Annotated in this window: 42 protein-coding genes, 19 tRNA genes, 1 pseudogene and 1 riboswitch; of the genes and pseudogenes, 59 read left to right on the top strand and 3 right to left on the bottom strand. The window is 30.0% G+C overall.

Going from position 1 to position 53,202, the window contains the following annotated elements:
* The 21 genes and pseudogenes from ACJDTP_RS21960 to ACJDTP_RS22060 all read left to right on the top strand — a co-directional run.
* Positions 1–125 (top strand): annotated as a pseudogene (locus ACJDTP_RS21960) (electron transfer flavoprotein subunit alpha); the annotation flags it as partial.
* 191 nt (positions 126–316) lie between these two features.
* Entirely contained in the window at positions 317–1,165 is an 849-nt protein-coding gene (locus ACJDTP_RS21965) for a 3-hydroxybutyryl-CoA dehydrogenase (protein WP_011967675.1), read from the top strand.
* 523 nt (positions 1,166–1,688) lie between these two features.
* Complete coding sequence (locus ACJDTP_RS21970) at positions 1,689–2,615, top strand: DNA-3-methyladenine glycosylase family protein (RefSeq protein ID WP_406762483.1); 927 nt, start codon at positions 1,689–1,691, stop codon at positions 2,613–2,615.
* 384 nt (positions 2,616–2,999) lie between these two features.
* Positions 3,000–4,490, top strand: coding sequence for a 4Fe-4S dicluster domain-containing protein (locus ACJDTP_RS21975; RefSeq protein WP_078116949.1), 1,491 nt, complete (start codon positions 3,000–3,002; stop codon positions 4,488–4,490).
* 406 nt (positions 4,491–4,896) lie between these two features.
* A complete protein-coding gene (gene groES, locus ACJDTP_RS21980) occupies positions 4,897–5,181 on the top strand; it encodes a co-chaperone GroES (protein ID WP_008427174.1) in 285 nt (94 codons plus the stop codon).
* Positions 5,182–5,272: 91 nt separating this feature from the next.
* Complete coding sequence (gene groL / locus ACJDTP_RS21985; RefSeq protein ID WP_078116950.1) at positions 5,273–6,898, top strand: chaperonin GroEL; 1,626 nt, start codon at positions 5,273–5,275, stop codon at positions 6,896–6,898.
* A gap of 311 nt (positions 6,899–7,209) precedes the next feature.
* Complete coding sequence (locus ACJDTP_RS21990; RefSeq protein ID WP_168982910.1) at positions 7,210–7,686, top strand: type II secretion system protein; 477 nt, start codon at positions 7,210–7,212, stop codon at positions 7,684–7,686.
* 112 nt (positions 7,687–7,798) lie between these two features.
* Positions 7,799–7,896: riboswitch (purine riboswitch) on the top strand.
* Between the two features lie 145 nt (positions 7,897–8,041).
* Positions 8,042–9,499, top strand: a complete 1,458-nt coding sequence (gene guaB / locus ACJDTP_RS21995) for an IMP dehydrogenase (protein ID WP_077839136.1) — start codon at positions 8,042–8,044, stop codon at positions 9,497–9,499.
* 187 nt (positions 9,500–9,686) lie between these two features.
* Positions 9,687–11,219 (top strand): glutamine-hydrolyzing GMP synthase, encoded by a 1,533-nt coding sequence (guaA, locus tag ACJDTP_RS22000; RefSeq protein ID WP_017209829.1) that lies wholly within the window; start codon positions 9,687–9,689, stop codon positions 11,217–11,219.
* Between the two features lie 396 nt (positions 11,220–11,615).
* Positions 11,616–11,939 (top strand): FliH/SctL family protein, encoded by a 324-nt coding sequence (locus ACJDTP_RS22005; protein WP_017209830.1) that lies wholly within the window; start codon positions 11,616–11,618, stop codon positions 11,937–11,939.
* A 442-nt stretch (positions 11,940–12,381) separates the two neighbouring features.
* Complete coding sequence (locus ACJDTP_RS22010; protein WP_406762484.1) at positions 12,382–14,307, top strand: BglG family transcription antiterminator; 1,926 nt, start codon at positions 12,382–12,384, stop codon at positions 14,305–14,307.
* A 14-nt stretch (positions 14,308–14,321) separates the two neighbouring features.
* Positions 14,322–14,774, top strand: coding sequence for a transcriptional regulator GutM (locus ACJDTP_RS22015; RefSeq protein WP_406762485.1), 453 nt, complete (start codon positions 14,322–14,324; stop codon positions 14,772–14,774).
* A gap of 15 nt (positions 14,775–14,789) precedes the next feature.
* Positions 14,790–15,338, top strand: coding sequence for a PTS glucitol/sorbitol transporter subunit IIC (srlA, locus tag ACJDTP_RS22020; protein ID WP_041893686.1), 549 nt, complete (start codon positions 14,790–14,792; stop codon positions 15,336–15,338).
* Between the two features lie 17 nt (positions 15,339–15,355).
* Positions 15,356–16,366 carry a PTS glucitol/sorbitol transporter subunit IIB gene (srlE, locus tag ACJDTP_RS22025; RefSeq protein WP_171773265.1) on the top strand — a complete coding sequence of 337 codons (1,011 nt, stop codon included), beginning with the start codon at positions 15,356–15,358 and terminating at the stop codon, positions 16,364–16,366.
* Between the two features lie 116 nt (positions 16,367–16,482).
* The gene (locus ACJDTP_RS22030) at positions 16,483–17,163 is read left to right on the top strand and encodes a fructose-6-phosphate aldolase (protein WP_406762486.1); all 681 of its coding nucleotides are present in this window, start codon (positions 16,483–16,485) and stop codon (positions 17,161–17,163) included.
* A 64-nt stretch (positions 17,164–17,227) separates the two neighbouring features.
* Complete coding sequence (locus ACJDTP_RS22035; RefSeq protein ID WP_171773267.1) at positions 17,228–17,596, top strand: glucitol/sorbitol-specific PTS transporter subunit IIA; 369 nt, start codon at positions 17,228–17,230, stop codon at positions 17,594–17,596.
* Positions 17,597–17,678: 82 nt separating this feature from the next.
* The gene (locus ACJDTP_RS22040) at positions 17,679–18,494 is read left to right on the top strand and encodes an SDR family oxidoreductase (protein WP_077839130.1); all 816 of its coding nucleotides are present in this window, start codon (positions 17,679–17,681) and stop codon (positions 18,492–18,494) included.
* A 415-nt stretch (positions 18,495–18,909) separates the two neighbouring features.
* Positions 18,910–20,259: a glucose-6-phosphate isomerase gene (locus ACJDTP_RS22045; RefSeq protein WP_406762487.1), complete on the top strand. Its 1,350-nt coding sequence runs from the start codon at positions 18,910–18,912 to the stop codon at positions 20,257–20,259.
* A gap of 7 nt (positions 20,260–20,266) precedes the next feature.
* A complete protein-coding gene (locus ACJDTP_RS22050; protein ID WP_078116957.1) occupies positions 20,267–20,698 on the top strand; it encodes a YaiI/YqxD family protein in 432 nt (143 codons plus the stop codon).
* 255 nt (positions 20,699–20,953) lie between these two features.
* Positions 20,954–23,359: a triple tyrosine motif-containing protein gene (locus ACJDTP_RS22055; RefSeq protein ID WP_406762488.1), complete on the top strand. Its 2,406-nt coding sequence runs from the start codon at positions 20,954–20,956 to the stop codon at positions 23,357–23,359.
* Positions 23,360–23,405: 46 nt separating this feature from the next.
* Positions 23,406–24,212, top strand: coding sequence for a lytic transglycosylase domain-containing protein (locus ACJDTP_RS22060; RefSeq protein ID WP_168982903.1), 807 nt, complete (start codon positions 23,406–23,408; stop codon positions 24,210–24,212).
* A 411-nt stretch (positions 24,213–24,623) separates the two neighbouring features.
* On the opposite strand, the gene ACJDTP_RS22065 is transcribed toward ACJDTP_RS22060, so the two are convergent.
* Positions 24,624–25,340, bottom strand: coding sequence for a pseudouridine synthase (locus ACJDTP_RS22065; RefSeq protein ID WP_078116960.1), 717 nt, complete (start codon positions 25,338–25,340; stop codon positions 24,624–24,626).
* 216 nt (positions 25,341–25,556) lie between these two features.
* Positions 25,557–26,222 (bottom strand): NAD(P)H-dependent oxidoreductase, encoded by a 666-nt coding sequence (locus ACJDTP_RS22070; RefSeq protein ID WP_078116961.1) that lies wholly within the window; start codon positions 26,220–26,222, stop codon positions 25,557–25,559.
* Between the two features lie 134 nt (positions 26,223–26,356).
* Here ACJDTP_RS22070 and ACJDTP_RS22075 point away from each other — a divergent pair, with 134 nt between their 5' ends.
* The 8 genes from ACJDTP_RS22075 to ACJDTP_RS22110 all read left to right on the top strand — a co-directional run bounded on the left by ACJDTP_RS22075 (position 26,357) and on the right by ACJDTP_RS22110 (position 35,868).
* Positions 26,357–26,701: a winged helix-turn-helix transcriptional regulator gene (locus ACJDTP_RS22075; RefSeq protein ID WP_077845159.1), complete on the top strand. Its 345-nt coding sequence runs from the start codon at positions 26,357–26,359 to the stop codon at positions 26,699–26,701.
* A 142-nt stretch (positions 26,702–26,843) separates the two neighbouring features.
* Positions 26,844–27,278 (top strand): helix-turn-helix domain-containing protein, encoded by a 435-nt coding sequence (locus tag ACJDTP_RS22080; protein WP_065418252.1) that lies wholly within the window; start codon positions 26,844–26,846, stop codon positions 27,276–27,278.
* 64 nt (positions 27,279–27,342) lie between these two features.
* Positions 27,343–27,564 (top strand): NifU family protein, encoded by a 222-nt coding sequence (locus tag ACJDTP_RS22085; RefSeq protein ID WP_078116962.1) that lies wholly within the window; start codon positions 27,343–27,345, stop codon positions 27,562–27,564.
* Positions 27,565–27,743: 179 nt separating this feature from the next.
* Positions 27,744–29,381 carry a methyl-accepting chemotaxis protein gene (locus tag ACJDTP_RS22090; RefSeq protein ID WP_078116963.1) on the top strand — a complete coding sequence of 546 codons (1,638 nt, stop codon included), beginning with the start codon at positions 27,744–27,746 and terminating at the stop codon, positions 29,379–29,381.
* A gap of 270 nt (positions 29,382–29,651) precedes the next feature.
* Positions 29,652–31,919, top strand: a complete 2,268-nt coding sequence (gene pcrA / locus ACJDTP_RS22095; protein WP_171779844.1) for a DNA helicase PcrA — start codon at positions 29,652–29,654, stop codon at positions 31,917–31,919.
* Between the two features lie 19 nt (positions 31,920–31,938).
* The gene (gene ligA / locus ACJDTP_RS22100; RefSeq protein WP_173714562.1) at positions 31,939–33,930 is read left to right on the top strand and encodes an NAD-dependent DNA ligase LigA; all 1,992 of its coding nucleotides are present in this window, start codon (positions 31,939–31,941) and stop codon (positions 33,928–33,930) included.
* Between the two features lie 3 nt (positions 33,931–33,933).
* Positions 33,934–34,206, top strand: a complete 273-nt coding sequence (locus ACJDTP_RS22105; protein ID WP_077839119.1) for a hypothetical protein — start codon at positions 33,934–33,936, stop codon at positions 34,204–34,206.
* A 165-nt stretch (positions 34,207–34,371) separates the two neighbouring features.
* A complete protein-coding gene (locus ACJDTP_RS22110) occupies positions 34,372–35,868 on the top strand; it encodes an ABC transporter substrate-binding protein (RefSeq protein ID WP_406762489.1) in 1,497 nt (498 codons plus the stop codon).
* Between the two features lie 140 nt (positions 35,869–36,008).
* Here ACJDTP_RS22110 and ACJDTP_RS22115 read toward each other — a convergent pair whose 3' ends face one another.
* Positions 36,009–37,748 carry a hypothetical protein gene (locus ACJDTP_RS22115; RefSeq protein WP_406762490.1) on the bottom strand — a complete coding sequence of 580 codons (1,740 nt, stop codon included), beginning with the start codon at positions 37,746–37,748 and terminating at the stop codon, positions 36,009–36,011.
* Between the two features lie 96 nt (positions 37,749–37,844).
* On the opposite strand from ACJDTP_RS22115, the gene ACJDTP_RS22120 reads away from it, so the two are divergent.
* The 30 genes from ACJDTP_RS22120 to ACJDTP_RS22265 all read left to right on the top strand — a co-directional run bounded on the left by ACJDTP_RS22120 (position 37,845) and on the right by ACJDTP_RS22265 (position 52,817).
* Positions 37,845–38,822 (top strand): AIR synthase family protein, encoded by a 978-nt coding sequence (locus ACJDTP_RS22120; RefSeq protein WP_406762491.1) that lies wholly within the window; start codon positions 37,845–37,847, stop codon positions 38,820–38,822.
* 212 nt (positions 38,823–39,034) lie between these two features.
* The gene (locus ACJDTP_RS22125) at positions 39,035–39,646 is read left to right on the top strand and encodes an XTP/dITP diphosphatase (RefSeq protein WP_077839115.1); all 612 of its coding nucleotides are present in this window, start codon (positions 39,035–39,037) and stop codon (positions 39,644–39,646) included.
* An 85-nt stretch (positions 39,647–39,731) separates the two neighbouring features.
* Entirely contained in the window at positions 39,732–40,211 is a 480-nt protein-coding gene (locus ACJDTP_RS22130; RefSeq protein ID WP_077839114.1) for a metallophosphoesterase, read from the top strand.
* A gap of 125 nt (positions 40,212–40,336) precedes the next feature.
* Positions 40,337–40,412: transfer RNA gene (locus tag ACJDTP_RS22135), tRNA-Pro, on the top strand.
* A 17-nt stretch (positions 40,413–40,429) separates the two neighbouring features.
* Positions 40,430–40,503 (top strand) — tRNA-Gly (locus tag ACJDTP_RS22140).
* A 149-nt stretch (positions 40,504–40,652) separates the two neighbouring features.
* Positions 40,653–40,729, top strand: a tRNA-Arg gene (locus ACJDTP_RS22145).
* Positions 40,730–40,735: 6 nt separating this feature from the next.
* Positions 40,736–40,811, top strand: a tRNA-Pro gene (locus tag ACJDTP_RS22150).
* A 15-nt stretch (positions 40,812–40,826) separates the two neighbouring features.
* Positions 40,827–40,900 (top strand) — tRNA-Gly (locus ACJDTP_RS22155).
* 35 nt (positions 40,901–40,935) lie between these two features.
* Positions 40,936–41,012: transfer RNA gene (locus ACJDTP_RS22160), tRNA-Arg, on the top strand.
* A 5-nt stretch (positions 41,013–41,017) separates the two neighbouring features.
* Positions 41,018–41,093 (top strand) — tRNA-His (locus ACJDTP_RS22165).
* A 3-nt stretch (positions 41,094–41,096) separates the two neighbouring features.
* A tRNA-Gln gene (locus tag ACJDTP_RS22170) sits at positions 41,097–41,171 on the top strand.
* A gap of 7 nt (positions 41,172–41,178) precedes the next feature.
* Positions 41,179–41,254, top strand: a tRNA-Lys gene (locus tag ACJDTP_RS22175).
* Between the two features lie 18 nt (positions 41,255–41,272).
* Positions 41,273–41,357: transfer RNA gene (locus tag ACJDTP_RS22180), tRNA-Leu, on the top strand.
* Between the two features lie 5 nt (positions 41,358–41,362).
* Positions 41,363–41,437, top strand: a tRNA-Gly gene (locus tag ACJDTP_RS22185).
* Between the two features lie 25 nt (positions 41,438–41,462).
* Positions 41,463–41,536: transfer RNA gene (locus ACJDTP_RS22190), tRNA-Gly, on the top strand.
* Positions 41,537–41,541: 5 nt separating this feature from the next.
* Positions 41,542–41,617 (top strand) — tRNA-Lys (locus ACJDTP_RS22195).
* A 57-nt stretch (positions 41,618–41,674) separates the two neighbouring features.
* Positions 41,675–41,749 (top strand) — tRNA-Gln (locus ACJDTP_RS22200).
* A 7-nt stretch (positions 41,750–41,756) separates the two neighbouring features.
* Positions 41,757–41,832 (top strand) — tRNA-Lys (locus ACJDTP_RS22205).
* Positions 41,833–41,841: 9 nt separating this feature from the next.
* Positions 41,842–41,926: transfer RNA gene (locus ACJDTP_RS22210), tRNA-Leu, on the top strand.
* A 5-nt stretch (positions 41,927–41,931) separates the two neighbouring features.
* Positions 41,932–42,006: transfer RNA gene (locus ACJDTP_RS22215), tRNA-Gly, on the top strand.
* Between the two features lie 25 nt (positions 42,007–42,031).
* Positions 42,032–42,105: transfer RNA gene (locus ACJDTP_RS22220), tRNA-Gly, on the top strand.
* 46 nt (positions 42,106–42,151) lie between these two features.
* Positions 42,152–42,228, top strand: a tRNA-Arg gene (locus ACJDTP_RS22225).
* Between the two features lie 578 nt (positions 42,229–42,806).
* Positions 42,807–43,919, top strand: a complete 1,113-nt coding sequence (locus ACJDTP_RS22230; protein ID WP_406762492.1) for a glycoside hydrolase family 113 — start codon at positions 42,807–42,809, stop codon at positions 43,917–43,919.
* A gap of 294 nt (positions 43,920–44,213) precedes the next feature.
* Positions 44,214–46,262: an MASE3 domain-containing sensor histidine kinase gene (locus ACJDTP_RS22235; protein WP_406762493.1), complete on the top strand. Its 2,049-nt coding sequence runs from the start codon at positions 44,214–44,216 to the stop codon at positions 46,260–46,262.
* A gap of 94 nt (positions 46,263–46,356) precedes the next feature.
* The gene (locus ACJDTP_RS22240) at positions 46,357–46,740 is read left to right on the top strand and encodes a hypothetical protein (RefSeq protein WP_077840312.1); all 384 of its coding nucleotides are present in this window, start codon (positions 46,357–46,359) and stop codon (positions 46,738–46,740) included.
* A gap of 6 nt (positions 46,741–46,746) precedes the next feature.
* Positions 46,747–47,376, top strand: a complete 630-nt coding sequence (locus ACJDTP_RS22245) for a normocyte-binding protein (protein WP_406762494.1) — start codon at positions 46,747–46,749, stop codon at positions 47,374–47,376.
* Positions 47,376–47,690: a hypothetical protein gene (locus ACJDTP_RS22250; protein ID WP_077841246.1), complete on the top strand. Its 315-nt coding sequence runs from the start codon at positions 47,376–47,378 to the stop codon at positions 47,688–47,690. Before ACJDTP_RS22245 ends, ACJDTP_RS22250 begins: the two co-directional genes overlap by 1 nt.
* A gap of 86 nt (positions 47,691–47,776) precedes the next feature.
* Positions 47,777–50,236, top strand: a complete 2,460-nt coding sequence (locus ACJDTP_RS22255; protein ID WP_406762496.1) for a glutathionylspermidine synthase family protein — start codon at positions 47,777–47,779, stop codon at positions 50,234–50,236.
* 104 nt (positions 50,237–50,340) lie between these two features.
* Positions 50,341–50,550 (top strand): DUF350 domain-containing protein, encoded by a 210-nt coding sequence (locus tag ACJDTP_RS22260; protein WP_078116974.1) that lies wholly within the window; start codon positions 50,341–50,343, stop codon positions 50,548–50,550.
* 206 nt (positions 50,551–50,756) lie between these two features.
* On the top strand, positions 50,757–52,817 hold the full coding sequence (locus tag ACJDTP_RS22265) for a M13 family metallopeptidase (protein ID WP_406762497.1): 2,061 nt from the start codon (positions 50,757–50,759) through the stop codon (positions 52,815–52,817).
* Positions 52,818–53,202 lie beyond the last annotated feature (385 nt).

The raw sequence follows: 53,202 nt of genomic DNA on the forward strand, positions 1-53,202 counted from the left end.
TTGCTGTAAATAAAGATGATTCAGCTCCAATAATGAAAATTGCTGACTATGCAATAGTTGGTGATCTTACTAAAGTAGTACCAGAATTAATAGCTCAAGTTAAAGAAATAAAGAGCGCTGAATAATTATTCGGTTAATTTAGATATATTTTTGTTAGATTGTACTATTGAAAGTTAATAATGTAACATTAAAGATAATTAATTAACAATATTATTCAATAAGTAACAATTAGATAATTATGAAGTTAATCCTTAGTTAAAATATATATTTTAGCTAAGGATATCTATAATGAAAAGATTTAGAGGAGGAATAATTCATGAAAAAGATTTTTGTACTTGGAGCAGGAACTATGGGTGCTGGTATCGTTCAAGCATTCGCTCAAAAAGGTTGTGAAGTAATTGTAAGAGACATAAAGGAAGAATTTGTTGACAGAGGAATAGCTGGAATCACTAAAGGATTAGAAAAGCAAGTTGCTAAAGGAAAAATGTCTGAAGAAGATAAAGAAGCTATACTTTCAAGAATTTCAGGAACAACTGATATGAAATTAGCTGCTGACTGTGATTTAGTAGTTGAAGCTGCAATCGAAAACATGAAAATTAAGAAGGAAATCTTTGCTGAATTAGATGGAATTTGTAAGCCAGAAGCGATTTTAGCTTCAAACACTTCATCTTTATCAATTACTGAAGTTGCTTCAGCTACAAAGAGACCTGATAAAGTTATCGGAATGCATTTCTTTAATCCAGCTCCAGTAATGAAGCTTGTTGAAATTATTAAAGGAATAGCTACTTCTCAAGAAACTTTTGATGCTGTTAAGGAATTATCAGTTGCTATTGGAAAAGAACCAGTAGAAGTTGCAGAAGCTCCAGGATTCGTTGTAAACAGAATATTAATCCCAATGATTAACGAAGCTTCATTTATACTACAAGAAGGAATAGCTTCAGTTGAAGATATTGATACAGCTATGAAATATGGTGCTAACCACCCAATGGGACCTTTAGCTTTAGGAGATCTTATTGGATTAGACGTTTGCTTAGCTATCATGGATGTTTTATTCACTGAAACAGGTGATAACAAGTACAGAGCTAGTAGCATATTAAGAAAATATGTTAGAGCTGGATGGCTTGGAAGAAAATCAGGAAAAGGATTCTATGATTATTCTAAATAATATCATGAATATATGGAAAAACTCAAGTTTATGCTTGGGTTTTTTTATTTTTAGGGAAATATATAAATAACTACTAGATTACATAAATAATTTTAAACTAAATAATATTGTAAAATTCAACAAAACATTTTATTACTGTTAAGTAAGTGATATAATATATTAAATAATAACTATTTTCTTAAGATTAATTGCATAATTTAATTGAAATATTGGATATTAAAAAAATAAATAGTTAAAAGATATAATATAGGTGGCATACATCAGAAAATGGGCAATATAAACTGTGACATAATCTTTAGAAAAAAACCTTAGTGTAGAATATATTATTTAAAGAAGAATATATGAATGAAATAAGTTTAAACTAAAGTTAATATGATATTATGTTTATTAATGATTTCACTAAAGAGATAAACATATAATTTGAATATTCATAATCTGAGAATAGGATTCATCAATATCCATACTAGACTATAAGATGATAAAAACTAAATAATTTTGTACTGTAAGGGAGACGGATAATAAAATGGATTATAAATCTGTAGAATTTTATGATAATTATTTAATAATAAAAAAATTAAGCAATTTTAAATTAAAACATATATTTGAGTGTGGGCAAATTTTTAGGTTTGAAGAGATAGCAGAAAATAATTTTATTGTAATTGCATTTGGAAGATTAATTGAAGTTAAAGAAGACGGAAATGATGTAATAATTTATAATTCTACAAAGGAAGATTTTCAAAATATTTGGCTTAAGTATTTTGATTTAGATAGAGATTATTCAGTTATAAAAGATGAACTTTCAAAAGATGTTTTACTTAAACAAAGTATTGAATTTGGATATGGTGTTAGAGTTTTGAATCAAGATCCATTTGAAATGTTGCTTAGCTTTATTATTTCAGCGAGAAATAATATACCGTCAATAAAGAAGACTGTAAATAAAATATCTAATAAATGGGGAAAAGAAATTATTTATAAGAATAAAACTTACTATGCGTTTCCTAATATAGATGAAATAAAAGATGCTACATTAGAAGAAATACAGGAGACAGGAGCATCTTTCAGAAGTAAATATATTTTTGATACAATAAAAAATGTATATAATTCTAAAACAGCAAAAGAGGACCTGAAAGCAAATGATACAAATGAATATATAAAGTATGATCTAGATTATATTAAAAATTTAGATGATGATGACTGTCACAATGCACTTCAAGAATTCAAAGGTGTAGGTTCAAAGGTAGCTGACTGCATAATGTTATTTTCAATGGAAAAGACTTCAGCATTCCCAGTAGATGTATGGGTTAAACGTGCGATGATTCATTTTTATGGGGCAGAGGATGCGTCTCTAAATAAAATTAGAATTTTTGGAAGGAACAAGTTTGGTAAATTAGCAGGTTTTGCGCAGCAATATTTATTCTATTATGCGAGAGAGAATAAAATAAATGTATAGAATAGAATAAAAAAATTTATTATAGAATGAAAAGTCTAGGATTTTATTTCCTAGACTTTTATTTCGTCAAGAAATATTAGAATAATATGTTCAATAATGTTAATAATTTATCATTGATGTAATAATATAAATGTCATATAAATCCCTTGATATAACTAATATAATGGCAAATAAACAGATCTGAAAAGAAGTGGAAATACAAGAAAAAACTTTAACTAAAGTAGCTGAGAAATACCACTATATACATATGAAAATAGAACGTATATTAAGAAAATTTAGAAAATTTAAATTATATAATATTTGTTATAATTTTAACAAGAGTATGCTATAATTATTTTGTATTATAAATGTAAGATAAAAATTATTCATGGGAGAGTGTGTGTAATGTTTCAGTTTGAGAATCAACTTCTAGCTTTAAAGCACGAGGTTCTTACTAGAGTTGCTGTATTAGCAAAAGAAAATAATATTAGTAAAGAGGAAATAGAAAAAATTCCTTATGCTATGATTGTAGGAGAAGAACCTAAGTATAGAGATTCAGTTGAACGAGAAAGAAATGTAGTATTAGAGAGAGCAAAACTTGCAGCAGGATTTAAACCAACAGGCAAACATGGACAAGATTTAGTTGATATAGAAGAAGAAAAACAAATATTATATGTTATAAAAGAAGCATGTGATAGATGCCCAACAAAGAAGTTTCAAGTTACTGATGCATGTAGAAATTGTATAGCTCATAAGTGTCAAAGTGCATGTAATTTTGGAGCAATTACATATGTTGATGGAAGAGCTTATATAGATCCAGATAAATGTAAGGAATGTGGAATGTGTAAAAAAGCATGTCCATATGATGCTGTTGCAGAAGATATGAGACCTTGTAAGAAGTCATGTCCAACAGGTGCATTAAGCTATAATGCAGAAGATTTGAGTGCTGAAATTACAGAAAGTAAATGTGTAAACTGTGGTGCATGCATGTCAGCATGTCCATTTGGAGCTATAGAAGATAAAAGCTCATTAGTTAAAGTTATTAATAGATTGATGGATAAAGAAGAAAAAATTTATGCTGTAGTTGCACCAGCAATAACAGGGCAATTTGGGCCTAAAACAACTTATGGACAAGTTAAGAATGCAATTAAGGCATTAGGCTTTGAAGATATGGTAGAAGCTGCGTGTGGAGCAGATGCAGTTACTGTACATGAAAGTAATGAGTTTGTAGAGAGAATGGAAAATGGGGATAGCTACATGACAAATTCATGTTGTCCAGGATTCCTAAGCTATATTGAAAAAATGATGCCAGATCAAGCTAATAAAATTTCAGGGACAGTTTCACCTATGGTAGCAACGGGTAGATATATAAAATCTAAAGATAAAGATGCAAAAGTGATATTTATAGGGCCTTGTACAGCTAAAAAAAGTGAAGTTCTAATAGAATCAATAAAAGATGCTATAGATTATGCATTAACTTTTGAAGAATTAGTAGCCTTATTTGATGCATTTGGAGTTGATCCTACAACTTGCGAAGATATAGTAGTTGATGGAGCTTCAATATTTGGTAGAAATTTTGCTGTAGGTGGTGGATTAACTGCTGCTATAGAGAATTATGTACAAGAAAAAGGTGTTAATATTGACTTTAAGCCAGTAAAGATCTCAGGTGGAGCAGAAATTAAAAAGACTATGACAATGGCTAAGGTTGGAAAGTTACAAGGAAACTTTATTGAAGGAATGATGTGCGAAGGTGGCTGTATAAATGGGGCAGCTAAAATTGTATCAGTAATGAAAGCTAAAGCGCCATTTACAAAATTAAATCAGCAAACAAGTACTAAGAGTGTATTAGCTAATACGACATTAGGCGAATACAATGAAATAAACTTAGAAAGATAATATGAATATTGATTTTGAAATATAATTAAGTAATTAAAAATTCTATTATTATATAAGTGCTCTAGGCAATGAGATCTTTAGAATTTAAAATTATTTATGAAATTTAATAGCTTTATTCTCTATATAATGTCATAAAAACTCTAATCAGTAATATGTTTATTTGGTTAGAGTTTTTTATTATTTTAAAAATTCATAATATTAATAATAATATGGAGAAAATTTAAGTAAATGCGATATATTTTGAGATAAGGAGTAATATTCGCTGAAAAATGGGATATAATATTAGAAGTAATGTTTGAATTATATGGATATAAAGGATATTATAATTATGTTAGCACTCGACAATGATGAGTGCTAACAGAAAATAAACTGAAATGATAATATATATTTTAAGGAGGGTTTTTTCATGAACATTAAACCACTTGGTGAAAGAGTAGTAATTAAAAAATTAGAGGCAGAAGAAAAGACTAAGAGTGGAATAGTCTTAACTGGTACTGCAAAGGAAAGACCACAAGAAGCAGAAGTGGTTGCAGTAGGACCTGGAGCTGTTGTAGACGGAAATAGAGTAGCTATGGAAGTAAAAGTTGGAGATAAAGTATTATATTCAAAATATGCTGGAACAGAAGTAAAGGTTGATGGCGAAGAATATACTATATTAAAGCAAGATGATATTCTAGCAATAGTTGAATAGTTAAAATGTTCATAAATCGATATTTAAATATAAAAAAGAAATTCAATTAGAAACGATAATAAATAACATATATAAGGAGCGTGTGATATAAATGGCTAAGATGTTAAAATTTGGAGAAGATGCAAGAAGATCTATGCAAATAGGTGTGGATAAATTAGCAGATACAGTTAAAGTGACTTTAGGACCTAAGGGAAGAAATGTTGTTTTAGATAAAAAATTTGGTGCACCATTAATTACAAATGACGGTGTTTCAATTGCAAGAGAAATAGAATTAGAAGATCCATATGAAAACATGGGGGCTCAATTAGTTAAAGAAGTTGCAACAAAGACTAATGATGTAGCAGGAGATGGAACTACAACTGCAACATTACTTGCTCAAGCAATAATTAGAGAAGGTCTAAAGAATGTTACAGCTGGAGCTAATCCAATACTAATTAGAACAGGTATTAAAATGGCTGTAGATAAAGCTGTTGAAGAAATCCAAAAGATTTCTAAGCAAGTAGATGGAAAAGAAGATATAGCTAGAGTTGCTGCAATCTCAGCTGCTGATGAAGAAGTTGGTAAGTTAATAGCAGATGCTATGGAGAAGGTTGGTAACGAAGGCGTTATTACTATAGAAGAATCTAAATCAATGGGAACAGAATTAGATGTTGTAGAAGGTATGCAATTCGATAGAGGATACGTATCACCTTACATGGCTACAGATACTGAAAAAATGGAAGCTGTTTTAGAAAATCCATATATATTAATAACTGATAAGAAAATTTCTAACATACAAGAGATATTACCAGTGCTTGAACAAATAGTTCAATCTGGTAAAAAGTTATTAATCATTGCTGAAGACATTGAAGGAGAAGCAATGGCTACATTAGTAGTTAATAAATTAAGAGGAACATTTACTTGCGTAGCTGTTAAAGCACCAGGATTTGGAGATAGAAGAAAAGAAATGTTACAAGATATTGCAACATTAACTGGTGGAACAGTAATCGCTGAAGAATTAGGAAGAGAATTAAAAGAAGTTACTATTGATATGCTAGGTACAGCTGATAGTGTTAAAGTAAATAAAGAAAACACTGTTATAGTTAATGGTAAAGGTGATTCTAATGCAATAAAAGAAAGAATTAACCAAATTAAAGCTCAAATAGAAGAAACTTCTTCAGAATTTGATAAAGAAAAACTACAAGAAAGATTAGCTAAATTAGCTGGAGGTGTTGCAGTAATTAAAGTTGGTGCAGCAACTGAAACAGAATTAAAAGAAAAGAAACTTAGAATAGAAGACGCATTAGCTGCAACAAAGGCTGCTGTTGAAGAAGGAATAGTAGCTGGTGGTGGAACTGCTTATGTTAATGTAATAAACGAAGTTGCAAAATTAACTTCAGATGTTGCTGATACACAAATTGGTATCAATATAATAGTTAAATCATTAGAAGAACCAGTAAGACAAATAGCTACTAATGCAGGTGTAGAAGGTTCAGTAATAATTGAAAAAGTTAAGAATAGTGAACCAGGAATAGGATATGATGCATTACATGGAGAATATATCAATATGATAAAAGGTGGAATAGTAGACCCAACTAAGGTTACTAGATCTGCACTTCAAAATGCAGCTTCAGTTGCTTCAACATTCTTAACAACAGAAGCAGCAGTTGCTGATATTCCAGCAAAGGAAACACCAATGCCAGGTGCTCCAGGAATGGGAATGGACGGAATGTACTAAAATATATAAATTAAAGAATTATAAATATTTAATTTAATAAATAGAGAAAGTGCTCATAGGTACTTTCTCTATTTTGCTTTTTAGTATTAAAAAATAAAGTGCTTAATAGCCGTTAACATATCTATGTAATTTTAAAAAGTATTTTATATATTTAAGCTTATGGAAATCATAGCAATGTAACTTTATATGAAATTTATATATTAGAAGTCAATATTAGAAACTATTAGAGAAAGTTTTCCATTTATTGTATAAAAGATTGCCCATTAGACATAATTTAAATAAAAACATTAATAGGAGATGGATAATGAATAATGATTTCTTTATACATTAAATGTAAATTTAGATTCAAAGATAGTACGTCAAAGAAAAGCTTGTGTAAGAAGAGAAAGAGAGAAGCTTTTACTTTAATTGAAATGATTGCAGTAATTGCAATTATTGGGATTTTAGCGGTTGCTATTTTACCTAAAGTGAATGGCTATATAAATGAAGCGAAAAAAGTTAAAGTTGTAGATCAGTGCAGAAAAGTAATAATGGCCGTTGAATCATATAATTTAAAAAGTGATTCTCATTTAAGTGAAAGCACTAGTGTAAGTTCGGCTATAAGCAACAAAGGGATTAGTAAATATTTAGATGGAGTTGAATTTGGTAATTTAAATACTAGTAGCACAAGTTTAAAAAATTGTTATGATGTAGTAAATGGTGCAGAATTTGATTTCACAGAAAATACAGATATTTTAAATCCGACGACGATTGATAATGGATCTACCAAAGATGATGTAAAAAAATAGAAAAGATATCGATAACAATAAATTTAACTTACATTATTGAAGTAAATTTGCAATTTTAGCTTCAAATTTATTGACTTTAGATTGTACATACATTATAATAATTTTAATTTAAAATATAGCACATTTGAAAACTTATATATACCTTGAATATGGCAAGGAGTATCTACCGGGAGCCGTAAATTTCCGACTATAAGTGATATTAGTATAGGCTAAATCTATAGATTTATTAGCATATTAACATCACTTTTGAGGTTAATGTGCTTTTTTTGTACAAAAAAACAGTACAAGCAATGCAAGTAAAAAATCATGAAATACTAAAAATGAAATAAATAATTCAAAAACAGGAGGAACTATAATGGGAAAAATAATTAAGACTGCATATACTTTTGATGACGTATTATTGGTACCTAATAAATCGGACATATTACCAAGAGAAGTGAGCACAAAAACAAAAATAACAAAGACTATAGAATTAAATATTCCTTTAATGAGTGCAGGAATGGATACTGTAACTGAGTCGAAGATGGCAATTGCTGTTGCAAGAGAAGGCGGAATCGGAATAATACATAAAAATATGACTATTGAAGAACAAGCAAAAGAAGTAGATAGAGTTAAGAGACAAGAAAATGGAGTAATTACAGATCCTATATTTTTATCTCAAGATCATCTTATTCAGGATGCAGAGAACTTAATGGCACAATATAGAATATCTGGAGTTCCAATAACAACTCAAGATGGAAAACTAATTGGGATAATCACAAACAGAGACATAATATTTGAAACAAATTACCAAAGAAAAATTTCAGAAGTGATGACAAAAGATAACTTAATAACTGCTTCAGAAAATACTACTGTAGAGGAAGCAAAAGAAATATTAAAAAAGCATAAAGTAGAAAAGTTACCTTTAGTTGATAGTGAAGGTCGCCTAAAGGGATTAATTACAATGAAGGATATTGAAAAAGTTAGAAAATTTCCAAATGCCGCAAAAGATAAAAAAGGTAGATTATTATGTGGTGCAGCAGTAGGTGTAACTGGAAACATGATGGAAAGAGTTGATGCACTAGTTAAAGCACAAGTTGATGTTATAACTCTTGATACAGCACATGGACATTCAAAAGGAGTTTTAGATGCTGTTTCACAAATAAAGAAAATATATCCTGATCTTCAAGTTATAGCTGGGAATGTTGCTACAGCGGAAGCAACAGAAGATCTGATAAAGGCCGGAGCAGATTGTGTTAAGGTTGGTATTGGACCGGGATCAATCTGTACTACAAGAGTAGTAGCTGGGGTTGGAGTCCCTCAATTAACTGCAGTTATGGATTGTGCAGAAGTAGGTAAGAAGTATGGAGTTCCTATAATTGCTGATGGTGGACTTAAGTATTCAGGGGATATAGTGAAAGCGCTAGCAGCAGGAGCTTCTGCAGCAATGATGGGATCATTATTTGCAGGATGTGAAGAAGCACCAGGGGAAATGGAAATATATCAAGGAAGAAGTTATAAAGTTTATAGAGGAATGGGATCTTTAGCTGCTATGGAATGTGGATCTAAAGACAGATATTTCCAAGAAGGAAATAAGAAATTAGTACCAGAAGGTGTTGAAGGTAGAGTAGCTTATAAAGGCTTTGTCTCAGATACTATATTCCAATTATTGGGCGGAATTAAGTCGGGAATGGGATATTTAGGAGCAAAGAATTTTGAAATTTTATATGAAACAGCTAATTTTGTAGTTCAGACAGCTTCAGGTCAAAGAGAAAGTCACCCACATGATATTAACATTACTAAGGAAGCACCTAATTATAGTGTAGGGCAATAGTAAAATGCACAGTTCACAATCATAAAATATACCACTTATGTGAACTGTGCATTATTTGATTAACTGATAATTATATAGATTATTTAAGTTAGTATTTATAATTTTCGGTGAAAATTGTCTCAATTTATTGATAAAAAGATTTATTTAGTTGATAATAGAATTTATAAGAAGAGTTTAGGAGGAGAACATGAAAAGAGATTTAGTTTTAGTTGTTGATTTTGGTGGACAATATAACCAGCTAATAGCGAGAAGAGTAAGAGAATGTGGCGTTTATTGCGAGATTATTCCATATGACTATACTATAGAAAAGATAAAAGCTAAAAATCCAAAGGGGATAATATTCACAGGCGGACCTAATAGTGTTTATGGAGAAGACACTCCAACTGTAGAAAAAGAAGTATTTGAATTAGGCGTGCCAGTACTTGGAATATGCTATGGTGATCAACTAATGGCGCATTTACTAGGTGGAAAAGTTGCGACAGCGCCAGTAAGAGAATATGGAAAAACAAATGTAAAAATAGATAAATCATCTAAATTATTTGAAGGAATTGAAACTGATGGTATAGCTTGGATGAGTCATACTGATTATATTGAAGAAGCTCCAAAAGGATTTAAGGTAATAGCAACTACAGAAGTTTGTCCTGTTGCAGCTATGGAAAATGAAGAAAAAAGGCTTTATGGAGTTCAATTCCATGCAGAAGTTGAACACACTCAATTTGGGCAAAAAATGCTAGAAAACTTTATACACAATATTTGTGGATTAGAAAACAGCTGGTCTATGGGATCTTTTGCAGAAGAAAAAATAAAAGAAATAAAAGAATTAGTTGGAGATAAGAAAGTGTTATGTGCTTTATCTGGTGGAGTTGACTCTTCAGTAGCAGCAATGATTGTACATAAGGCTATTGGTCACAACCTAACTTGTATATTTGTTGATCATGGTTTACTAAGAAAAGATGAAGGCGATACTGTTGAAAGAGTATTTAAGAAGGAATTTGATATGAACATTAAGAGAGTTAACGTTTCAGATAGATTCCTTGGAAAACTTGCAGGAGTATCAGATCCAGAAACTAAGAGAAAAATAATCGGCGAAGAATTTATAAGAGTTTTTGAAGAAGAAGCTAAAAAACTTGGTCAAATTGATTATCTTGTTCAAGGAACAATTTATCCAGATATCGTAGAAAGTGGAACTAAGACATCAGCAACTATAAAATCTCATCATAATGTTGGTGGACTTCCAGAAGATATGCAATTTGAACTTATAGAACCATTAAGAGAATTGTTTAAAGATGAAGTTAGGGCAGTTGGAGAGGAACTTGGCATTCCTCATAAATTGGTTTGGAGACAGCCTTTCCCAGGTCCAGGTCTTGCTATTAGAGTTTTAGGTGAGATTACAGAAGAAAAACTTGAAATAGTTAGAGAAGCAGATGCTATTTTCAGAGAAGAAATTGCAAATGCAAATCTTGATGAATCTATTTGGCAATACTTTGCATGTTTACCTAATATCCGTTCTGTTGGAGTTATGGGAGATGAAAGAACATATTCTCATACAATAGCTTTAAGAGCAGTTACATCAAGTGATGCAATGACTTCTGAATGGGCAAGAATTCCATACGAAATTTTAGATTTGGTAAGCAGAAGAATTGTAAATGAAGTTAAGGGAGTAAACAGAATTGTTTATGATATAACTTCAAAACCACCAGCTACTATAGAATGGGAATAGGATTGAGGCTTATTAAATAAGGTGGCTAGACACTTAAAGAAAATATAATAAAAAATTTAGTGGCTTAGATATTATCTAAAAAAGGTAACATTTAAGCTACTTTTTTATTGATTCTTTGAAGATGTGATAAATGAGAAAAGGAGTGAAAAAATGGTAGGAAAGAAATTTACAATGACAACACTACTAACGTTAGATTTTCTGAATAATCTTTTTAAAGCAGTAAATACATATTTTCTCTAACTAATAGCAAATAAAGTACAACAGCATAATATATTATTAGATAGTTATTAAGTTTTATAGGCAAATCAATAATAATTTGATCCTAGTAATACTTTAACTAAGCGCTTTAGCAATGATTAAACGAAAATTAATGCTGATTACGAAGGAGAGGAAATAATGGAAAACAGAAATAATAGAAATTGCAGACGTTGTAATTGTGAAGAAGAACGTGGAGAGATGGATAGTAGAAATTGTAATCCTTGTGGTAATGGAACTCTTGGAGCTAACGTAAATAATGACTGTTTAGCTGATGCGTTGGAAGATGCATATAATGATGGCTATAAAGATGGATATCGTGATGGGTATGAGGATGGAAATACTGCAGGAGAAACAGCAGGAGAGACAGCTGGATACAAGCAAGGATATTGCGATGGGTATGAAAAAGCAAAACAAGAGGTCTTAGATTATATTAGAAGAAATAGATGTTGTAGATGCTGTTAAGCAGAACTAAATTATATAATAAGTAGTTATATAAAAAAAGGTGTTTATAAGTGATTGAAAAATCATTGTTAAACACCTTTTTTATTTAATATAAATATGGTTATAGCGATAATTTAAATAGTTCATATTAGATAAGAGTTAATTAAAAAGTTACTTTTAATACTAATTGAATACAATTGTGCAAACATTTTCTTTGCGGAGGAAAAAGACAGCATTAATCGTTATCATTTTATAAAGTATAATTACATTAAAGAAAGGGGGTATCGAAAACGCTTGAAAAAATCAACCTTTGAATATAAGATAGTCATAAGATTATACTATGAGTATAATTTTTAAAGACTTCTAAAATCAAAGAACAACAAGTTAAAGTAAGATTAATAGTAATAATTTTATTTTAATTTAAATGAATTAATAAGTATTGATTCTTTTCAAGGAGGCAAAAATGAAGTATTTTTATACTGAAAACCGTTCGACAAGAATTCTAAAATTAATTGAACGAAGACATTCCATTTCTGTTGACGCCATTGCTGAAAAATTTGAGGTCAGTTCTAAAACAGTTAAAAATGATGTAAAAGAGCTAAATGGTTTATTAAAAGGATCTGCACTAATTGATAATAAGCAAGGAATATATAAAATTTATATTATCGATAATAATAAATTTGAGGAAATCAAGACTAATATATATAACCAAAAGGAATTTCTTAATTCACCTCAAAGAAGAATGGCATTTATTTTGTATAAGCTTATGAATAGTGAAGAGCCATATTTAACTGATGACCTGGCGTGTGAGATGAATGTCGGAAGAACGACAGTAATAAGTGATTTAAAGAAAATGAGAGAGATACTTAATAACTACGATTTAAAGATTATAGGCAAAACAAATAATAGATTAGCCTTAAAAGGTACAGAATTAAATATAAGGTTTCTTGTACTCGAGAACCTTTATGAAATGATTTATGGAGAATATGAATTAGATGAAGATGTTATTGATTTAGTAAAAGAGATAACAGATCAATATCAGTTCGATACAACGACATTTGAATCTTTCATACATTCCCTAGTTGTAACTTTAGATCGCCTTTTAAATGGACATACAATCAATACATTAAGCGAGAAATATGGTGAATTATTAAGAAGTTGGGAATTTACATTAGTAAATACTATATCAGATGCAGTTGAAAAAAGGCTTACTATAAGTATTCCAATTAAAGAAAGAATTTTCTTAGCATTGCCGATTATAGGAATGAATACTCCGACTAACATAGAAGGGATTTCACCGCATGTTGAAATTACAGAAGAAGTATCAAATTTAGTAAATCATATATTAGAGCGCATTAAATATGACATGGGTTTAAATATTACGCTAGATGATATCTTGAAAGATTTTGTATACCATATGGCCTTCTTGGTAAATCGTTTAAAGTATGGGGTCCATATTCATAATCCTATAGTAGATGAGATTAGGAAAAAATATAAAGTAGCGTACAAAATGGCAGAGTTAGCGCGAGATGTTATTGAAAAAAGTCTTGATGTAAAAATGACGCAAGATGAAGTTGGATTTATAGCAGCATACTTTGGAGTTTTTATTTCAGAACAGCAAATAGAAAAAAGTAAAATATACAAAGTTGCAGTTATATGCGGAACCGGAAGAGTTACAGCTAGGTTGGTTGCTAGTCAATTAAAAGGCATCTTTGATGCAAACACAGTTATAGATTTGTATTCAGATAGCACAGTTACTAGCGAAATATTAGATAAGTATAATTTAGTTCTATCCACTGTCCAAGCTAACTTTAAGACAACAGCTACTGTAATATATTTAGAGAAAATATTTGATGAAGAAGCGCTGAAGAAAAGAATAAAAAGTATTAAGTATATAGATAAATTAGACATGCCATCCATGCAAGGAATGGATTCTATATTACTAAGTATTTTAGATGAAGATACCTTCTTTATCTTGGATAATCAATTGAGTTATTTAGAAAATGTTAATAATATGATTGATAATCTATACTCAAAAGGTTATGTAGATGATGGATTTAAGGAAAGAATAAGAAAAAGAGAAGAAAAGTCTACGATGATTTTTAATGAATCTATAGCATTTCCTCATACTATAAATTATGAAAATGATGAAATAGTAGTGAGTCTAGGAATAATTCCAGAAAAGGCTGGAGAAAACAATCAAAGAAAACTAGTATTTTTGGTAGGACTTCCAGAACAAACTAAGGATGATACACTCTTGGTTAAAATTTATGATGAAATTATAGCTATTGCCAATGATAAGAATACCATTGAGGCTCTTTCAAAGGTAAAAAGTTATAGAGAATTAATTTTACATTTTACAAAAGAAAACGATATATTTGATTTATAAGTGGGAGGTTTATGATGAATTTTTGGTTTTTGATTATATGCTTTGGAATTGCATTTATACTCCAATATATACTAACATTTGCTCAAATGAAAAGTTTCACAGCTTACTATAGTAAATTGCGAAGAAGAGGAAGAGTTGACATTGGTAAAGTAAAAGGTGGTTTTCGTGCTGGATGTATTGCAATGTTTGCTATCGATCAAAATGGAATTATACTTGAAGGCGGTTATATGCAAGGAATAACAGTACTTGCAAGGGTTAAGAAACTAAACGGATTTGAAGGAAAAGATGTTGGTAGATTAACTGAAGCAGATTGTAAGAACTTAGCTAAACCATTAACCAAAGCAGTACTAGAAGCCTCTTCTAATTATAACGTTATTATGGGCGGTGGCGAAGTTGTAGAGCCTCAAAGTCCATTACAAAGATTAGGTAATATTTTTACAGCTAAAAAATTAAAAGCTCACAATTAGAAAGGAGATATTAATATGGACGCAATTGTTTATTTTGCAAAAGGATTTATGTATTTATTTGAAGTTGGTGGAAATACATTTGTTAGTTGGGTAACAGGAATTATCCCAAAGGTATTATTACTTTTAGTTTTTATGAATTCAATAATTGCTTTTATTGGACAAGATAAAGTTGACAGGTTTGCAAAGTTTGCATCTAAAAATGTTATATTAGCTTATGGAGTTTTGCCATTCCTATCAGCATTTATGTTAGGTAATCCGATGGCATTATCAATGGGAAAATTTCTTCCTGAAAGAATGAAACCAAGCTATTATGCATCAGCATCGTATCATTGTCACACAAACAGCGGTATTTTTCCTCACATTAATGTAGGTGAAATATTCATTTACCTAGGCATTGCAAATGGTATTACAACTCTTGGCCTTGATCCAACAGCTTTAGGACTTCGTTATTTATTAGTAGGTTTAGTAATGAATTTCTTTGCAGGATGGGTAACTGATTTTACTACAAAGATTGTTATGAGACAACAAGGTATTGAATTAAGTAATCAACTTAAGGCAAATTAGTTTAGGAGGGTATTCATATGGAAAAATATAATGCAATTAAAATTGTAAAAGGTAGTGGAGGTTTTGGCGGTCCACTTACAGTAAAACCTGAAGAAGGAAAAGATACATTATTATATATTACAGGTGGTGGAGCTGAACCTGAAATTGTAGAAAAGATTGTTAGTTTAACAGGATGTAAAGCGGTAAATGGATTTAAAACATCTGTACCAGAGGAACAAATCTTCTTAGTTATTATTGATTGCGGTGGAACACTTCGCTGTGGAATATACCCACAAAAGAGAATTCCGACAATAAATGTTATGCCAGTAGGTAAAAGTGGGCCTTTAGCAAAATTCATTACAGAAGATATATATGTATCTGCAGTTGGTCTAAATCAAATTTCTTTAGCTGATTCAGGTGCAGAACCTATAAAGAGCACAAAAGCGCCTGAGGAAGTAAAAAGAGAATTTAAATATAGTGCGGATAAGAAAGTATCACAAAGTTTGGCTGAAAACAGTAAATCTAGCATTGTCCAAAAGATTGGTATGGGAGCAGGTAAAGTTGTAAATACACTATACCAAGCAGGTCGTGATGCAGTTCAATCAATGATTACAACAATATTACCATTCATGGCATTTGTTGCTATGCTAATAGGGATTATACAAGGTTCGGGATTTGGTAATTGGTTCGCTAAAATATTAGTACCATTAGCAGGAAACGGAATTGGACTTATGATTCTTGGATTCATATGCTCTATTCCTCTATTATCAGCATTACTTGGACCAGGTGCAGTTATAGCACAAATCGTAGGTACTTTAATTGGTGTTGAAATAGGTAAAGGGACTATTCCTCCAAGTTTAGCATTACCAGCATTATTCGCTATTAATACACAATGTGCATGTGACTTTATTCCAGTAGGTTTAGGTCTAGCTGAAGCAGAACCAGAAACAGTAGAGGTTGGTGTTCCATCTGTATTATATTCACGTTTCATGATTGGTGTACCTAGAGTAGCAGTTGCATGGGTTGCAAGCATAGGATTGTATCAATAAACTATAAAATTTATTTAATTGCGATTGAGTGGTTTTTATGAATCGCTCAATTGCACCAAGGAAAATATATTGTTGATTTAGATGCAAGGAGTGGAATAGAAGGAGGTTTATCCATAGTGAAACTAATTATTGATGATGTAAATATTGAAAAAATAAAAGATGTTTTCAGCATATTCCCGATTGATGGGGTAACTAGTAATCCGAGTATTTTGTATAAGTATGGAAAACAGCCGTATGAAATATTAATAAAAATACGTGAATTTATTGGAGAAAACTCGGAATTACATGTACAGGTGATTTCTGAAAGTTCAGAAGGTATGCTTAAAGAAGCACATAAAATTATTAAAGAACTAGGTAAAAATACTTATGTGAAGATACCTGTAACTAGAGATGGATTAAAGGCTATAAAAATTCTTAGAAAAGAAGAAATTAATGTTACTGCTACTGCTATATATACTCAAATGCAAGCATATCTAGCTGGAAAAGCAGGTGCTCAATATGCTGCTCCATATGTAAACCGAATTGATAATTTGGGAGCAAATGGTGTTCAAGTGGCAAAAGACATTCACGATATTTTTGAGAAAAATAATTTTAAAACAGAAGTATTAGCAGCTAGTTTTAAGAATTCACAACAAGTATTAGAATTATGCAAGTATGGAATTGGAGCGGCTACAATTTCACCTGATGTAATAGAAGGTTTAATTAAAAAAGATTGCGTGGATGTAGCTGTAGAGAACTTTAAGAAAGATTTTGAGATATTATGTGGTCAAGGTAATACCATGTTAAATTGCCGATAATCTAAGTAGCTTAGAATAAATAATAATTTTAGAAAGAAATATATTTGAAGGGATGAAAGCATCTATGAGTAGTAAGATAATCTATGAAAATAAAGTAAAAGCCTTAGGAGATTTAGCAGAAACATTCTTAGAAGAAGGAATGATAATATTTTTTGGAGATAATGCACCAGATACACTAGCAGATTACTGTTACTCTATTAATATAAAGGAAGTTAAAGAAACAATTAAACCTGGACAAGTATTTATGATTGATGGAATAGCTTTTGAAATAACAGCTGTTGGAGATGTGGCAGAAAAGAATCTAGTGAGTTTAGGACATATAACTGTTGCGTTTAATGGCTCTAAAGTACCTACTTTAGCAGGAACAATTTGTGTAGAGAAAAAAGAAATTCCTAAACTTAAAATAGGAAGTGAAATATCTATATTAGCATAATTATATCTAAAATTTATATGAAGTCGAAATGAATAATAAAATGGCATTAAATAATGAAGTTAAATAATCAGGAGGAATTTTTATGGAAAATACATGGCTTAATTTAGAAGGAAAAACAGCAATTGTAACAGGGGGAGCATCTGGTATTGGTAAGGCAGTTGCGCAAGAGTTTTTAAATAATGGTGCAAATGTAGTTGTTTGTGATATGAATCCAAACAAACCTGAATTTGATGATCATAATGGACATATGGAATATATAGTTACTAATGTTGCAGATAGAGATAGTGTAGAAAAAATGATTGAGAAGGCTAAAGAGATTACTGGGACTATTGATATAATTGTAAATAATGCAGGAATTAATATTCCTAGATTATTAGTCGATAAAAAAGAACCAAAAGGAAAATTTGAGCTAGATGAAAATGTTTGGGATAAAGTTATGAATGTAAATGTAAAAGGTGTATTTCTATGTGCTCAAGTAGCTGCTAGAGAGATGGCAAGTCAAGGAAAAGGAGTTATTATAAATATGTCTTCTGAAAGTGGATTGGAAGGATCGGAGGGGCAAAGTGTTTATGCAGCAAGTAAGAATGCAGTAAATTCTTTAACCCGCTCATGGGCAAAGGAACTAGGAAAATTAGGCATAAGAGTTGTCGGAGTTGCTCCAGGAATTCTAGAAGCTACAGGACTCAGAACTTTAGAATATGAGACAGCGCTAGCTTATACGAGAGGAATTACTGTAGAAGAGTTAAGAGCAGGATATAGTAAAACTTCAACAACTCCATTAGGAAGATCAGGAAAGCTTTCAGAAGTTGCAGACTTAGTTTGCTATTTAGCTAGTGATAGAGCAAGTTATATTCATGGAGTTACTTACAATATTGCTGGGGGAAAAACAAGAGGTTAAATAAAAAAAAGGTATTAGTAGAGAATAAGTTTAATTATTTGGCCAATTAGCACAGAATAATGTTAAAAAAATAACAAAGTTATCGAGATTTTAATAATTGAAAAATATATAATTCACATTTTATAAAGAGAAAACTTAGTTTTCTCTTTTAAAATTTTGAAATTAATTGATATTTAATAAACAATATTTTATGTCTAGTGTTAAAAATAAGTTAATATCAATAAGGGTAAGATGAATATTAATTCATACAATTAGAAAAAATAGAACCGAGTAAAGATTAAATAAGATTAATTTAAGGTTATTATTTGATATATTATTTGTAAAAAAGTTAAAAGCAAAGATGAGATATTGAGAATTTATGATATAATTGAATAATAAAATTATTTTTAGTTATATATGGAGGTAGGATAGAAGAATGAATAAAGGTATATCACTAGACTTATCAAAAGTTTCTCCTTATTTAGAAGAAGCAGAACTTGAAAATATGGAAAGCATGGTTAAAGCTGTTCATGAAGATCTACACAATAAAACAGGAGCAGGTAATGATTTTTTAGGTTGGGTAGACCTTCCTGTAAATTATGATAAAGAAGAATTTGCAAGAATTAAAAAGGCAGCAGAAAAGATTAAATCAGACTCTGATGTTTTAATAGTTATTGGAATAGGTGGATCATATCTTGGAGCTAGAGCGGCAATTGAAATGTTGACTAATAATTTCCATAATGTATTAGGAAGTGATAAGAGAAAAGTTCCACAAATATTTTTTGCAGGAAATAATATAAGTTCAACATATATGGCAGAACTTATACAAGTAATTGAAGGAAAAGATGTAAGTTTAAATGTAATTTCAAAATCAGGTACAACTACAGAACCAGCAATTGCATTTAGAATTTTAAAATCATATTTAGAAAAGAAATATGGAGTAGAAGAAGCAAGAAAGAGAATATATGCAACAACTGATAAAGCTAGAGGTGCTTTAAAGACATTAGCTGATTCAGAAGGATATGAAACTTTTGTAGTTCCAGATGATGTTGGAGGAAGATTTACAGTATTAACAGCAGTTGGATTATTACCAATAGCTGCAGCTGGAATCGATATTGATGAAATGATGAAAGGTGCTGCAGATGCAAGAACAGCTTATTCAGTACCATCAATTAAAGAAAATGACGCTTATAAATATGCAGCAGCTAGAAATGCTTTATATAATAAAGGAGCATCAATTGAAGTATTAGTAAATTACGAACCATCACTTCATTATTTCAACGAATGGTGGAAACAATTATACGGAGAATCAGAAGGTAAAGATCATAAAGGATTATTCCCAGCAGCAGTAGATTTTTCAACAGATCTTCACTCAATGGGTCAATATATCCAAGATGGAAGAAGAATAATGTTTGAAACAGTTGTAAATATTGAAAAACCAAAATATGAAATAAATATAGAAGAAGCTGATAATGACTTAGATGGATTAAATTTCTTAGCTGGAAAGACTATGGATTTCGTTAATAAGAAAGCATTTGAAGGAACACTATTAGCTCACAATGACGGTGGAGTTCCTAATATGGTATTAAGTGTACCAGAAATTTCAGCATATTATTTCGGATACATGGTTTATTTCTTTGAAAAGGCTTGTGGAATAAGTGGATATCTTTTAGCAATAAATCCATTTAATCAACCAGGTGTTGAAGCTTATAAAAAGAATATGTTTGCTTTACTAGGAAAGCCAGGATATGAAGATATGAAGGCTGAACTAGAAAAGAGACTTTAGTTTAATTATGAAGATTATTATTGATGGAGATGCCTGTCCAGGCATCTCCATTATTGAAAAAGTAGCAAAAGAACACAATATTTCAGTGATAATTTATTGTGATATTCATCATTTTATACAGAGCAATTATTCTGTAGTTAAAGTTGTTGACAGTGGATTTCAAAGTGTAGATATGTATGTAATGAATGAAACTAAAGAAGGTGACATAATTGTTTCTCAAGACTATGGTGTGGCTGCAATATGTCTATCTAAGAAAGCGAAAGTAATAAACCCTAAGGGATATATATATGATGAGAAAAATATAGATAGATTATTGGAAGAAAGACATATATCACAGAAAATAAGAAGAAGTGGAGGAAAGACCTCTAATCCCAAAAAAAGAACTGACGAAGATAATATTAGGCTGGAAAAAAACTTATTAAAACTTATAACTTGTTGACAATTTTAGAAGCTTAGATAAGAGCTTCTATTTTTATGTGATAAAAAATTGTAAACTTATATTTTGGATATGATTTTAATTATGACTGGAAGATTTTATTTAAAAAAAATCATCTTACTAATATATGAGTTTATATAGGCATTTATGATATAATCAAATAAAAAATAAACTGAAGTTATTTACAAAAAATGGTATAAATGTATAATATAATAATAAGGATCATTTTGAGAATTGGTATGAGAGGAGCATGAATTTATGGAGGAACTTCAGTTAAAGTATGTTGAGATAGCTTTTGATAAGCAAACACCACAAAAAGTTGGCACGGAGATAAATATATCTGGTAAAATAGATGGGGAAATAGAAAACTTAGAATATAAATTTATTGTTGGCAAAGGTGGGGTTTGGAATACTATACAAGAATTTTCAGAAAAAAATTATTGCATATGGAAGCCTAAAAGAGAAGGGGAGTATATGGTTATGGTACAAGCCAGAGAGAGGGATGGAAAAAAACCTTTAGACTATTTAGCCAAAGAGGACTATTCTATAGTGACAGAGGAAGTGAGTAATACTGTGGATAAAGAGACTAGTATTCAAGATGTTACTAATGATGAAGAAATTAGAAGTGCTTGCAATGATCAAGAAAGTAATTTGCTAGCGTCTGAAAAAGAAGATCCTATTTTATGCAATATTGAATTTAAAGAAGCAATGAATAATATAGAAGATAATGTGGTGTTTCTTGAAGTTAAAGAAATTTCTAGAGCAGAAAAAGAAGTATTAATATCAAATAGCTATGCTGATGAAGAAATATCATCTTCTAATGATATCAAGGAAGTTGAAGATACGGTAGATAATACTCAATATAATGAAGAAGTTCTAAATAAAATATTAATTGAAAACAATGCTCAAATAGAACCAAGTTTTATAAAAGATATCAGGATAGATAAAGAGGAAATAAAAGTTGGAGAAAAATGTTGTATTGAAATAAAGACAGATGATGAGAATTTATATTTATATAGATATTATATAAAAAAGAATAATGAATGGGATATAATTAAGGATTATGATAAAAGTAATATTTTAAAATATACAGCAAATGAGTCGGGGAATAAAGAATTTTTAATTCAGTGCAAAAGAATGGATTCCACTGAAACTTTTGAAGACCATAGAATTATCACACTAAAAGTGAGAGAAATTGATAAAGTAGAAATAACCAATTTTAAATGTTTAAATAACTCATTAATAGCGGGAGAAAAGCTTGGTTTTGTAGTAGAAACAAATATTGAAAAATTTGCTAGTAATGAAGATATTGTATTACTATATAAATTTTATAAAATATATAAAGATGGGAAATCAATTTGTATACAAGACTATTCAACTAAAAATAATGTGTATTATAAGGAAACAGAGGCAGGCAGTTATAGAATCTTATGTCTTGTAAAAAGCATATTTTCAAATAAAGAATATGATGATAGAGCTATTTTGGTATACAGTGTTAAACCATATAAAACGATTAAGATTAATAATTTTGTAGCTGATTCGAATTCTCCTAATATAAGTGGAAGTAGTATTAAGTTTACTTCAGAAATAGAAGGTGGAAACAAAGTTATATATAGATATCAGGTTAATGGACCCATTAAAGAGGATACGGGCTTTATAGAAAAGAGCGAATTTGTATGGAAGCCATCTGAAGCAGGAGAGTATGACATTATACTTTACGTTAAGGATATTAATTATAAAGGTGACTATGAGGATTTAAAAAGAATTACATTTAATATTGAGAAAAAGAGTGAAAAGCCAGTAAAGATTTTAGATATTGTAGTTGATAAAGAAAAGAAGATTATTGTTGGGGAGCCAGTTGGTATAACGGTAAATGCTGAAGGTGGAGTAAAGCTCCAATATGCATTCACAATTAGAAAAGATGGAAGAAGGTTAGAGGGAGTAGATTATAATAAATCTAACTGGATCAATTTTATTCCTAATCAGGCAGGAGAGTATGAAGTAGAAATAAGACTTAAGGATAAGTACTCAGATAAATCTTATGATGCCCAAACAGTTATATATTTGAAGGCTCTAGAATATCTACCTGGTGAAATAGATTATATAATATTGCCTTATAAGGAAATACATTTGATTGGGGAAGCTGTGGAATTTGAATGCATTGTTCAAAATACACAGAATACTTTATTGAAATATGAAACTAAAATTAATGGACATTCTATTGAGAAAACAGAGTTCTCAAAAAATAAAAAGTTGAGATTTATACCTAAAACTGCTGGTAAATACACTATAGAAGTTTATGCTAAGAATGTTAAATGTACTAGTGAGTATGATTCTAAGAAGCAGATAAACTTGTATGTAAGTGAGGCGTCCCCTGTAATAGAAACTAATATAATAGCAAATACACTAGAGGGTCATGTAAATGAGGAACTTACATTTGAGGCTATAAGCAGAGGCGGGAAAAATGTTTGCTATGAATTTTATTTAATGGAGAACAATGAGTGGAGAAAGGTGCAAGCATATAGTAGAAAGCATTATTATAGTTTTATGCCGTTTACTCAAGGAAAATATAAGATTTTAGCTTTAGCCAAAAGTTATTATAAAAAAGTTAGTTATGAGGATTATGCTGAAGTAACATTTTATGTTAAAGGTTTAAAAGGATAACTCGAAAATAAACATAGGATAAATTTTGGAGAAAGGTTGTTTAAGTATGGCGATAGATGGTTTAGATAAAATATCAAATGAACAATTATTAGCAATGAATATGCTAAGTAATGGACAAGTAACAAATGATTCCGATTCTAGCAATAGCACGAGTGGTGAAAAAGATTTAGCATTTCAATTAGTTATGAAAAATCTTTTGGAATCATCAAAAAAATCTAAAGAAAATGGTAATGCTGAATCAAATGAGAATACAAAGGAAGCAAAAAGTGAAACAACCAACACTGAGAAATTAAATTCAAAAGATAATATAAATTTAAATAATGCAGCTAGAGTAGGGCAGACATATGTGACAGGACAAAACTTAGAAGAAATACCAATGATTTTAACTAATAATTATATTGGTTTTACAAGAAATTCTCAATCTGCATTGTCTAATAAAAGTGGAGCTGATATTAAGAAAATATATTCGGCTGTAGATGATGCAGCTAAAAAATATGGGGTAGATCCTAATCTAATATTAGCTGTAATTAAGCAGGAGTCTGATTTTGATCCTAATTCAACATCTGGTGTCGGAGCTGCTGGATTAATGCAGATAATGCCAGAAAATTTTTCACATTTAGGTATAACTGATGGATATGATGTTGATCAAAATATTAACGGTGGAACTAAGTTGCTTAAAGAATATTTAGATAAATATAATGGAAGTTCAGAGATGGCTCTTATGGCATACAATGGAGGACCTGGAACTATGCAAAGAAGAGGTGTATCATCCGCTTCTGACCTATATAAAATGCCACAAGAAACTCAGAACTATGTTCCGAAGGTAATGGGGTACTATAGAAATGGAATCTAGGATGTTTTACATTCTAGATTTTTTAAGGAATAAAATAATTATAATCATATAAAAACTGCATCAAAAAAACCATCAGTAACAGTTAGATGATTTTTTTCATGCAGTTTCTTTGCTGTTTGTTAATATTGTTAACAATATGTACATTTTTAAATTAAATTTATTTTGTTATCGTATTCAAATATTAGGTAAATGTTTTCAAAAGACCACAATAAAAAACGCAACCCTTGGGGCTAGGTTGCGCTTTAGCAATAAGCAATAAGCAATAAATAAAAAGGGGGCTATATATTCCTTTTATTTATCCTTGCAAGAATATTATAGGGTATTATTATTAATAATGCAAGTGATTTAATAAAAAATGTGAATATTTTTGAAAGAAATGAATTATTTTATTGCAAAATTATTTAATATTCGTTAATAGCTCTTTAAAAGGCTTAATTCTTCATCTGTTAATTCTCTATATTCGCCTTCTTCTAAATCTGGATCTAATAATAACCCACCGAACTCTTCTCGTTTAAGATAAGTTACCTTTTTTCCAACAGCTTCAAACATTCTTTTTACTTGGTGGAATTTACCTTCTTGAATTGTAAGCCTTATTTCAGATCCATCGTTACTGCTCGATAATATCTCAAGATTAGCTTCTAAACATTTATACCCATCATCTAAAGTAATTCCATCCTTAAATGCTTTTATATCTTTTTCATCAACGCTTTTATCTATTTTAGCATAATATACTTTATCAACATGCCATTTAGGTGAAATCAATCTATGGTTTAATTCACCATCATTAGTTAATAACAATAATCCAACAGTATCTTTATCCAATCTACCAATAGGGAATGGGTTGAAAACCTGATGTTCTAGGTTTAATAAATCAATAACGGTTTCATCTCTATTATCATGGGTAGCTGATATAACTCCATCTGGTTTATTCATCATTAGATATATGTATTTACGATATAGTACCTCTTCACCATTAATTTTTATAACAGATTTTTCAGGGTCAACAAGCATGGCGCTATCTTTTACAACTAAGCCATCAACTTCTATAATTCCTTTTTTTGCAAAAGATTTAACATCTTTTCTGCTTCCGTATCCTAAATTAGAAATTATTTTATCTAATCTTTCCAAATTATTCACTCCAATCGTTTGTTTGCTTTAATTTATATATTGATTTATTGTACCATAATAATAAATATCTTAACACATGGATATATAACTTATAATTTATCTACTTCATTTTTATTTTTAATAAAACTAGTAGGATTTATACAAATTATAATATTTATAAAAGAAAACCATGCATATGAAATAACTTCATCTATGCATGGTTTTCTATCAATAGATTTATATCCACTGTACAACAGAATTTAATGGTTGTCTTGTTTTTTCGTGTGGTTCTTTAGCGCGGTATCCAAAGCTAGCCATAACTGAAACACCAAAGTGTTCAGTATCTAAAATACCTTCATTTTTAAGAATTTCTTCTACTTTTTCAATATTAAATCCTTCAATTGGGCATGAATCAATTTGTAAGAAAGCTGCAGCAGTTAGCATGTTTGCTAGAGCAATGTAAGTTTGTTTACTTGCCCAGTCAAAAATTGCACGATCACTTTCAAGTAAATTAAAATCATTCTTCTGAAAGCTTTCGAAAGCTGATTTTCTTTGATTGGCTACATCTTCAGGAAGATTTTGAACTTCAGACATAATTTTAGTGATATATTCAGAATTATAAATTGTATCAACTTTTTTACGAGCAAGAAGAATTACAAAGTGACTAGCTCCATTAAAACTATTCTGAGCCCCCCAAGATACGGGAAATAATTTTTCTTTAAGAGATTTATTTTGAACTACAAGGAACTTCCAAGGTTCAAAACCGAATGAACTTGGAGAAAGGCGCCCAGCCTCTAATATAGTATTAAAATCTTCTTCAGATACTGTTTTTGTAGGGTCAAATTGCTTACAAGCATGACGAAATTGAAATGCATCTATAATTTCTTTGTTTTTGGTATTCATTTAAAAATCACCTCTTATCTAAGTATAAATTAAGTCTAACACAATTGGATACTGCATTGAAGTACGCACAAATTTGATATATAATATAAATGAACTTACCTAAGTATCTATTTTATACTAAAGGAGCGAAAAATATGCATGAACCAGCTATATATCCAGATTGTCCTAACCACCCATGTCCAGTAGAGACAACACTAAATATAATTAGTGGTAAGTGGAAGGGAATTATTCTATATCGTTTATTAGGTGGCAAGAAACGATTTAATGAATTAAAGAAATTGATTCCGAATGTTACACACAGAACATTAACACTTCAATTGCGTGAGCTTGAAAGAGATAAAATTTTAAAACGTACAGTTTATGCGGAAGTTCCTCCAAGAGTTGAATATGAGTTGACGGTTCTTGGCCAGTCTATGTCACCGATAATTAAATCTATGTATGATTGGGGGCTGAATTATCAATCAGAATTAAAGTCTTAAAAAAGAAATTAAATATTTAATTAGCGTTTTAAGGAGAATAAAAATTTAAAACTATATTAAAATAATAAAATAAAAAAAGCATTGACAAAAAAATATTAAAATTCTATAATTAATTCGTACCCGAACGAACGAGGTGGTAAAAATGAAAAACAAATGTATCGTTGGAAGAATGAGTATAATTGTTGAAGCGTCCAACAAATTTTTGACAAAAAAAATAAAGGATGAGCGACTACCTATATTGCAAAATCACGCAGCACTATTTGATATCTTGCCTGAAGATGGTTCGAAGTTACTTTTTAATGAAATAGCAAGCACATGGAAAATATCAAAATCATCTTTGTCTGACATAATAAATAAGTATGAGAGTCAGGGGTTGATAAATAAGTGCATGTGTAGCGAAGATAAGAGAAGTGTATATATAAGTTTAACTCCTGAAGCTGTAGTTATAAAGCAAAGACTTCAAGTTATGGAGAGAGAATTTCTAGATATAATATTAAAAGATTTTGGCGAAGATGAAAAAAAGGTCTTTGAAGATAATATAGATAAAGCTCTTAAAAATATAATAAAAATGCTCTAAAGGCATTTTTTTTAAATAGATAATTCGTACGCGTACGAAGAATATAAAAGAAGGAGTATAGATTATGAAAGAATTAATAATGAAATCACTAGATAAAATTAGACCAATGCTGCAAAGAGATGGAGGAGACGTTGAATTAGTGGATGTGAGCAACGATGGAGTTGTAAGTGTAAAAATGCAAGGTGCTTGTGGAAATTGTCCAGGAGCAATGATGACAATAAAAATGATTATTGAGCAGAGATTAAAGGAAGAGGTTCCTGGGGTTACAGAAGTCATAGGAGTGTAAAACTAAAGTATTCAATAAGTTAATGTAAATAAAATGTTTTTAAAGTTAGCATATACTTCGTACGCGAACGAAGTATATGCTGAAAAGATTCGTTTCGGGTACTAAATCAAATATAAAAAACATATAGAAATTATAATTAAGATATTAAGATAGATAATCAAATATTAGGGAGGGGTAATATGTTTAATTCTATAAGAAAAAAGTTAATCTTTAATTTTGTTTTAATAGCAGCAATAATAACTTTGATTTGTATAACTTTCTTTTCATACCAGATGGTAAATGGAATACAAAACCAAATGAAAGCAGATGGAATTATTTTAGTTAATAATATAAAAGCAAATATAGAAAGTGTAGGAGTTACAAATACAGATAAAATACAGGGAATAATAGATCAAACATATAAATATTCAGAGGGAGAATTATGCTATATAGGTATAATATCAAGTGATAAAACTCTTGTTGCAGGAACATCGAAGGAATCAATTGGAGAGAAGATTGAATCAACAGGATTAGATGCAGTATTTAAAGGTAATACAGGAGCATATATGGACGAATGGAAGGGAACTCCGGCATATAATGTAACAGTTCCTGTCAAAGACGGAGATGATATAGGATACGCTCTTTCAATTGGAATTTCTGTTGATAACATGCAAAAGTCTATTAGAAGCACTATTATAAAAAGCATAATTTATGCTATAGTAGTATTGATATTAGCAGCTGTTGCAGGAGTATATATAGGAAGGCGAATTGCGAAACCTATAGAAATTATTAAAGATGTTATTGAAAAAGCAGGGAATGGAGATTTTACAGCAGAATATAAAATTACAGGTAAAGACGAAATAGGAAAATTAGCAGCTGCAAGTAGTAAAACTAGAAAGAGCATGAGGGAGCTTGTTAGAAAAACAAAAGTAATATCAGAAAGTTTGGCTAAACTATCGAAGGATGTTGAAATTGGCGGTAGCACTGTAGCATCATCTAGTGAAGAAATCGCAACTTCAGTGACTAATGTATCTCAAGAAGGTATAAAACAAGCGGAAGCGTTAGAAGAGGCTGTTAGCTTATTAGAAAGTTTTTCGGTAGATTTAGATAATGTGGATAATAAATTGAAATTATTAGCTGATGGTGGAAAAGTTATAAAAGAGGATACAAATAAAGGAGTAGAAACTATAAATAAGTTAGCGAACACTATCGATGATATGTTAAACTCATTTTCAGTATCAAGAGCAAAGGTTGAAAATTTAGATAACACTATATCGCAGATTAATTCCATAGTTGATGTTATAAATGGAGTTGCAAAACAAACTAATCTTTTAGCATTAAATGCATCCATTGAGGCAGCAAGAGCAGGGGAGGCTGGAAAAGGATTTTCAGTAGTGGCAGAAGAAATACGAAAGCTTGCAGAAGAAGTATTAAATTCATCAAAAAGCATAACTCAATTAATAGATACAGTTATGAAAGAGACTCATGATGTTTCTAATACTACAGAGGCTGTAACTAAAATAGTAAAAGAAAGTAAAAATGATATTAATACCGTAACAAACTCATTTGAAGGAGTCATTAGCAAGGTTAATAATATTCCTAGTGATATTAATATGGTTCATGTGGTACTTCAAGAAACCATGAAAGGAAGAAATAAGATCTTAAATACAGTTGAAAATATAGCTTCAAAATCGCAAGAAATATCAGCCCTTTCAGAAGAGGTTACAGCAGCTACAGAAGAGCAAGCAGCTATAACAAATGAATTTTCTATGACAGCAAAAAAGCTAGTTAATATTTCATCGGTATTAGAAAAAGACATCTTAAACTTTAGAATATAGTTCCTTATATTGTTGAATTATAAAAGTTAGAGTGATTAATATATGATGAGTAAAATTATTAAATTACTAAGTAATGCGTGAGTAACACTTGATTAAAATATCAAGTGTTTTTTATTCCTAAAAATTTATAATTTTGCTAAGTAGATATAGACTAACCTAGAGTATAAGTTTGAATATATGCAATTAAAATAATATTTTAGTTAGGTTAATGATTTAAACATAAGCACATATGGTATAATATTTAAGGATTGGGAAAGGAGGAATAAGTAAATGGATTTAAAATCATTACTTAATAAAGAACAATATGAAGGGGCAACTACAATTGATGGGCAGGTGCTTATTTTAGCTGGAGCTGGTTCAGGTAAAACAAGAGTTTTGACACATAGAATGGCACATATGATTGAAGATTTAGATATTGCACCTTACAGTATATTAGCTATTACTTTTACAAATAAGGCAGCAAAGGAAATGAAGGATAGAGTTAAGGCACTTATTGGTGAAAGAGCAGAAAATATGTGGATATCCACTTTCCATTCAACTTGTGTTAGGATACTAAGAAGAGAGATAGATAAGATAGGCTACAAGAGCAGTTTTACTATATACGATAGCTCAGATCAAAAGACATTAGTTAAAGAGTGCATGAAAACACTTAATATTAATGATAAAGATATAACAGAACAAGAGATAATGGGAAAGATAGGAAAAGCTAAAGATAGAATGCAAAGTGTTAGAAGCTTTATGTTAGAAAATGAAGCTAACTTTAGGGAAAAGAAAATTGCAGATGTTTATGAAATGTACCAAAAGAGATTAAAAGAAAACAACGCGTTGGATTTTGATGATTTAATTTTCAAAACAGTTGAGCTTTTCAAAAATAATCCTGAAGTATTGGAGTTTTATCAAAATAAATTTAAATATATCATGGTTGATGAGTATCAGGATACTAATGGTGCTCAATATGAGTTGGTTAAATTACTTGCTTCAAAATATAAGAACATATGTGTTGTTGGAGATGACGATCAGTGTATTTACCAGTGGAGAGGCGCGGATATTCAAAACATATTAGATTTTGAGAAAGATTATCCAGGATCTAAAGTAATTAAGCTAGAACAAAATTATAGATCAAAAGGAAACATACTAAGTGCAGCTAATGTAGTAATTGTTAATAATGCAAATAGAAAAAGTAAAGTATTAAGGACAGAACAAGAGCCAGGAAATAAAATTAAAATATATAGGGCCTATGCTGATAGTGATGAGGGAGATTTTGTTGGTAAACAAATCTTAGATATAAAGAATAAAGAAGATAAAAATTATAATGACTTTGCTATACTATACAGAACAAATGCTCAGTCGAGAATTTTTGAAGAAAGCTTTAGAAGGAAAGGAATCCCTTACAAAATAGTAGGAGGCACAAGATTCTATGACAGAAAAGAGATAAAAGATGTATTAGCATATTTAAAAGTTATTGTTAATCCTCAAGATGATATTAGTATTAGAAGAATAATAAATGTACCTAAGAGGAGCATTGGTGATGCAACTGTTGCAAAGGTTCAAGAATTTGCAAGCAGCTTTGAGTTTGATTTATGGGATGCATTAGCTGAAGTAAGGAGCATTCCAACATTAACGTCAAGAAATGTTTCAACAATTGAACCTTTTGTTGCGCTAATGGAAAATTTCATGGAACTCAGTGAGACAGTACCTGTTTCAGTGCTTATTGAATCAATATTAAAAGATACTGGATATCTAAAACAATTACAAGAATCAAATGAAATTGAAGACAAGAGTAGAATTGAAAATTTAAAGGAACTTGTTTCAGATGCAGCTGATTTTGAAAAGAACAATGAAGACAAATCGTTATCTGCATATTTAGAAAGAGTTTCTCTAGTTCAGGATACGGATAAGATTGAAGAGGAAGATGATGCGGTAGTATTAATGACAATCCATAGTGCAAAGGGGTTGGAGTTCCCTGTTGTATTTATGGTTGGTATGGAAAATGGTATTTTTCCAGGGAATGCGTCATTTGAAAAAGAATCAGAGATGGAAGAGTCAAGAAGATTGTGTTATGTTGGTATAACTAGAGCAAAACAAACATTGTTTATGACTTCTGCAGAAGTTAGGCGAGTATTTGGTAAAACTGTAGCATATCCTCAATCTGACTTTATTAATGAAATAAAGCCAGACTTAAAAGAATATGTTGGAGTTAAAAAGGAAAGTGCTAAGAGCAGGGAGAAGCTTATGCAAAGTAATTCCTACACTAACCCACACAGTTTAAGAAATAGTGTTACAGGTAATAGAGCATATACTCTTAACAATGGTGGTATTAATAATGTAATTGATAGAAGTACTATGAATGAAATGGCTAAAGAATATATATCTGTTAGTGAAGCGACTCTTGGAAGAAAAGTAATTCACGAAAAATTTGGAAAAGGAACAATTGTTGCAGTTCAGGATTCAGGTAACGATAAGAAATTAACAGTTGCGTTCGATAAACAAGGTGTTAAGTCATTATTATTATCTTTTGCAAAACTTAAAATGATTTAGTGGAAATTTGGAGGCTAATATGGATAAGATTGAAAGAATAAAAGAACTTGTTGAAAAGTTAAATAGATATTCATATGAATATTATTCTTTAGATAGTCCATCTGTAAGCGATAAGGACTATGATGAAAAATACTACGAGCTTCAAGCGTTAGAAAGAGAAACAGGATATGTACTTCCTTATTCGCCTACATTAAGAGTTGGGGATGTAGTGCTAGAAGGATTTAGGAAGTATACACATAAAGCAAGGCTTTGGAGCTTAGATAAAGCGCAAAGTTTGCAAGAAATTATAGATTGGCATAATAGAAATGTTAAGTTTGTAGAAGAGGCTAGGGGAAGAGGTGAAAATCTGCCTGATCTAAAGTATGTTGTTACAAAGAAATTCGATGGGTTAACAATTAACTTAACATATAATACTGAAGGTATACTTGAAATAGCTGCAACAAGAGGAACCGGAAGTGTTGGTGAAGAAGTTACAGCGCAGGTCAAAACAATAAAATCAATTCCACTTAAAATCAATAGCAATGATATTTTAGAAGTTCATGGAGAAGCTATTATGACGCAAGAAGCGTTTAATAAATATAATGAGACTTCTGATGCACCACTAAAGAACTTAAGAAATGGAGCTGCAGGTGCTTTAAGAAACTTAAATGTAAAAGAAACTGCAAGAAGGAATCTTTCGGCTTTCTTTTACGATGTAGGCTATAAAGAAGGAACTCCATTTAAGACTTATATGGAAATGATGGAGTTTATAAAACAGCAAGGGCTTCCAGTTGATGATTATATAAGGGTATGTACGTCTATAGAAGAAATTGAGAAAGAGATAGATTATGTAAGAGATATTAGATTTGATTTAAATTATGATATAGATGGATTAGTAATTGCAATAGATGATATTAGAACAAGAGAATTGATAGGATATACAGTAAAGTTCCCTAAGTGGGCTATTGCATATAAATTTGAAGCACAAGAAGCAACAACTAAACTTTTAGATGTTGAATGGAATGTTGGAAGAAGTGGTAGAGTTGGGCCGACAGCAATATTAGAGCCAGTGGAACTTGCAGGCGTTACTGTTAAAAGGGCGACTTTAAATAATATGGATGATATTGCGAGAAAAGGCGTTAGGATAGGTGCAGAAGTCTTCGTAAGAAGGAGTAACGATGTTATACCAGAGATAATGGGGATAGTACCAGAATCTTTAGAAGGTTCTGAGGAAATAACAGTTCCAGAAGTTTGTCCTGCTTGTGGCAGTCATTTAGTGCTAAATGGAGCTCATTATTTTTGTGAAAACACTTTATCTTGTAAGCCTCAATTAGTTAAAACTATAGTTCATTATGCTTCAAGAGAAGCAATGAATATAGCTGGTTTTTCAGAAAGAACAGCGGAACAACTATTTGAAAAACTTAATATTAAATCTATTTCTGATTTGTATAAACTGAAAGAAGAGGATTTAATAGGATTAGAAAAGTTTGCAGCTAAGAAAGCACAAAATCTTCTGGAAGCTATTGAAAAAAGTAAAGATTGTGAGCTATACGCATTTATATATGCCTTAGGAATTCCAAATGTAGGAGTAAAGACTGCAAAAGATTTAGTTAGCAGATTTAAATCTATAGAAGGTTTGAAAAATGCAACATTTGAAGAACTCGTTGAAGTTCAGGATGTCGGAGATATAGTTGCTCAAGGAGTTGTGGCTTTCTTTAAAGAGGAAAAGGTCTTACAAACAATTGAAGAACTATTATCTCTAGGTGTGAGTCCTAAATATGAAGAAAAAGAAGTGATAGCAAGTCCTTTTGAAGGAAAGACTGTTGTTGCAACTGGTTCACTTAAGAATTATTCTAGAACTGAGATAAAAGATAAACTTGAAAGCTTAGGAGCAAAGGTTGCAGGAAGTGTTAGCAAAAAAACGGATTATGTAATAGCAGGAGAAGCTGCAGGATCAAAATTAACCAAAGCAGAGGAATTAGGAGTGAAGATCCTTTCAGAAGATGAGTTTGAAGAAATGCTAAGGAGGTAGAGTATGAAAAAATTAATAAATTTGCTTGAATTTATATCAGCTTTTATAACAAGCATCTTAATAATTTGTACTTTTTTGACAACATATCAATTCTATTATGTTGGTCAGATTTTTAATTCATACTTACCGATACAACTTGGCGTTTGTATTACTATGGCAATTTTAGCAATTAGATTTCTTATTAATGAGACAGGAAAAAAGAGAATCATATATTGTATCTTAAGCTTTTTAATATCAATTTCTTTAATCTTCTTTATGATAAATTTAATTAAGTAATAAAATATTGATAAAAATCAACTTAACAGTTGCTGATTTGCGGCAAAAGTTTTTAATTGAGAAACTGACTCAAAGTTATTTCAAAACATTTGAGTCAGTTTTTTGATTAGACAAAGTAAATTGTGGAAATAATTCTTAATATAAATTAAGGCAAAGGGTGTAATTATGAAAAGAATTTTTTTCTATGCAATTATGTTAAGTTTTATAATATTATTTTGTTTAGGATTTGTGAACAAAGAAAGTAACAATGTATCTAGTGATGATTCACAAGAAACAATAAGTTATGGTATAAATGAGATTCCAGAAGATTTAGAAAAGGTTACTAATTTATCTAAACGCCATGAGGATATTATATGTGCAGTAAGCAAAGGGCTGGTTTCTAAAGATGTGGATAATAAAATAGTGCCATCTTTGGCAAGTGAAATTACAAAAAGCAAGGATGGCATTCAATATGAGTTTAAAATTAGAGATGATATTTTTTGGAGTGACGGAAGTAAAATAACTCCCAATGATATAGCTACTTTCTTTAAAGAGCTACTGAAAGAGGAAGATGAAGAAAATATACAAGCATTGCTTAATGTTTATGGGGCAAAAGAATTCAGAGATGGTAAAGTTGTATATGAAACTGGAGTTGCAATAAAAGGAAATGAGAATTCTGTTATTATTAGATTGAATAAAGCGGATGATAATTTCTTAAATGAATTGACCAAACCACAGTATACACTAAGAAAGTATTTAATAATGTGGCGTAATATGAAAAATAATTATAGTACATTAATTTACTCTGGTGATTATAAGATTGATTCATTTAACAAAGACCAAGTTGTCTTAAAAAGGAATGAGAATAATAATAAAAGTGGTATAGATACTATTAAAATATTAAATGATGATAGTGTAGAAACATCTATGGCATCATATGAAGTTAAAGAAAGGGATATTGTAATAAATCCACCAGAAAGTGAACTTAATAAATTATCAGAGCAGAAAAAATTAATAACACTTCCCGAAACAAAAGGAACATATTTAATCATTAACAGTAAAAGCAACTCTATTCCTCTTCAAGGAAGGAGAGATATCTATAATGATGTATGTAAAGCTACTGAATCATATCAAAATTCGAATAATAAAGAATTTGAACTTGCAGAAGGAAGTTTTTTTAGAGAGGATAAACAGGACCTAACAAAATTACAAGCAAGGAAAGTTATTAGTAATAAAGAAGGTGAATGGAACAAACCTAAGATATTAACATTACTTTGTGAAGATACTGATGAAAATAGAATTTTATGTAGAACAATTGAAGAATGGTTTAAAAATAATACAAATATAACAATAAAATATAGTTTAGTAAAAGAAGAATTCGAAGATGAAGAATTAAAAAAAAGATATGATATGATTTTGGTTAATAATAATGCTGACTCATCTGACAAAGCAGATTTTTATGATAACTTTAAAAAATATCTAACAGAAGACCAGAATAAATTATTGGAAAAGTTATTAAACACTAAAAATAATGGAGATTATTCAAGCTTAGAAGAAAATCTATTTGATAATTACGATATTCTTCCATTGGTGTTTTATAATGAAAATATAGCAATTTCTGATAAGATATCAGATTTGAAATTAGATGGAAATGGTAATATAAATTTTGCTACAATCCAATAAGAGTTGTCTTAAGATTAGTATTAATAATTATTTAGAGCATATGTTTTCAATACAACGTATTATAACTATCCTTATATGTAAATCTTATATTTTGATTTACACATAAGGATAGTTTTTTATCATATCCATATTTATGAATCTTAAAACTTTTTCTTACTGCGTGGATGTTGAGCTTTATTTTTCTTTGGTTTTTTATTTTTAACAGAATGACTAATTTTAGTTGTACTATCATTATTTAATGAAGCTATATTAGTATTTTTTTTGAAAGTATTAAAACTATTGAGTACAGGTTCTTTAAAGCTAACAGGGGCTTCTACCTTTGATAAGTTTAATTGTGTTTTTAAGTTACTTACATTACTCTCGGGGCTAGATGTAGCTGATGAATTATTAGAGATATCTTCTTTTGCGTTAGTTGTTGCAGAATCAGTATTTGAGTCAACAGAGCTATCTAAATCAGATAGTCTTTCTAATCCTAATGGTGGGATAAATTCCATAAAGTCTTCAACCATATCTTTAAGAAGGTAGATAATCATAAAGAAGTTAAACATATTTTTGCTACTATCAAAGGAAGTCCTTTTAGTACTTAATGAATCTTTTTTCTTTGAATAACTTAAGTTTTTAACAAATATAGGAGCTAAACCTGTGCTTTTAGGAGTAGGTAATACTGGCATTCTAAAATATATCTCATCTAACATATCATCGGAACGTAGGCTTAATTTCTTATATCGTTCTACCTCATCTAAGGTTGGAGCTTCAGGCCAACTTGTTAAAAGGCCGCCGTTTACGAAGAATTTTCTATAAAGACCAGAAATAATAGGTCGTAGTTCTGAAATCCTATCTTCTTGAAATGAATACATAAGTAAACATAAAAGATATAGATTAATTTCAATGCAAGAGTATTTACTATCTTTCTTATCGGACAATTTTATAAATATATTTTTGTCTGTATCATATAAACTAATCAGTTTTTCAGTAATTTCTTTAGAGAATTCTTTAAAAGAAATTATTTCTGTATGTTTATAAGCTTCCATTAGACAGATAGAAAATAGTGCACAATCATCTATAGAATCGATATAGTAATCTTTTTCTTGAAATTTAGAAATTAAAAAATCACCTAGATCTAAAATTAATTCTTTTGCATTTTGTGAACACGAATATTTATAATGAATATTTAGAGCGAGAAAAATTTGTATACATTCACTAAACGATAAATCATATAATACAGAATTATAAGTTTTAAACATATCTAGAATTTCGTTTGAAAATGCAGCATAATCTTTGCTAAGCTCGTCATTATCATTATAATATGAGTATAGTAAGTAAGCATCCATCATAAAAGCTTGATCTGAAAATTTAAATTTATCATCTTTATCTATTAGAGAAAATCCCTTAGAATTTCCATCAGATATATTTTTCTTATCTACAAATAAGCCTTCATTATTTCGTAAGTTTTCAGAATAGAATTGTAACTGCTCTCTAGCAAGGTATTTAAATGGTTTCTCAAGAGATACTACATTTCTTTTTCCATCACTATAATGTGAATAATATTCGCTTAATTCAAGTAAACATAAAGTCATAAGAGCACTAGTAGAAGGGCTTATTTCCTTTTTAAAACTTGCTTCATCAAAACTAGGGCTGCTTTTACTATGAATAAATAACGGTGAAGCTTTTCTATATAAGCATAATAGTGGAGAAAAATTATTTAATATGCTAATATCTTCTATAGGAGATTTTTTTGAAGCTCTAGTTTGAGCTAAAATTCCGCACTTAGAGTTTAGAACCAAAGTTTTTATTGATTCTTTGGATAAGTAAAAAAGTTGACCACTAATTTCTTTTTGGGAAAGACTGTTCATCCTAAAAAATGGTCCTATATATCTCAATGTATAACACCTCTCATAAAATTCTCATCTTATTCATTAATATGAAATTTGTAAACAAAAAGTACATAAAATAAAAATAAAAGGAGATTTTTTATAATGAAGGAAGGAAAATTAGATTTCGAGGATTTGAGAAATATTATATTAAATAATAAAACAATTAAGAGAAAGGAGGTAAAGATTAGAAATGATGTTGGAGAAGATTGCTCTATTATTGATTTTGGAGAATATGAAGGCATATTTTCTACAGATCCAATAACAGGAGCAAGTGAGAATGTTGGGAAGCTAGCAGTACATATTAATTGTAATGATATAGCATCAGCAGGTGGAGAGCCTATAGGTATTTTAGTTACAATATTAGCGCCAACATCATCAACATTACAAGAGATAAACGAAATCATGAAGGAAATTAATGAAGAAGCAGCTAAGATTAATGTAGAGATTATAGGGGGACATACAGAAGTAACAAGTGCAGTAAATAAGATGGTTATATCGGTAACAGTAATAGGAAAGAATTTAAAAGGTAAATCTGTAAAAACTGCAGGAGCGCAATTAGGAGATGACATAATAGTAACTAAAACATTAGGATTAGAAGGTACATATATCTTAATAAATGATCATAAAGCAAGAATTGAGAAAATTTTATCAAAAGAAGAGATAGAATTTGGAAGTAATTTAATTAATAAGCTAAGTGTTCTTAGAGAGGGAAAAATAAGCGGAGAATTTGGCGTTAATTCAATGCACGATATAACAGAAGGAGGACTTCTTGGAGGACTTTTTGAGGTTGCTATGGCATCAAATAAAGGCTTTAAAATATTTAAAGAGAAAATACCAATGTTGGATATAACTAAAAAGGTTTGCAGGGAATTTAAAATAGATCCACTTAGGCTCATATCGTCTGGAAGTATGCTTATTACTACTAAAAATGGTAGTGAATTGATAAACCTTCTAAATGAAAATGGAATTGAGGCTAGTATAATAGGTAAGATATGTGAGCGTGGAGCATTATTAATAGATAATGATAGTGAAATAGAGGTTGAACCACCTAAAAGAGATGAATTATTTAATATACAGTAAGAATGCTAAAAGATTAATGTGTTCAAGTAAATTAGTTAGAATTATATAAAAGCTATTTAGGAATATATAGTGTTAGTTAGGTTACTTAAAAATGAAAAAGTGATAATATTATTAGTGATAGAAAAGCAAAAGAACCAGTGATTTTAAAGCACTTTATAGAGTAATTATGGAATTTGAAATTTTTATTGTAAATGAGCAAAAGGAGATATATAATGAAAAAATTAATATTGGCTAGTAATAATAAGAAAAAGATTAAAGAAATGAAAGAAATATTAAAAGAGATAGATATAGAAGTTAGATCATTGGAAGATGAGCGTATAAACATAGATGTAGTTGAAGATGGAAAAACATTTGAAGAGAATGCAAAAAAGAAAGCAAAGGAAATATATGAATATCTGTTAGAAAGAAAAGATAGTAATTTTATTGTATTAGCAGATGATTCAGGATTAGAAGTAAATTACTTAAATGGGGAGCCTGGAATTTATTCTGCTAGATATGCAGGGGAACATGGAAATGATTCAAAAAACAATGAAAAGCTTTTAAACAAGTTAAAAGGAGTTTTAAAAAGCAATAGAGGAGCTAAGTTTATTTGCCAATTAGCTATGTTTACAGATAATGGGGAGTATTTTAAAGTTACAGGTGAAGTGGAAGGATATATTATAGAAGAACTACATGGAGATGGCGGATTTGGATATGATCCATTATTTTTCTACGAACCATTAGATAAAACTTTTGCTGAGTTAACTTCAGAGGAGAAGAATGAAATAAGTCATAGAGGAAAGGCATTAAAGGAATTAAAAAAGGTAATTATTAAATTAATTTAATTTATTTAGAAAGTTATTCTAGATGGATAGGTTCTTTGCTATATAAGAGTTAAATAAATAATAATGCAGGAGGAGAAATTAAATTATGTTAATTGCAGTTGTAAGTGATACACATAGGATGACTAAATATATTAATTTGGCTAAGGCACTAATAAAGGATGCCGATATTTTGATACATCTAGGAGATAACATTGATGATGCGGAATTATTGGAAAATACTTTTAAAGGAAAAGTATATGCTGTTGCAGGTAATTGCGATTATTCAACTAAGTATCCAAAGGAATCTGTCATAGAAGTGAATGGAAAAAAGATATTTTTTACACATGGTGATCTGTATGGGGTAAAGAGTTCTATGAATAATATCTATTATAGGGGAAGAGAATTAAATGCTGACATTGTGTTATTCGGTCATACACATCAACAATTAGTAGAGAAAGAAGATGATATGATATTAATGAATCCAGGAAGCATATCATTACCTAAATTTAAAGGGAGGTGTATAGGTTTTATAAACATCGATAATAATGGGGAAGTAGACGCATATTTAAAAGAAATTAGGGAATAATGATTAAATATTTAAATTTATTATGAAAAATTATAAAAAAGGTATTGACGAAACAGATTTGATATTGTAGAATAATCATTGTCGCTGAGAGATGAGTGACAAGTTGAAAAACTAGTTAAGATTCTCGGGGTGTGGCGCAGATGGGAGCGCGCGTGGTTTGGGACCATGAGGTCGCAGGTTCAATCCCTGTCACCCCGACCATTTAAAGATTAATATTTGCGGGTATCGTATATCGGTAATACTCCAGCCTTCCAAGCTGGAAAGGTGGGTTCGATTCCCACTACCCGCTCCATTAAAAATTATGATATTAATCAAAGTGGTTAAAAAAGTCTTGACAAAGTTTAAAGGAACATGTAAAATAAAAAACGTTCCGAAGAAAAAGTTCTTGACAAGATTGCTTGAATAGAGTAAAATAAAAAAGTCTGAAAAGCAATTAAATATGCGTTTTTAGCTCAGCTGGATAGAGCAACGCCCTTCTAAGGCGTGGGCCAGGGGTTCGAATCCCTTAAAACGCACCATTAAATCGGGGTGTGGCGCAGATGGGAGCGCGCGTGGTTTGGGACCATGAGGTCGCAGGTTCAATCCCTGTCACCCCGACCATTTAAAAATAAATATGCGGGTATCGTATATCGGTAATACTCCAGCCTTCCAAGCTGGAAAGGTGGGTTCGATTCCCACTACCCGCTCCATACAAATTTAATATTTGTAACATAATAAAAGATATGCGTTTTTAGCTCAGCTGGATAGAGCAACGCCCTTCTAAGGCGTGGGCCAGGGGTTCGAATCCCTTAAAACGCACCATTATGGTGAACGTAGTTCAGTTGGTAGAGCGCCAGTTTGTGGCACTGGTTGTCGTGGGTTCGAGTCCCATCGTTCACCCCATACAGGGATATCGCCAAGCGGTAAGGCAATGGACTTTGACTCCATTATTCGTAGGTTCGAATCCTGCTATCCCTGCCATTATTTTGGTTCACTAGCTCAGTCGGTAGAGCACATGACTTTTAATCATGGTGTCCCGGGTTCGATTCCCGGGTGAGCCACCAAATTCATAAAAAACTTATGCAGGTGTGGCGGAATTGGCAGACGCACTAGACTTAGGATCTAGCGCCTAACGGTGTAAGAGTTCGACTCTCTTCATCTGCACCAAATGAGCGGAAATGACTCAACGGTAGAGTGCCACCTTGCCAAGGTGGAGGCTGCGGGTTCGAATCCCGTTTTCCGCTCCATACATGAAATAATATAAATAAATATGCGGGTATCGTATATCGGTAATACTCCAGCCTTCCAAGCTGGAAAGGTGGGTTCGATTCCCACTACCCGCTCCAATTATGCGTGATTAGCTCAGTTGGTAGAGCACCTGACTCTTAATCAGGGTGTCCAGGGTTCGAATCCCTGATGACGCACCATAGTAAGTTTATTATTTACTTAAATTATGTGGGATAACATGTGGTTCATTCCATTATAGGGATATCGCCAAGCGGTAAGGCAATGGACTTTGACTCCATTATTCGTAGGTTCGAATCCTGCTATCCCTGCCATTATTTTGGTTCACTAGCTCAGTCGGTAGAGCACATGACTTTTAATCATGGTGTCCCGGGTTCGATTCCCGGGTGAGCCACCAATTGTATATGCAGATGTGGCGGAATTGGCAGACGCACTAGACTTAGGATCTAGCGCCTTACGGTGTGGGGGTTCGACTCCCTTCATCTGCACCAAATGAGCGGAAATGACTCAACGGTAGAGTGCCACCTTGCCAAGGTGGAGGCTGCGGGTTCGAATCCCGTTTTCCGCTCCATACATGAAATAATATAAATAAATACGCGGGTATCGTATATCGGTAATACTCCAGCCTTCCAAGCTGGAAAGGTGGGTTCGATTCCCACTACCCGCTCCAAAAAACAACTGAAATCAGTTGTTTTTATTTATATAAAAATGAATATGCACTTGTAGTTCAGTTGGATAGAGCGTTGGACTTCGAATCCAGAAGTCGTGGGTTCGAATCCCACCAAGTGTACCATAAGAATAGTGATGCCAATAATTTAGAGTCTTTCTAAATTGTTGGCATTTTCTATTTATAGAGTATAAAAAACTAGCATTTAAGTTATGATTACATTTTTGCCTAATTTTTCATTATATAGTAATATGTTAGAAGGTAATATATTTAATGGGGGAATAATAATGAAACAATTAAAAAAGTTATATCAATTCTGAATATTTTTATGTTATTAGATGGAGTATATGGGTATGAAACTAAATCTCCTCTAGTACAGTAAAAAACTATTTTGAGAAAATTAAGAAGTGATAAAATCATGATTTTGCACAGTTAGTTAGTAAAACTTTAGATAATTTATATGATTGGAATGATAGGAAAGAAAATAAATAACAAGTTCGTTTTCTGAATTGCTTACTGCAAGTTGTGTTGCATATTAAGTCACTATATTTAGAGATTGAAGTCTTAACATTATTAATATAATGTAGAGTTTTCTTAGTTGTTGAAATTTTTGGAAAAGTAATTTGAGAAATACGCAAACTGAGTAATGAAGGTGTATGGAAATAATATATGGTTAACCGATAGAGTAGATAGTAGGTGGAGAAATGACTAAAAGAGGAGTATTAATATTTATCATTTTAAGCATGATTACATTTGCTTTTTATGCTTATAACATTAACGTAGAGTCAAGAGGATTTATTAATGAGATGATTAATAAAATAGAAGGAAAAACATTAAATTCAAAATTTCAAACAAAAATTAAATCTGGGAATTTATCAACTGACTATAATATAGATCAAGTGCTTAAAGATATAGATAAATTACAGTTAAACACTTTAAATGTTCCGGTAGTTATAAATATAGATAGTAGAACTTCTAGTAATATGACAATAGATAAAGGAAGTGAAAAGAGGGCTATTGAATTATTTGAAAAATTAAGATGGAAGAAAATAAACATAATATTAGAACCGTATCCATGGATTGAGAACGGAAGTATAGGAGAAACAGAATGGAAACCAGATAATATAGATGAATTTTTTAATAACTGGACTAATAATGTTTTGGGAAATTTAATTAAAGATATAGCCATACCGTATCATGTTGACGCATTAAACATAGGGACTAGTTTTGTGTATATGGAATCTAGTGAGCAGAAAATGTGTGATATGGTTGATTATGTTAGAGATCGCTACAAAGGTTTATTAACTTATAGAACAAATTTTTGGGTTACAGCGAAAGATTTTTCACCAGAATTTACAGATAAGTATAATGAAAAATTAAATAATAAAATATTTTCAAAGGTAGATTTCATTTCTATAGCATCTTATTTTGAACTTACTTCTAATGACACTAATACAGTAGAAAATTTAATAAGTTCATTAGAGCGTAGCCAAATATATGATAGAAAACAAAATATAAAACAGGAAGTAAAAAACTTCTATGATAAATGGAATAAGCCAATTTTCTTTGGAGAATTAGGTTTTCCGAGAACTAATAAGGCTTCTGTTCAACCGCATAATCCGTTGATTTCCAATATTGTAAACAATAAGGAACAGGCAAATTGCTTTGAAGCATATAGAAGTGTGTTTGAGAATGAACCGTGGAACCTAGGATTCTCTATATTTGCAATAGGTGAAACTAGTGGCGATAAGAAGTATTATCCAAGTGAGGAAAGTGCTGAAATCATAAGAAAATGGTATACAAAAAATGAAAGCTAATAAAGGATATACTTAGAGAAAGATTAGTAAAAGTGTATATGGGTTCTAACTTATAAAGTTTATAGTGTATAAAATTGCTATGCAGAATATGATATTCATAAGATATTTTATGATAAGTATTTTTTTAGAGCCTATATATAACTTTGAGAAAAAATTATAAGGCTTTTAGGGCTTTCTTATAGTAGTGAATGCATTTACATATTTATGTATAAGTAGTAAAATAAAGAATGGTGAGAGAATTAAAGAAATCTAAAGATAATTTCATTGAAAAACGTTTACGGGGAGGTACACATTGTGAGTACAGGAGGAATTAGAAGGCTTTCAAAATCTATCAAATTTGAGTTGTTGATAGAATGGAGCTTTTTTTTTATTTTTATGGGATTTCTGATCATTATAAATAACTATAGTAATTTATTTTTTCATACTGGAATTGAGTTATTTATTAATTTTATTTTTGCATTAGTATTTGTATTTGCTTTTAACACCTACAGAATCAATAAGAACAACTTCTTATTAATATTAGGAATTGGGTACTTTTTTGTAGCAGTACTAGGGATATTTCATATGCTTACTTATACTGGAATGCCTTTTTTAACTAATATAGATGGATTAAAGATAGCAACCCAATTCTGGATTGCTTCAAGATATATGGGTGCTTTTACATGTTTGATTGCAATAATATTCAAAGTGAGCCCACAAAGGAATGTTAATCCTTACGTATTGTTCATCGCTTATTTTTGCATAACAATATTTTTGATATCGTCAATATGTATATTTAAGTTTTTTCCAGATTGTTATGTAGAAAATGTGGGGTTGACCTCCTTCAAAATAGTTAGTGAATATGTATTATGTACTGCATTTTTAATAATTGCTGCTGTATTTTTTATATTCGAAAAAAATATTGATAGATATTTATTTGTATGTTTTGAATGCTTTCTCATATTATCTGGAGTATGTGAAATGTTTTTTGTAAGTTATGTAGTTCCCTCAGAATTTACTACTATAATAGGACATACTATAATGATTCTTGCTGCATATTTTTTATACAAAGGAGTTGTAGAGACAGGACTTAGAAAGCCTTATAATCTTATGAATAGTGATTTATATATGGCTGATAATAAAGTGAAATTATTTGAAGAAATAATATTTAATAATGAAGAATGTCTTAATATGATAATAAACAACTCAGATAATGCGATATTTGTTATTAGTAATAATAAGTTTATATTTGCGAACAAGAAAATGGCTGAACTTTTGGGAGCAGAAAAGGTTGAAGAAATAATAGGTATAGATATTGAAAAGATAATTACAGATGAAGTTAAAAATGCAGTTTATAGAAGAATAGATAATGCTATATGCAATAAATTAAGTACACCATTTGTTGAAAGTAAGTTATTGAGACTTGATGGTAAACAAGTGGATATTGAAGTTACAAATAGTTTTTGTATGTATAAAGGACAACCTTCGGCTATGGTTATGCTTAGGGATATTACCTCAAGAAAACAAATACAACTTTTGGAAAACAATATTGAGGAAAATAAAAAATTGATAAGTAAAACTACGGAACTAAATAAGATGATGACAGAATTCTTTTCTAATATATCCCATGAGCTTAAAACACCATTGAATGTACTTTTGGGGGCTGTTCAGATCTTATCATTGTCAGGCAATGATGAAAATAAGTTAGAATCAGGTAAATACTTAAAAACAATGAAACAAAATTGTTATAGGCTTGTAAGACTTGTAAATAATCTTATTGACATATCAAAATTTGATTCTGGATACTTTAAAATGAATCTTCAGAACTACAATGTTGTAAGTGTTATTGAAGATATAACATTATCAGTTGCAGATTATGCAAATAATAAAGGGAGTGACTTAATATTTGATACAGATGTTGAAGAAAAGGATATGGCAATCGACTTGGATAAAATTGAAAGGATAATGCTAAACCTATTATCTAATGCTATTAAATTTACTGATAGAGGAGGACAGATATTGGTTAATATGTATGATAAAAAAGATAATATTGTAATATCTGTTAAAGACAATGGAGTTGGAATGCCTAAGGATAAACTGAATATGATTTTTGAAAGATTTGGTCAGGTAGATAAAACTCTTGCACGTAATAGTCAAGGTAGTGGTATAGGCCTATCTCTTGTAAAATCAATTGTAGATATGCATAATGGTGATATTAAAGCCTTTAGCGAATTTGGAAAAGGCAGCGAGTTTGTAGTTAGGCTACCTGTTAAATTTGTTGAAGATAAACAATCCTCTGATGGACGTTTATATGAAAGTAAAGTAGAAAAGATAAGCATTGAGTTTTCAGATATATATTATTAAATTTTCATAATGATTTGTGTAGAGTATAACATGTAAGTAGTGATAAATATCAATAATATTGATTTATTATTATAAAGTAAATGGGGGATATATAATGGAAGTTTTTATTTATAGGACTTATGATGAGTGGTTTGATGATAAACCCACTGAGACCTTGGAGGGCGAGGTGAATTCTATATACAATGGAGTTTTAGTTATTGATACATTGGAAGACTTCAAAAAGTATAGGCAAATACTTTCGTTAAGAAATAACTTTGCTATTGTTTATAAACTTTCATATGGTTTTTTATCGTATGCTAAAGAAATCAATATTTATTCAAATTTTAATTCTTGGCAAAACTCTAATCCGGAAATTACTATTATGGGGGAAGTATGTGAAAGTGAATCTACAGATAGTCACTTAGTCTTCATAACTCAAGAGGGATTTAAGCAGTGCATATCTTTATGTGGAATTTATGCAGTAACATATGAAAGGTAGGATTATATGCATCTACAAGATATAGATTTAAGAAAGGTGTATAGAGTATGGAAATCAAATTTAGGACCATTTCAAGGGTTCTTCAGAAGTGCACCGTTTGTTTCCCTTCAAACCTATGATAATTTCATATTAAAAGAAGAAAATACATGCCAATGTAATAAAGATGTATTGGATATAATAGTAGAAAATTGTAGTAAGAATAATTTTTTTATAGTTGATTTATCTATTGATGAGATTCTAAATTTAGCATTTATATTAAACAATGAATATTCTATAAAACCAATTCTAAATGTTAATTTATTATTTCATCCTTTTGGAATAATAGGAACAAAAGAGAATATTAATAAATTGATAAATAATGGTTTGAATTTAAAGGAAGTAAGCACTGAAAAGTTTGCTATGCTGATACCGTATGATAGATATAATGATGATTTCAAGATTGATGATTTAAAAGATAAATTGAATAATCAATATGGAATAAATGATGATGATCTTCCAAATACGGATATACTAAAAATTCTTGGCTACACTAAAATAACTATTTTGACCATGAATAAGATTAAAGATGACTTACAGGATTATATAAATTTTATAAATGAGGATATAGAAGTAGAAGTGATAAAGGTGAGGGGATAATGAAAGATTTCAAGCAGATAGTAAAGAAAAATAAGAGGAAAGCATTATCCATTGCGGTAGCTGCTGCATTTTTTGTAAGTGGACCGCTTGGATTTACAGGTTGTTACAACCCTCAAAAGGAAGACGATGAAGACCAAGATGGAAATGGTTCTAGCTATAGTGGCGGTGGGCATATTGGAGGATGGAACAGTTTTAGTGGTGGTTCATCTATAAATAATGATTCTTCTGGCAAGAGCAAAGCTAGCATATCAGATTCATCAGTTGGTAAATCATCAGGATACTCTGGATCAAAGGGAGGAAGTTCATCAAGTTAGCCAAGTTAGTGCAAGTGATAAGATAATTAAAATTTTAATTATCTTACCATTTATGTAAAGAAATTATTTAGGATGTGGATTATTCTATGGAAAAACAGATTAATTATACTGAAGATGTTTTATTTAATAACTATATGGTGAGTTCTTTAGGTGAAGAGTATGTTCACTCGCAAATACCGTTTTATTTTGATAAATTAACTTATGAAAAAATGGTGTTTTATAGTGAAGAAATAAATAGAATTTCATTAAATATACTTAAGAACATTAAGGAAGGACATAGTGAGTTATTGAATTATTTTGATGATTTCATGTTTAAAGAAAAAATATTTAACTTGAAATGCCCAATGTCTCCGATGTTTTGGGCCAGATATGATACTTTTAGAGACGTTGATGGGGATATTTATTTTGCTGAATTTAATTATGATAAACCTTGCGGTCAAAAAGAAATTCATTTATCAGGTAAATGTAGTTTTGATGGGAATATAAATGTTAGTTTGATAAATAATGTGATTAAAGAATTACTAAAAATATGTAAAGAACATGCAATGGAGAAAGAAAAAATAGATGTAGGATTTTTGATGGATCCGTGTCATTATGAAGAATTACACCACAGTTATTATTTTAAACATATTCTAAAAGATACTAATATTAACATAGTACAAGTTGGACCTGATAATTTATCTGTAAAAGATGGATATGTTTATGCATATTCTAATTTTAAGCTTAAAATAATTTTAAGATTGTTTCCTACAGAATTTTTTTATGAAATTTCTAATATAAATGAAATATTAAATTGTGTTGATTGTGGAAATCTATTGTTAATTAACGATCCTAGAGTAATTGCTATTCAGGCGAAGGTTTTTTTTGCTTATTTATGGAATCTAGTTAAATCTGATTCAAAGCTTCTTTCAATTAGTGATAAAGAAATAATTAAAAAGTGTATTCCGTATACAGAAATACTAAATCATGATGATATACAAGATGTAATAGATAATAAGGACAGCTATGTTGTTAAATCGTCATTAGGTAGATATAGTCAGGAGGTTTACATAGGTAAGCTTTATACACAAGAGATGTGGGAAAAGAAAATTAAAATTGTATCTGAAAGCAATAAAATACATGTAAAACAGAAGTTAATAAATATTAGACAAGAATATACTTATGCGCCTGGGAATAATAATATGAATATTCCAGTTTTGGCTTTTGGAAACTTTGGTATTTATATAATGGATTATAAAGTAGAGGGACTTTTGGTTAGATGGAGTAGAGATCTTCTAACTAATGATGATTACACGTGGATGTGCCCAATAGGAGTTGAAAATTTCCCGGTTTATATAAGGGAATTTAATCATAAAAATAGAAAAGAAATTTGGAATGAAATAATAGATGAAAGTGTATTTAAATATAATTTCACAGGAGCTTATACAAATATTTATGAATACATATCATTGAACTCACTAATTTTAAAAGAATGTGCCTATAAGGAAATGCTTTCAGTAAGTAGTAAGTTTTGTGAGATTTCAAAAAAAATATATCCATATATACAAAAGGAAATAGAACTTTTCGGTCCTATACTAGGTATACCAGAAGAACTCTATAAATTAGTTTCAAATTCATGCACTATATCACTTTGTGCATTAGGAAGAATTGATTTTGCTATTGATAATGATGGGAATTTAAAAATTTTAGAATTTAATTCTGAGACATCTGCAGGTTTAGTTGAGGCAATTGGATTAAATTCTATAATTAAAGAAAAACTTAATATCCAATATCAAAACCCTAATGTAAATCTCAAGGAGCATATAAAAAAATCATTTTTTAATATATTAGAAGAACTTAAGAAAATAAAAAAAGTTAAAAATATTGCTGTTGTAACTTCTTGGTATTATGAGGATATATATACAAGCAATTTAATAGCTGAAATATTAAAGGAATTGAATGAGTATAGTGTGATTTTTGGAAATATATATGATTTGAAAGTAAATAATAATAAAATTTATCTCTATGGGAATGAAATTGATGCCATTTATAGGCATTATCCATTAGATTGGTTTTCTTATGAAGATGAAATGAAAAAACTAATTTATCCTTTAAGTTCGGGACAGTACTTGATAAATCCTGGACATACACTTATAACTCAATCAAAGGATCTATTCGCAGTTATTTATGAGCTTGTTAGAAAAAAATTCTTTTCACGTGATGATGAGGAATTTGTTTTGAAATATATACCATATACATGTTTAGAGCCTGATAATGTTCTTTCTTTTGATTATGTAACCAAGCCATATCTTTCAAGGGAAGGAGCAGGTGTTATGTTAAGTTATGATGAAATGAGTAAAGAATTAGATGGTATAGTGTTTCAAGATAGAATAAATATTAAACCGTTATATTCAAATATTTATTCAACAATGAAAGAGGAAAGCAAATACTTGTTTCCTGTAATAGGTACATATATAACAGGTGATATACCATCAGGAGTATTTACTAGAATGGGAGATTTTATAACTGATAAAAATGCAATGTGTGTCGCTACATACATTGATTAATAAAATAAACTTTAATTTTGATTGGTGCAATATCAAATATATACAATAATTAAAGAATATGAGATAAGTCTAATTATTTAAATAGTAATAAGGAGGAGAGATTTATGACTAGTATTGTAAACAATGTTGTAGTTAGCATTATTTTTGGATTGATAGGTATTATATTGCTGATTTTCGGATACTGCTTTTTTGATAAAGTATTAACTAAAATTGATTTTAATCAAGAATTAAAAGAGAAAAATGTTGCAGTTGCTATAGTTATAGCTGGTTTTATGATTTCTATAGGAATTATAATTTCAGGAGTCGTATCTTAAAAATAGTATATTTACGAAGAGTAATAATTCAAAAACCATCTTGAAATAAATGGATATTTCAAGATGGTTTTTTTTGTTTATTTTAAAAACATGAATTATTTATAGAAATAAATTAAATAATAGTATTAGGATAACTTTAGGTGAAACGATTGGAATCGTTATTAAATAGATAATTACAATTAAAATACTAAGGAGGAGAGAGACGTATGAGAAAAATTACACTTAAGAAAATTACATCAATAATATTAGTATTATTTTTAAGTATATCAACTTCATTAAATAATACTCCGTATAGTTCAGAATTTAATATAATAAGTGTTCTAAACAGTAATAGTATAGAATCATATAGTGATGCTAGAATAGAGGATGATTTTTATAATGCAGTAAATAAGGAATGGTTATCAAAGGTAAAGCTTGAGGATGGATACATTTCCTATGGAACATTTGAGGAAGTATGTGGGAGAGTTAATGGAGATATTTTTAATATAATATCAGATATACAAAAAAATAAAGACAGTTATGATAAGAATAGCGATGAGTTAAAAGTTTTAAACTTATATAACAACTATCTAGATATGAAAAAAAGAGATGAATTAGGGACAAAACCCTTAGAGAAATATATGAATCAAATAAATGAAATTAAGGATACGAATGATCTTAAATCTATATTGAAGGATGATGAATTCTCATATTTTCAACCTCTAATAAACTTAGGTGTCGGTCCAGACTATAAGAATAGTAACATTAATGCTTTGTATGTTTCTAGAAGTAATCTTGGATTAGGAAATTCGTTTTACTATAAGGATACTAGTGATAAGAGTCAAAAAATAAAACAGATATATATAGATTATATAGCTAAACTACATATGCTATATGGAGAAAATGAAGATGTAGCAAAGAAAAATGCAGAAACTTTTTTTAATATTGAGAATGAACTTGCTAAAAAGATACCTTCTTATGAAGAGGAAGCTAAAGATGAAAACCGAATACAAAATTCTTATAATCTATATACAGTAAAAGAATTAAATAAGTTAATACCTAATGCAGATATACCTGGATTATTAAATAAATTAAATATTAATAGTCCCAAAAAAATAATAGTGGAAAACCCAGAAGAATTAAAATTAGTAAATTCACTTATTAGTGAAGATAATCTGGAAGATATAAAAACTTATTTTAAAACAAATGTATTAATAAACACAGATAATTACTTAACATCGAAACATAGAGAGGCATGTAATGAACTAAGAAAAGTGCTTTATGGAGTAGAGTGCTCCGAATTAGATGAAGGTTCAGGGGTGAAGTTTGTTAGTGGACAATTGAATGAGATTATAAGCAAGCTGTATGTAAATAAACATTTTGATGAGGAATCGAAGAATGATGTGGAAAAGATGTCAAAAGAGATAATTGAAAATTTTGAAGATAGATTACAAAGCAATACTTGGATGAGTAAATCAACTAAAGAGAAGGCACTCAGAAAATTGGAAAATGTCAATGTTAAAGTGGGTTATCCTGAAAAGTGGAATGACTATAGCGATGTAGTAATAAATTCTTATGGCGAAGGGGGATCATTAGTTGATAACTTAATAAGTATATATACATCTCAAAGTAAAAAACAGTTTTCTAAGTTAAATCGTGAAGTTGATAAAAATGAATGGAACATGGGACCTTGTACTGTAAATGCCTACTATAATGCTTTAAATAATGAAATTGTATTTCCAGCAGGAATATTACAAGCGCCATTTTATAATAAAAATGCAAAAAAAGAAAAAAACCTTGGCGGAATTGGAGTTGTTATTGGGCATGAACTTACCCATGCATTCGATAATACAGGCGCTCAATTTGATGAAACTGGTAAATTAAAAAATTGGTGGAATCAAAATGATTATAAGGAATTTACAAACAGGAGTAAAAGGGTAGTAGATTATTATTCTAATATAAAGACGGGTAATGAAAAAAATGTAAATGGAATCTTAACCGTAGGAGAAAACATAAGTGATTTAGGCGGGATGGCTTGTGTTTTAGATATTGCAAAAAAAATGGAAGATCCTAACCTAAAGGATTTATTTGAAAACTACGCAACAGTATGGAGAGAAATATCAACGAATGAATTAAAAGAGTATTTATTAAACAACGATCCACATGCGCCTAAAAAGGTCAGAGTAAATGCAGTTTTATCTCAATTTGAGGATTTTTATAAAACTTACAATATAAAAGAAGGAGATAAAATGTATGTAAGACCAGAAGATAGAGTTGGAATATGGTAAAGAAAAAATAAAAACTGAATATTGGAATTATGACATAGCGGCACTAATTAATATGAATAAATAGAAAAATGAAGTTAAACATATCCATGCGTGTCGCTGTGTTAATAAATGAGTAATAAAAAGAAAAAAAGAGAAAATAAAGAATATTTATCTTAAAATAGTGCAAAATAAAACATAAGTAATAAATATGATGATATAATAGGTTTTGTTGTCACGAGAGTTGATGAAAAATGCTAGAAATTAAAAAAAAGTGTTGACATTGATGTGAAGTGATGATAAACTAAATGAGTTGCTTGAAGGCAACAAGATCTTTGAAAATTGAACAGAATAAGATAAATACATTTAAGTAAACCAGCAATTCTTTATTTGAGTAAGCTAAGATTAA

This window comes from Candidatus Clostridium helianthi (assembly GCF_045310795.1).
Lineage (GTDB): Bacteria > Bacillota > Clostridia > Clostridiales > Clostridiaceae > Clostridium > Clostridium helianthi.

Excerpts from the sequence above, each read along its gene's own strand:
- ACJDTP_RS21965 (WP_011967675.1), top strand. The coding sequence starts at position 317 with ATGAAAAAGATTTTTGTACTTGGAGCAGGAACTATGGGTGCTGGTATC.
- ACJDTP_RS21970 (WP_406762483.1), top strand. The coding sequence starts at position 1,689 with ATGGATTATAAATCTGTAGAATTTTATGATAATTATTTAATAATAAAA.
- ACJDTP_RS21975 (WP_078116949.1), top strand. The coding sequence starts at position 3,000 with ATGTTTCAGTTTGAGAATCAACTTCTAGCTTTAAAGCACGAGGTTCTT.
- groES (WP_008427174.1), top strand. The coding sequence starts at position 4,897 with ATGAACATTAAACCACTTGGTGAAAGAGTAGTAATTAAAAAATTAGAG.
- groL (WP_078116950.1), top strand. The coding sequence starts at position 5,273 with ATGGCTAAGATGTTAAAATTTGGAGAAGATGCAAGAAGATCTATGCAA.
- ACJDTP_RS21990 (WP_168982910.1), top strand. The coding sequence starts at position 7,210 with ATGATTTCTTTATACATTAAATGTAAATTTAGATTCAAAGATAGTACG.
- guaB (WP_077839136.1), top strand. The coding sequence starts at position 8,042 with ATGGGAAAAATAATTAAGACTGCATATACTTTTGATGACGTATTATTG.
- guaA (WP_017209829.1), top strand. The coding sequence starts at position 9,687 with ATGAAAAGAGATTTAGTTTTAGTTGTTGATTTTGGTGGACAATATAAC.
- ACJDTP_RS22005 (WP_017209830.1), top strand. The coding sequence starts at position 11,616 with ATGGAAAACAGAAATAATAGAAATTGCAGACGTTGTAATTGTGAAGAA.
- ACJDTP_RS22010 (WP_406762484.1), top strand. The coding sequence starts at position 12,382 with ATGAAGTATTTTTATACTGAAAACCGTTCGACAAGAATTCTAAAATTA.
- ACJDTP_RS22015 (WP_406762485.1), top strand. The coding sequence starts at position 14,322 with ATGAATTTTTGGTTTTTGATTATATGCTTTGGAATTGCATTTATACTC.
- srlA (WP_041893686.1), top strand. The coding sequence starts at position 14,790 with ATGGACGCAATTGTTTATTTTGCAAAAGGATTTATGTATTTATTTGAA.
- srlE (WP_171773265.1), top strand. The coding sequence starts at position 15,356 with ATGGAAAAATATAATGCAATTAAAATTGTAAAAGGTAGTGGAGGTTTT.
- ACJDTP_RS22035 (WP_171773267.1), top strand. The coding sequence starts at position 17,228 with ATGAGTAGTAAGATAATCTATGAAAATAAAGTAAAAGCCTTAGGAGAT.
- ACJDTP_RS22040 (WP_077839130.1), top strand. The coding sequence starts at position 17,679 with ATGGAAAATACATGGCTTAATTTAGAAGGAAAAACAGCAATTGTAACA.
- ACJDTP_RS22045 (WP_406762487.1), top strand. The coding sequence starts at position 18,910 with ATGAATAAAGGTATATCACTAGACTTATCAAAAGTTTCTCCTTATTTA.
- ACJDTP_RS22050 (WP_078116957.1), top strand. The coding sequence starts at position 20,267 with ATGAAGATTATTATTGATGGAGATGCCTGTCCAGGCATCTCCATTATT.
- ACJDTP_RS22055 (WP_406762488.1), top strand. The coding sequence starts at position 20,954 with ATGGAGGAACTTCAGTTAAAGTATGTTGAGATAGCTTTTGATAAGCAA.
- ACJDTP_RS22060 (WP_168982903.1), top strand. The coding sequence starts at position 23,406 with ATGGCGATAGATGGTTTAGATAAAATATCAAATGAACAATTATTAGCA.
- ACJDTP_RS22070 (WP_078116961.1), bottom strand. The coding sequence starts at position 26,222 with ATGAATACCAAAAACAAAGAAATTATAGATGCATTTCAATTTCGTCAT.
- ACJDTP_RS22075 (WP_077845159.1), top strand. The coding sequence starts at position 26,357 with ATGCATGAACCAGCTATATATCCAGATTGTCCTAACCACCCATGTCCA.
- ACJDTP_RS22080 (WP_065418252.1), top strand. The coding sequence starts at position 26,844 with ATGAAAAACAAATGTATCGTTGGAAGAATGAGTATAATTGTTGAAGCG.
- ACJDTP_RS22085 (WP_078116962.1), top strand. The coding sequence starts at position 27,343 with ATGAAAGAATTAATAATGAAATCACTAGATAAAATTAGACCAATGCTG.
- ACJDTP_RS22090 (WP_078116963.1), top strand. The coding sequence starts at position 27,744 with ATGTTTAATTCTATAAGAAAAAAGTTAATCTTTAATTTTGTTTTAATA.
- pcrA (WP_171779844.1), top strand. The coding sequence starts at position 29,652 with ATGGATTTAAAATCATTACTTAATAAAGAACAATATGAAGGGGCAACT.
- ligA (WP_173714562.1), top strand. The coding sequence starts at position 31,939 with ATGGATAAGATTGAAAGAATAAAAGAACTTGTTGAAAAGTTAAATAGA.
- ACJDTP_RS22105 (WP_077839119.1), top strand. The coding sequence starts at position 33,934 with ATGAAAAAATTAATAAATTTGCTTGAATTTATATCAGCTTTTATAACA.
- ACJDTP_RS22110 (WP_406762489.1), top strand. The coding sequence starts at position 34,372 with ATGAAAAGAATTTTTTTCTATGCAATTATGTTAAGTTTTATAATATTA.
- ACJDTP_RS22120 (WP_406762491.1), top strand. The coding sequence starts at position 37,845 with ATGAAGGAAGGAAAATTAGATTTCGAGGATTTGAGAAATATTATATTA.
- ACJDTP_RS22125 (WP_077839115.1), top strand. The coding sequence starts at position 39,035 with ATGAAAAAATTAATATTGGCTAGTAATAATAAGAAAAAGATTAAAGAA.
- ACJDTP_RS22130 (WP_077839114.1), top strand. The coding sequence starts at position 39,732 with ATGTTAATTGCAGTTGTAAGTGATACACATAGGATGACTAAATATATT.
- ACJDTP_RS22230 (WP_406762492.1), top strand. The coding sequence starts at position 42,807 with ATGACTAAAAGAGGAGTATTAATATTTATCATTTTAAGCATGATTACA.
- ACJDTP_RS22240 (WP_077840312.1), top strand. The coding sequence starts at position 46,357 with ATGGAAGTTTTTATTTATAGGACTTATGATGAGTGGTTTGATGATAAA.
- ACJDTP_RS22245 (WP_406762494.1), top strand. The coding sequence starts at position 46,747 with ATGCATCTACAAGATATAGATTTAAGAAAGGTGTATAGAGTATGGAAA.
- ACJDTP_RS22250 (WP_077841246.1), top strand. The coding sequence starts at position 47,376 with ATGAAAGATTTCAAGCAGATAGTAAAGAAAAATAAGAGGAAAGCATTA.
- ACJDTP_RS22255 (WP_406762496.1), top strand. The coding sequence starts at position 47,777 with ATGGAAAAACAGATTAATTATACTGAAGATGTTTTATTTAATAACTAT.
- ACJDTP_RS22260 (WP_078116974.1), top strand. The coding sequence starts at position 50,341 with ATGACTAGTATTGTAAACAATGTTGTAGTTAGCATTATTTTTGGATTG.
- ACJDTP_RS22265 (WP_406762497.1), top strand. The coding sequence starts at position 50,757 with ATGAGAAAAATTACACTTAAGAAAATTACATCAATAATATTAGTATTA.